At 44.9% G+C, this 57,671-nt stretch carries 54 protein-coding genes and 1 pseudogene (2 of these 55 cut by a window edge); 13 read left to right on the top strand and 42 right to left on the bottom strand.

The features are described 5' to 3' along the window. From DMO16_RS20700 to rpsN, 7 genes are all read right to left on the bottom strand, one after another. On the bottom strand, positions 1 to 385 hold the 5' end (the start) of the coding sequence (locus DMO16_RS20700) for a cation diffusion facilitator family transporter (RefSeq protein ID WP_164989024.1). Its footprint begins 515 nt before the window's first position; 385 of the gene's 900 nt are visible here — the first part of the coding sequence; it begins with the start codon at positions 383 to 385; its stop codon lies beyond the left edge, outside the window. Between the two features lie 176 nt (positions 386 to 561). Continuing rightward, positions 562 to 1,011, bottom strand: a complete 450-nt coding sequence (locus tag DMO16_RS20695; RefSeq protein ID WP_240482323.1) for a GtrA family protein — start codon at positions 1,009 to 1,011, stop codon at positions 562 to 564. Then, complete coding sequence (locus tag DMO16_RS20690) at positions 1,008 to 2,711, bottom strand: DUF6044 family protein (protein ID WP_129479893.1); 1,704 nt, start codon at positions 2,709 to 2,711, stop codon at positions 1,008 to 1,010. The genes DMO16_RS20695 and DMO16_RS20690 overlap by 4 nt, the downstream gene beginning before the upstream one ends. A gap of 37 nt (positions 2,712 to 2,748) precedes the next feature. Then, entirely contained in the window at positions 2,749 to 3,630 is an 882-nt protein-coding gene (gene galU / locus DMO16_RS20685; protein ID WP_129479892.1) for a UTP--glucose-1-phosphate uridylyltransferase GalU, read from the bottom strand. A 174-nt stretch (positions 3,631 to 3,804) separates the two neighbouring features. Then, positions 3,805 to 4,791, bottom strand: coding sequence for a Gfo/Idh/MocA family protein (locus tag DMO16_RS20680; RefSeq protein ID WP_129479891.1), 987 nt, complete (start codon positions 4,789 to 4,791; stop codon positions 3,805 to 3,807). Between the two features lie 75 nt (positions 4,792 to 4,866). Next, a complete protein-coding gene (locus tag DMO16_RS20675) occupies positions 4,867 to 5,847 on the bottom strand; it encodes a CobW family GTP-binding protein (protein WP_129479890.1) in 981 nt (326 codons plus the stop codon). A gap of 205 nt (positions 5,848 to 6,052) precedes the next feature. After that, the gene (gene rpsN / locus DMO16_RS20670; RefSeq protein ID WP_061971951.1) at positions 6,053 to 6,322 is read right to left on the bottom strand and encodes a 30S ribosomal protein S14; all 270 of its coding nucleotides are present in this window, start codon (positions 6,320 to 6,322) and stop codon (positions 6,053 to 6,055) included. Between the two features lie 236 nt (positions 6,323 to 6,558). Here rpsN and DMO16_RS20665 point away from each other — a divergent pair, with 236 nt between their 5' ends. Next, on the top strand, positions 6,559 to 7,488 hold the full coding sequence (locus DMO16_RS20665; RefSeq protein WP_129479889.1) for a metal ABC transporter solute-binding protein, Zn/Mn family: 930 nt from the start codon (positions 6,559 to 6,561) through the stop codon (positions 7,486 to 7,488). A gap of 35 nt (positions 7,489 to 7,523) precedes the next feature. Here DMO16_RS20665 and DMO16_RS20660 read toward each other — a convergent pair whose 3' ends face one another. The 4 genes from DMO16_RS20660 to DMO16_RS20645 all read right to left on the bottom strand — a co-directional run bounded on the left by DMO16_RS20660 (position 7,524) and on the right by DMO16_RS20645 (position 11,758). Next, on the bottom strand, positions 7,524 to 8,414 hold the full coding sequence (locus tag DMO16_RS20660) for a manganese catalase family protein (protein ID WP_129479888.1): 891 nt from the start codon (positions 8,412 to 8,414) through the stop codon (positions 7,524 to 7,526). Positions 8,415 to 8,471: 57 nt separating this feature from the next. Next, on the bottom strand, positions 8,472 to 8,696 hold the full coding sequence (locus DMO16_RS20655; protein WP_061971948.1) for a YuzF family protein: 225 nt from the start codon (positions 8,694 to 8,696) through the stop codon (positions 8,472 to 8,474). 114 nt (positions 8,697 to 8,810) lie between these two features. Beyond that, a complete protein-coding gene (locus DMO16_RS25255) occupies positions 8,811 to 10,553 on the bottom strand; it encodes a glycine betaine ABC transporter substrate-binding protein (RefSeq protein WP_129479886.1) in 1,743 nt (580 codons plus the stop codon). Then, complete coding sequence (locus tag DMO16_RS20645; protein WP_061971946.1) at positions 10,550 to 11,758, bottom strand: quaternary amine ABC transporter ATP-binding protein; 1,209 nt, start codon at positions 11,756 to 11,758, stop codon at positions 10,550 to 10,552. The genes DMO16_RS25255 and DMO16_RS20645 overlap by 4 nt, the downstream gene beginning before the upstream one ends. Before the next feature lie 391 nt (positions 11,759 to 12,149). Between DMO16_RS20645 and cls the strand changes: the two genes are divergently transcribed. Then, positions 12,150 to 13,598, top strand: a complete 1,449-nt coding sequence (gene cls / locus DMO16_RS20640) for a cardiolipin synthase (protein WP_061972898.1) — start codon at positions 12,150 to 12,152, stop codon at positions 13,596 to 13,598. Positions 13,599 to 13,871: 273 nt separating this feature from the next. On the opposite strand, the gene cccB is transcribed toward cls, so the two are convergent. Further along, positions 13,872 to 14,195: a cytochrome c551 gene (gene cccB / locus DMO16_RS20635; RefSeq protein WP_129479884.1), complete on the bottom strand. Its 324-nt coding sequence runs from the start codon at positions 14,193 to 14,195 to the stop codon at positions 13,872 to 13,874. Positions 14,196 to 14,214: 19 nt separating this feature from the next. Further along, complete coding sequence (locus tag DMO16_RS20630) at positions 14,215 to 15,093, bottom strand: LysR family transcriptional regulator (RefSeq protein WP_129479882.1); 879 nt, start codon at positions 15,091 to 15,093, stop codon at positions 14,215 to 14,217. Between the two features lie 111 nt (positions 15,094 to 15,204). Between DMO16_RS20630 and DMO16_RS20625 the strand changes: the two genes are divergently transcribed. Further along, complete coding sequence (locus DMO16_RS20625; RefSeq protein WP_129479880.1) at positions 15,205 to 16,314, top strand: citrate synthase/methylcitrate synthase; 1,110 nt, start codon at positions 15,205 to 15,207, stop codon at positions 16,312 to 16,314. 46 nt (positions 16,315 to 16,360) lie between these two features. On the opposite strand, the gene DMO16_RS20620 is transcribed toward DMO16_RS20625, so the two are convergent. The 8 genes from DMO16_RS20620 to DMO16_RS20585 all read right to left on the bottom strand — a co-directional run bounded on the left by DMO16_RS20620 (position 16,361) and on the right by DMO16_RS20585 (position 25,267). Then, positions 16,361 to 16,918 carry a bifunctional transcriptional activator/DNA repair enzyme AdaA gene (locus DMO16_RS20620; RefSeq protein ID WP_129479878.1) on the bottom strand — a complete coding sequence of 186 codons (558 nt, stop codon included), beginning with the start codon at positions 16,916 to 16,918 and terminating at the stop codon, positions 16,361 to 16,363. A 22-nt stretch (positions 16,919 to 16,940) separates the two neighbouring features. Then, positions 16,941 to 17,927, bottom strand: a complete 987-nt coding sequence (locus tag DMO16_RS20615) for a methylated-DNA--[protein]-cysteine S-methyltransferase (protein WP_129479876.1) — start codon at positions 17,925 to 17,927, stop codon at positions 16,941 to 16,943. Positions 17,928 to 18,228: 301 nt separating this feature from the next. Beyond that, a complete protein-coding gene (locus DMO16_RS20610) occupies positions 18,229 to 19,272 on the bottom strand; it encodes a hypothetical protein (RefSeq protein ID WP_129479874.1) in 1,044 nt (347 codons plus the stop codon). A gap of 72 nt (positions 19,273 to 19,344) precedes the next feature. Next, complete coding sequence (locus DMO16_RS20605) at positions 19,345 to 20,649, bottom strand: murein hydrolase activator EnvC family protein (RefSeq protein ID WP_129479872.1); 1,305 nt, start codon at positions 20,647 to 20,649, stop codon at positions 19,345 to 19,347. A gap of 815 nt (positions 20,650 to 21,464) precedes the next feature. Next, positions 21,465 to 21,770 carry a cytochrome o ubiquinol oxidase subunit IV gene (gene cyoD / locus DMO16_RS20600; protein WP_129479870.1) on the bottom strand — a complete coding sequence of 102 codons (306 nt, stop codon included), beginning with the start codon at positions 21,768 to 21,770 and terminating at the stop codon, positions 21,465 to 21,467. Then, the gene (cyoC, locus tag DMO16_RS20595; protein WP_129479868.1) at positions 21,771 to 22,370 is read right to left on the bottom strand and encodes a cytochrome o ubiquinol oxidase subunit III; all 600 of its coding nucleotides are present in this window, start codon (positions 22,368 to 22,370) and stop codon (positions 21,771 to 21,773) included. After that, positions 22,370 to 24,328 carry a cbb3-type cytochrome c oxidase subunit I gene (locus DMO16_RS20590; protein ID WP_129479866.1) on the bottom strand — a complete coding sequence of 653 codons (1,959 nt, stop codon included), beginning with the start codon at positions 24,326 to 24,328 and terminating at the stop codon, positions 22,370 to 22,372. Before DMO16_RS20590 ends, cyoC begins: the two co-directional genes overlap by 1 nt. A gap of 21 nt (positions 24,329 to 24,349) precedes the next feature. Further along, entirely contained in the window at positions 24,350 to 25,267 is a 918-nt protein-coding gene (locus DMO16_RS20585) for a ubiquinol oxidase subunit II (RefSeq protein WP_129479864.1), read from the bottom strand. A 264-nt stretch (positions 25,268 to 25,531) separates the two neighbouring features. Here DMO16_RS20585 and DMO16_RS20580 point away from each other — a divergent pair, with 264 nt between their 5' ends. Continuing rightward, positions 25,532 to 26,131 carry a cupin domain-containing protein gene (locus DMO16_RS20580; RefSeq protein ID WP_129479862.1) on the top strand — a complete coding sequence of 200 codons (600 nt, stop codon included), beginning with the start codon at positions 25,532 to 25,534 and terminating at the stop codon, positions 26,129 to 26,131. A gap of 54 nt (positions 26,132 to 26,185) precedes the next feature. Here DMO16_RS20580 and DMO16_RS20575 read toward each other — a convergent pair whose 3' ends face one another. The 6 genes from DMO16_RS20575 to DMO16_RS20550 form a co-directional block, all read right to left on the bottom strand. Continuing rightward, positions 26,186 to 27,382 (bottom strand): PDZ domain-containing protein, encoded by a 1,197-nt coding sequence (locus tag DMO16_RS20575; RefSeq protein ID WP_129479860.1) that lies wholly within the window; start codon positions 27,380 to 27,382, stop codon positions 26,186 to 26,188. Between the two features lie 204 nt (positions 27,383 to 27,586). Next, positions 27,587 to 29,047 (bottom strand): S41 family peptidase, encoded by a 1,461-nt coding sequence (locus DMO16_RS20570; RefSeq protein WP_061971931.1) that lies wholly within the window; start codon positions 29,045 to 29,047, stop codon positions 27,587 to 27,589. 153 nt (positions 29,048 to 29,200) lie between these two features. Further along, complete coding sequence (locus tag DMO16_RS20565) at positions 29,201 to 30,406, bottom strand: murein hydrolase activator EnvC family protein (protein WP_074440545.1); 1,206 nt, start codon at positions 30,404 to 30,406, stop codon at positions 29,201 to 29,203. 35 nt (positions 30,407 to 30,441) lie between these two features. Next, complete coding sequence (gene ftsX / locus DMO16_RS20560) at positions 30,442 to 31,335, bottom strand: permease-like cell division protein FtsX (protein ID WP_129479858.1); 894 nt, start codon at positions 31,333 to 31,335, stop codon at positions 30,442 to 30,444. After that, entirely contained in the window at positions 31,325 to 32,011 is a 687-nt protein-coding gene (gene ftsE, locus DMO16_RS20555) for a cell division ATP-binding protein FtsE (protein WP_176716388.1), read from the bottom strand. The genes ftsX and ftsE overlap by 11 nt, the downstream gene beginning before the upstream one ends. Positions 32,012 to 32,480: 469 nt before the next feature. After that, on the bottom strand, positions 32,481 to 33,353 hold the full coding sequence (locus DMO16_RS20550; RefSeq protein ID WP_241840617.1) for a YitT family protein: 873 nt from the start codon (positions 33,351 to 33,353) through the stop codon (positions 32,481 to 32,483). A 230-nt stretch (positions 33,354 to 33,583) separates the two neighbouring features. On the opposite strand from DMO16_RS20550, the gene DMO16_RS20545 reads away from it, so the two are divergent. Continuing rightward, a complete protein-coding gene (locus DMO16_RS20545) occupies positions 33,584 to 33,838 on the top strand; it encodes a hypothetical protein (RefSeq protein ID WP_061971929.1) in 255 nt (84 codons plus the stop codon). A gap of 108 nt (positions 33,839 to 33,946) precedes the next feature. Here the strand turns inward: DMO16_RS20545 and prfB are convergent. From prfB to hpf, 5 genes are all read right to left on the bottom strand, one after another. Beyond that, positions 33,947 to 35,048 (bottom strand): peptide chain release factor 2 gene (prfB, locus tag DMO16_RS20540; protein WP_129479856.1). Its coding sequence is split into 2 segments (ribosomal slippage): positions 33,947 to 34,975 and positions 34,977 to 35,048, totalling 1,101 coding nucleotides; the frame shifts between segments, so codons are not numbered across the junction. A 126-nt stretch (positions 35,049 to 35,174) separates the two neighbouring features. After that, positions 35,175 to 37,688: a preprotein translocase subunit SecA gene (gene secA, locus DMO16_RS20535; protein ID WP_061971927.1), complete on the bottom strand. Its 2,514-nt coding sequence runs from the start codon at positions 37,686 to 37,688 to the stop codon at positions 35,175 to 35,177. Between the two features lie 326 nt (positions 37,689 to 38,014). Next, positions 38,015 to 39,268: a dicarboxylate/amino acid:cation symporter gene (locus tag DMO16_RS20530; protein ID WP_061971926.1), complete on the bottom strand. Its 1,254-nt coding sequence runs from the start codon at positions 39,266 to 39,268 to the stop codon at positions 38,015 to 38,017. 75 nt (positions 39,269 to 39,343) lie between these two features. Continuing rightward, the gene (locus tag DMO16_RS20525) at positions 39,344 to 40,165 is read right to left on the bottom strand and encodes a GNAT family N-acetyltransferase (protein WP_129479854.1); all 822 of its coding nucleotides are present in this window, start codon (positions 40,163 to 40,165) and stop codon (positions 39,344 to 39,346) included. Positions 40,166 to 40,315: 150 nt separating this feature from the next. Next, a complete protein-coding gene (hpf, locus tag DMO16_RS20520; RefSeq protein ID WP_061971924.1) occupies positions 40,316 to 40,870 on the bottom strand; it encodes a ribosome hibernation-promoting factor, HPF/YfiA family in 555 nt (184 codons plus the stop codon). A 173-nt stretch (positions 40,871 to 41,043) separates the two neighbouring features. Between hpf and DMO16_RS20515 the strand changes: the two genes are divergently transcribed. After that, the gene (locus DMO16_RS20515) at positions 41,044 to 42,468 is read left to right on the top strand and encodes an amino acid permease (RefSeq protein WP_129479852.1); all 1,425 of its coding nucleotides are present in this window, start codon (positions 41,044 to 41,046) and stop codon (positions 42,466 to 42,468) included. Positions 42,469 to 42,533: 65 nt separating this feature from the next. Here DMO16_RS20515 and DMO16_RS20510 read toward each other — a convergent pair whose 3' ends face one another. Next, positions 42,534 to 42,731 carry a cold shock domain-containing protein gene (locus tag DMO16_RS20510; RefSeq protein WP_061971922.1) on the bottom strand — a complete coding sequence of 66 codons (198 nt, stop codon included), beginning with the start codon at positions 42,729 to 42,731 and terminating at the stop codon, positions 42,534 to 42,536. Between the two features lie 321 nt (positions 42,732 to 43,052). Here DMO16_RS20510 and DMO16_RS20505 point away from each other — a divergent pair, with 321 nt between their 5' ends. Then, on the top strand, positions 43,053 to 43,325 hold the full coding sequence (locus DMO16_RS20505) for a YqhV family protein (RefSeq protein ID WP_061971921.1): 273 nt from the start codon (positions 43,053 to 43,055) through the stop codon (positions 43,323 to 43,325). Positions 43,326 to 44,069: 744 nt separating this feature from the next. Here the strand turns inward: DMO16_RS20505 and DMO16_RS25470 are convergent. The 5 genes and pseudogenes from DMO16_RS25470 to DMO16_RS20480 form a co-directional block, all read right to left on the bottom strand. Next, a pseudogene (locus DMO16_RS25470) lies at positions 44,070 to 44,613 on the bottom strand (site-2 protease family protein); the annotation flags it as partial. Positions 44,614 to 44,744: 131 nt separating this feature from the next. After that, on the bottom strand, positions 44,745 to 45,713 hold the full coding sequence (locus DMO16_RS20495; RefSeq protein ID WP_129479848.1) for a bile acid:sodium symporter family protein: 969 nt from the start codon (positions 45,711 to 45,713) through the stop codon (positions 44,745 to 44,747). A 263-nt stretch (positions 45,714 to 45,976) separates the two neighbouring features. After that, positions 45,977 to 46,117: a Fur-regulated basic protein FbpA gene (fbpA, locus tag DMO16_RS20490; RefSeq protein ID WP_082635796.1), complete on the bottom strand. Its 141-nt coding sequence runs from the start codon at positions 46,115 to 46,117 to the stop codon at positions 45,977 to 45,979. Between the two features lie 19 nt (positions 46,118 to 46,136). Next, positions 46,137 to 46,838 (bottom strand): LrgB family protein, encoded by a 702-nt coding sequence (locus tag DMO16_RS20485; protein ID WP_129479846.1) that lies wholly within the window; start codon positions 46,836 to 46,838, stop codon positions 46,137 to 46,139. Next, positions 46,835 to 47,197 (bottom strand): CidA/LrgA family protein, encoded by a 363-nt coding sequence (locus DMO16_RS20480; protein ID WP_129479844.1) that lies wholly within the window; start codon positions 47,195 to 47,197, stop codon positions 46,835 to 46,837. The genes DMO16_RS20485 and DMO16_RS20480 overlap by 4 nt, the downstream gene beginning before the upstream one ends. 209 nt (positions 47,198 to 47,406) lie before the next feature. Here DMO16_RS20480 and DMO16_RS20475 point away from each other — a divergent pair, with 209 nt between their 5' ends. The 5 genes from DMO16_RS20475 (at position 47,407) to dhaM (ending at position 51,527) form a co-directional block, all read left to right on the top strand. Continuing rightward, positions 47,407 to 47,736, top strand: coding sequence for a MerR family transcriptional regulator (locus DMO16_RS20475; RefSeq protein WP_061971917.1), 330 nt, complete (start codon positions 47,407 to 47,409; stop codon positions 47,734 to 47,736). A 131-nt stretch (positions 47,737 to 47,867) separates the two neighbouring features. Next, positions 47,868 to 49,463 carry an APC family permease gene (locus tag DMO16_RS20470; RefSeq protein WP_129479842.1) on the top strand — a complete coding sequence of 532 codons (1,596 nt, stop codon included), beginning with the start codon at positions 47,868 to 47,870 and terminating at the stop codon, positions 49,461 to 49,463. 112 nt (positions 49,464 to 49,575) lie between these two features. Continuing rightward, positions 49,576 to 50,562 (top strand): dihydroxyacetone kinase subunit DhaK, encoded by a 987-nt coding sequence (gene dhaK / locus DMO16_RS20465; protein WP_061971915.1) that lies wholly within the window; start codon positions 49,576 to 49,578, stop codon positions 50,560 to 50,562. A 1-nt stretch (position 50,563) separates the two neighbouring features. Continuing rightward, positions 50,564 to 51,166, top strand: coding sequence for a dihydroxyacetone kinase subunit DhaL (gene dhaL, locus DMO16_RS20460; protein ID WP_061971914.1), 603 nt, complete (start codon positions 50,564 to 50,566; stop codon positions 51,164 to 51,166). Further along, positions 51,159 to 51,527, top strand: a complete 369-nt coding sequence (gene dhaM / locus DMO16_RS20455) for a dihydroxyacetone kinase phosphoryl donor subunit DhaM (RefSeq protein ID WP_129479840.1) — start codon at positions 51,159 to 51,161, stop codon at positions 51,525 to 51,527. Before dhaL ends, dhaM begins: the two co-directional genes overlap by 8 nt. Positions 51,528 to 51,569: 42 nt before the next feature. Here dhaM and DMO16_RS24675 read toward each other — a convergent pair whose 3' ends face one another. The 3 genes from DMO16_RS24675 to DMO16_RS20445 all read right to left on the bottom strand — a co-directional run bounded on the left by DMO16_RS24675 (position 51,570) and on the right by DMO16_RS20445 (position 53,537). After that, positions 51,570 to 51,743: a hypothetical protein gene (locus DMO16_RS24675; protein ID WP_206738145.1), complete on the bottom strand. Its 174-nt coding sequence runs from the start codon at positions 51,741 to 51,743 to the stop codon at positions 51,570 to 51,572. 121 nt (positions 51,744 to 51,864) lie between these two features. Next, positions 51,865 to 52,191 carry a hypothetical protein gene (locus tag DMO16_RS20450; protein WP_061971912.1) on the bottom strand — a complete coding sequence of 109 codons (327 nt, stop codon included), beginning with the start codon at positions 52,189 to 52,191 and terminating at the stop codon, positions 51,865 to 51,867. A gap of 170 nt (positions 52,192 to 52,361) precedes the next feature. Continuing rightward, positions 52,362 to 53,537, bottom strand: coding sequence for a styrene monooxygenase/indole monooxygenase family protein (locus DMO16_RS20445; RefSeq protein WP_129479838.1), 1,176 nt, complete (start codon positions 53,535 to 53,537; stop codon positions 52,362 to 52,364). Between the two features lie 265 nt (positions 53,538 to 53,802). On the opposite strand from DMO16_RS20445, the gene DMO16_RS20440 reads away from it, so the two are divergent. Further along, positions 53,803 to 55,041, top strand: a complete 1,239-nt coding sequence (locus DMO16_RS20440; RefSeq protein WP_129479836.1) for a tetratricopeptide repeat protein — start codon at positions 53,803 to 53,805, stop codon at positions 55,039 to 55,041. A 100-nt stretch (positions 55,042 to 55,141) separates the two neighbouring features. Here DMO16_RS20440 and DMO16_RS20435 read toward each other — a convergent pair whose 3' ends face one another. After that, positions 55,142 to 57,671 carry the 3' portion of a hypothetical protein gene (locus tag DMO16_RS20435; RefSeq protein WP_129479833.1) on the bottom strand. 857 nt of this gene lie beyond the right edge of the window, so the window shows 2,530 of its 3,387 coding nt (coding positions 858-3,387); its start codon lies off the right edge, out of view; it ends in the stop codon at positions 55,142 to 55,144.

Here is a 57,671-nt window from a genome sequence, read left to right as displayed (position 1 = left end):
GATGTTTCGCAACATAGGAAAACAGAGCCGCCACCAATGCAATGTATTCAGGAGCTTCAGGCTCCCCCAGGAAACCAAGAATCCCTTCAACAACAATGTAAATGCTGACAAGAAATAGAATGATTCCAACAAAGCCTTCACTCAGGACTTCTGCTTTCCCATGTCCAAACGGATGGTCCTCATCAGGCGGCTTATTGGAAATGCCGACCACAGCGAGAACAGCTATAGAAGCCACAATGTCCGCAGCCGAGTGAATTCCGTCCGCAAACACAGATTCACTTCCGGCCAGCAGCCCCACTGCAACTTTCCCTATGGTTAATATACAGTTGCTGACCAATGCAAGCCAGGCAACCCTTTTTCCAATCTTCTCTCTTTCATGTACGATTTCCATGTTCCCCTCCTAAAATAATGTTTCCCTTAGGAAAAAAAAATCCCGAACCGCTTTGCGGTTCAGGATTGGCCGGTCAATTTAAAGTTTGAAGTCAACATATCCATCATTCCTTTAATAATAAAAAACCCAGTTTTATAATGATACTCTTTTAAACCCTCAAAATCAAGCAGCTAAAGATGGCTTCCGACCCCTTTTTCCGGGGGAAACACCAGCCATCTTTGTCCCGCATAATTCAACAACGTATAAAGCCCTGTTCCAATCAATACCGCTGCATCATCCGCCGCCTGGCCATATTCGGGCAGCAGGGCATGAAAGCCCCAAACAGCCATCCGGATCGCCGCATAATAGGCAATAACATAGCAAGCCAGGATGACTGCGATAAAGCGCATAATGCTGCCGCTGACGGGAGATTGGCTTTTAAATGTAAATACCCGGTTTAATACATAGCTGACACAAGCACCAATGGCATTTCCCAGAAATGTAGCCACCCAATACGAAGCCCCCGTACCATGCAGCAGAAGATAGATGGATCCTAACCCGACAAGTGTATTGACCACACCTACCATTAAGAAACGCACAAACGAATGATTCATCGACTTTCCACCTGTTCCTGTTTTCATAATTGACCCTCTTTGACGGCACGGTAAAGATAGATAGTCCATGCCGAGTCACGCTGAGTAAATTTCCTTATGTATTGCAGATTATTTTCCTTTGTATTAACAATCGGAACCGCAGATAAAATGTATTCTCCACCCATCCGTGTAAAAACAGTCGTGTTAAGCTGCAGATGCTTAATTCTCTTTTTGGAGTTTTTCGTGTAGTTATAACGCTTTCCCAGCTCTGCCGAAAACAAATAGCAGCGGTTTCCCCAATCGTCGTAATAAGCCGCAAGCCGCGGACTCCTTTCCAATTCTTTCTGAATGATTTTACGGAATTCGTGTTTATAGGACAACGGATAATAATTATTGTACGTATCCAGCGTATAAAATCCATTATATTGAGCGATCGCAGGATGAATGCCCAAACTGGCTACACGATAGGAGGATTGTGGCTCTCCAATATAGCTTTCAATCTGCTGGAATTGCTTCTCCGCATAAAATTGTTTAAACGAAGGGGTTTGCCAGAAACGATAATAAATTTCCTCATTAAAACAGCACAGGATAAAAACCTGAAGCATCAATCCGGCCCGGATCCACGTCCGCCATTTCTCTTTATCCCATAACAGCCAAATGCCCAATGCAAAGAGTACATAAATGACAAGCGGGCGAAGGAAATGATACCTTGCAAAGTTAAACGTAGCAATAAAGTGAAAGTGATCTTTGATGGGAATCCAGCCTTTATAAAACCAGAAGGCATACCAAACAGACAGGAAAACATTAAGTAAAAATAAAAACTGAAAGAGCTTTACCTGCTTTTCATCCTTTTTTCTGCCCCAGGATTTATACAGCGCTACAAACAACACAGGTAAAATGACGACTGTATGTACCGTCATGTCATGGGTATGTCCCAAAAGAAAGTTTTTGAACACGAGCTGGACGGATCGCAAGAACGCAAGGGTCGAAATCTGGAATTCATCCCTGCTGGTTGGGGCTTGCGGGACTATCAGTGAATAAACAAGCCTGTATTCAATCAGAAGATAAATGGCTGTCATCAATGCAATGCTTCCCAAAAAACGTAAATTCCACCGCTTTTTTGTGACCAGTTCCCAAAGCCAAAACACACCCAAAGCACTGAGAAAAAAGAAAAATCCAAGAACAAAACTCGAGTATAAAGGAAGAAGAATAAGTGTTAGCCACTCCTTCCATGTGTCCTCATGCTTCCGGATTGTCAAAAAGGCCCATAAGGCAAGAGGCTGGCCAAGGGTGCTAAGCATACCCGATGGCCAGAACGGAGTGAGTGCAAAGGCAACCGATACCCAAACCGATACAGGATAGGCTTTCTTGTCTGGCAGGATGTGTTTTTTCAATAGAAGGTACATGCCAAGAAAAGCAAAAATCCGTGTGACCGCCTGGCTCAGCGCGTAGGCTGTCATGGATGAAAACCAATTGTGAAACCATTGAATCAGGCTGAATTCTGTGCCGAACGCGTTGCGCGGCAGGCCATTAATAATCTGGGGAATAACGCTGTCCATCGGCCCAAACAACTGCCCGCTTTCTTTCAGCACGTTGTACCATGCAATGTTGGAGTCCATATTATCATGCACCCTGATGTGTGCATCCTCACCAAGAATAAAAGGAGGAGACATAAAAATTAAAAGAAGTGCCCAGGCCAGTATCAGATGTTTTTTTTCAGGCTTTAGATCTGACCAGTACTTAGCCATCTTGCCACTCCTCACATTTTATCCTTAGGTGCTTTTTTTAAGGATGTTTCAGTATTCTTTCTTTTAAATAATGAAGGAGAGGTTCGCGAAGCTCTTCATTCTGCAGAGCGAATTCAACGGAAGTTGTAATAAAGCCCAGCTTATCTCCCACATCATATCTATTCCCTTCAAACTCATAGGCATATACGTGTTGAATCTGATTCAGTTTTTGGATCGCATCGGTCAGCTGAATTTCACCTCCGGCTCCTGCTTCCTGGTTCTCCAGAAATGAAAAAATTTCAGGTGTCAAAATATAGCGCCCCATGATGGCAAGGTTGGAGGGCGCTTCACCGCGAGGCGGTTTTTCCACAAAGTTTGCTACCTCGTATAGGCGCCCGGACTTTGAACTCGTTTCCACAATACCGTACCGGCTGGTCTCTTCGTCCGGGACTGGTTTTACCCCAATCACGGAGGACTCCGTGCGTTCAAATTGCTCTATCATCTGGCGGATGCAGGGAGTTTCTGCCTGAACAATGTCATCTCCAAGCAAAACGGCAAAAGGCTCATTGCCGATAAACTTCCGTGCGCTCCAAACCGCATGGCCCAGCCCTTTCGGATGTTTCTGCCGGATATAATGAATATCAGCCATTTCCGAAGAGCGCTGCACCTCTTCCAATAGTTTGACCTTGCCTGTCGAGAATAAACTATGTTCCAGATCAAATGAGTAATCAAAATGGTCCTCAATCGCCCGCTTCCCTTTTCCGGTAACGATCAGTATATCCTCGATTCCGGAATTGATTGCCTCTTCCACGATATATTGAATGGTTGGTTTATCCACGATCGGAAGCATTTCTTTCGGCATGGCTTTTGTCGCCGGCAAAAATCGTGTACCCAGCCCCGCTGCCGGAATGATCGCTTTTTTCACTCTCTTTGTGGTCATCTATATCTCTCCTCAGCTATGAAATGTCCTTAATTCCATCTTTTCCTCCATTATAAATGAATACACAGATTCACCTTTATCATTCATAAAAAAATCGTAAACAATTTGGAGTGAGGAAAACCTTGCCTAAAAAATAAGCTGCCCAAACACCATTTGAGCAGCTTACTCTTCCTATTATTTACGGTCATTCGGATAAACAACGCCAAGCTGGCTGCGAACGTCGTCCATAATTTCCATTACAGCAAGCGAGTTATCGTGCGAATTGATATCCGATTCCAGTTTTCCCTGCTGAATCAAGGAGATGAATTCTTTCGTTTCATAGTACATCGGTTCATGTTCGAGAGAAACCGAGATATCCCGTGAATCTCCGCCCCTGTACCGTAATTCGACCTTCTCCGGTGTATGGATCCGGTCGATGACAATGCTTCCCTTCTCCCCTTGAATCTCGGAAGGAAGGGAGGAATCGGAAATTTTCGAATACGTAATGACCGCTTCCATCGTGTCATAGGTCAGTAAAATGCTGCCTTCTCCGTCCACCCCGGTCTCAAGCTTAATTCCGCTCGCTTTAACCGACTTTGGCCGGCCAAACAACACCACCAGCGGGTATATGCAATATGTGCCAAGGTCCATGAGTGCTCCATTTGAGAACTCTGGTTTGAACGCATTAAGAATCGTTCCTTCCTTGTACGCATCATATCGTGAAGAATACTGACAGTAGTTGCCCACATACCTTCTGATGGTTTCAATCTCGGACAAGTGATCCCTGACGGCTTTGAAGCCGGGAAGAAATGTTGATTTCATTGCTTCCATCATAACCACGTTGTTCGCCTTGGCCGATTCAATCATTTCCTTGATTTCATCGGCATTTGAAGCAAGTGGTTTTTCGCAAAGCACGTGCTTGCCATGGTTCATCAGCTCAATGACCTGCCGGGCATGAAATGAGTTTGGGCTTGCCACATAAACCGCGTCGATTAAATCGGATGAAGCAAATTCGTTAAAATCCGTGTAAACAGTCGAAACTCCATGTTTCCCTGCAAATTCCCTGCCTTTTTCCTCTGTACGCGAATAAACTGCATTCAGCTTAAACTCTTCGAGATCACCTGCTGCTTTCAAAAAGGCATCTGTAATCCAGTTTGTACCTATCACACCAAAACGTATCACTCGATGGATCCTCCTTCAATTCACTGTTCAACAGCCAGTTTACCATATTTCCGCCTTTTGTCCGTTAAAATCCGTTTATGCTTGCAGCGTTTGCAGAAATTCCTTCTGGAATGATGTTTGAAGGTCATCAACCGGCATATTGTAGCCAATTAAAATTAGACACGTAGAGCATTCCTGGTCTTCCATCCGTTCCATCTCCACTTCTTTTGAGGCAAATTGAAATTGATAGAGACCACTTGGAGAAGCAAGTTGCACCATCCCCTTCGCCCGAAGCACACTTTCCGGTAATTTTTTCAGCCACTTTTCAAAGCGAATCCGCTCCACTGCCGGAATATTTTCAATTTTAACCGCTTTAAACGGATGCTCGTGGTGATGGTCATGATGATGGTGGGTATTTGTCTCACTTTCACCCAGGGTAACGGAGACCGTGCTCATCCGCTTTTTTAACAGTTCATCAAGAGAGACGTTGCCATACACCGTCTCAATGATTTCCACTTCACCTTTAACTAGCTTTCTCAATTTTTTATAGATTTTATCTTTATTTTTTTCCTGAATAAGGTCCATCTTGTTCAAAAGAATCAGCGTGGCGCTGCTCATCTGTTCATTCAGCATCTCCCGGATCTCCCTCGAACTGGAGAAAATGCTTTGGTATTCAAGAAATTTGCTGGCGTCTGCCAGACTGATGACCGATTGAGTTTCAAACCCGTTATGAAGCCGCGGATCAGTGAGTGCCTCCAAAATTTCCTTCGGATTGGCCACGCCCGTTCCCTCAATCAACAGAACATCCACCTGATTTTCTTCCTGCAAAAAGAATTTCAGCTCCTCCCTCAGGTCATCTTGAATCGTACAACAGATGCAGCCGTCCAGCATTTCCAGCATTTTTTCACCTTTAAACAGATGCCCTTCCACATTGACTTGCCCCAGCTCATTCAATACAATTCCCGGTTTAAGGCCTCTGGTTTTAAAGTCGGCAAGCATTTTCAGCAATACCGTCGTTTTACCTGAGCCAAGAAAGCCGCTTAATATGTATGTTGGAATTTTTTTATGGATTGTCATCTTCTGGTTCCTCCCTTAATAACTTTATATAAATCGTAATCATTATGGTTTATCTTAACATGAAAATGGAGCAACCAACCAGAAAAAGCAATAACCATGACTTCTGAAATCTTTCTTGATATTATGGGTGTATTTGATATGGATCTTTCCGCAAAATGACAAAAAGCATTCTTTCCTGCTTTGGAAAAAATGCTTTTATCCTTTATTACCAGCTGGATTTTTTAACACCAGGGATTTGGCCTTTATGGGCAAGTTCCCTGAAAGCGATTCTGGACATTTCAAACTTGCGGAGTACGCCTCTTGGCCGTCCTGTTACTTTACATCGATTATGCAGCCGTGTGGGACTCGCATTTTTAGGAAGCTTGCTTAAGCCCTCATAATCTCCGGCGGCCTTCAGTTCAGCCCTTTTCTCTGCGTACCGGTCAACGATGGCCTGACGCTTCAATTCCTTTTCAATCATTGCTTTCTTTGCCAATTCAGTCAATCCTCCTTATCATAAATCGTACTCATTTCGTTTTGTAGTTTACTCTTGATAAACAAAGTTGTCAAAGAAGCTGCTTTTAAACGTTTTTTGTTATCATTTCTACCGAATACCACTATACAAATGGTGGGCATCTTTTCCAAAACCATTTTAATAAACAAACGCCTTTACAAATCGTAACGATTACGATATATTTTGAAAAGAGATTGTACGGAGAGGCTGATTATTCAATGAAATATCTTAAACTTATTGCGATGCTTTCTATTTTTTCCTTCCTTCTTGCTGCCTGTTCCGGCCAAAAGGAAACAAGTTCGAGTAAAGATCCTAATAAATTAACAGTAAATACGACCATTTTTCCTCTCAAGGATTTTGCAAGTAAAATCGGGGGAAAATATGTCTCGGTTAAAAATGTGGTTCCTGCAGGCGTGGAACCCCACGATTACGAGCCAACTATACAAACGATGTCAGAACTGTCAGATGGGGATTTGTTTATTTATAATGGTGCTGGTCTCGAGGGATTTGCCGATAAAGCGATTGACACACTTGATCAAAATAAAACGACTGTCATTAAAGCTACACAAGGAATAAGGCTTGAGGCAGAACACGCAGAAGGTGAAGATAGTGATCATGAACACAATCACGGCGATACCGATCCGCATGTTTTCATCGATCCGGTGCACTCTGTCAAAATGGCTGAAAATATTAAGGATGCTTTAATAAAAAAAGATCCCAAACATAAAAATGAATATGAAAAGAATTTTGCAGCATTAAAATCAGAGCTGATGAAGCTTGACAAAAGTTACAAAACAACCATACAGAACAGCTCTAAAAAAGAGATTCTCGTTTCCCATGCCGCATACGGCTATTGGGAAAAACGATACGGTTTAAAGCAGATTCCGATTTCCGGTCTTTCTCCTTCCAACGAGCCGACACAAAAACAGCTGCAGTCCATCATCGAGCTCTCTAAAAAACATAACATTAACTATGTACTGTTCGAGGACAACGTGAAACCCCGTGTAGCAGATACAGTAAAATCTGAAGTCGGTGCTGAAGCCCTGTCCTTTCACAACCTTGAATCGCCAGCTAAAAAAGACAGCGATAAAGACTATATCAGCTTAATGAAAGGCAACTTGGACATTTTAAAAAAAGCTCTTCAATAAACAGAACCCTGGCAGCTTTGCCAGGGTTTTTGCGTTTACAAACTCGACATCAGCCGCTTTAAAATGCGCTGATAATCGTCCCGGTCAATACCTGGGGCAAACTCTTCTGGCAGTTCCTCAAAGTCTGGCACCCTTCCCCCTTCCGGCATGCCGTCAATAACCGTTAACTGCTGACCGGTTTCAGGGTTCTTGCCTTTCCAGATCTTGCTGATGTCCCGGTACTCCGGTTCACCCCATGTATAAAGCACATTATAGAGTCCCTGGTCCATGAATGGCTTCGCATAATCAAATTTGTTGTTATCAAGGCTCGGTACCGGGAGCATCTTTCCTACCTCCACACCCGTTGCCACTTCAATGGCTTTTGCATAAGCAATAATATGCGTCCCTCCGCGGACGAGCAGGTAGCCAATCATCGTTCGTGCTGTCGGATGGTCGGTCATTTCGTACACCCTCATTTTATGGGTACGGGCTCCAATTTCAAGCAGGTAGTTATGAAGCAGATCCGCCACGAGATTACCCGAGTTGGTTACGTATTCCCCATTCCATGGACGGCCCATTCCATCCCCAGGATAGGCGGCCTGCGCGGTCGTGGTAAAGTGCAATGAATAACGTGCGTCCTTGCCGTTTTGTAAAGGCGTCATATCCGGATCGCCCGGAAAGGTATTGCCGAATGACAATAAATTGATTGCATTTGCCACGAGCTCCACGTGGCCAAACTCTTCGGCTGTTATGCTTGCCACCAGATCATAAAACGGTTTGAACTTTTTCTTCCCGCGAAAATTGAACGATTGATACATGTAATTATTAAGTGTGGACATTTCCCCAAACTTCCCGCCGAGCAGTTCCTGAACGGCCGCAGCTCCGTTCATATCTCCATGCTCCGGCCTTGGAAGCTCAATTGCCAGTTTATTGACCCGTTTCATCATGTTGCTCCACCTCCGCTGATTTCCGCTTGATTCGCCGCCATCTCTTTCATGGCTGAGTTACTCTGGAACAAGCTGCGGATTCGGGACTACCCAGATGATTTGCTGGGTTCGGATATAAAACGAATTACCTCCGGATTCCACGACAATATGATCCGGTACCACCTGTTTAAGTGTTCCCCGGACAGAACCCCTTTCCGTTTGAACAACAACAGCCTTACCTATTACAGTCTGAAGGGTTTGAAATACATATGGATCACTGACAACCCAATTGATGTTATTCATGCTGGCCTCCCCATTCACTGCTTTTGCGTATTCCATTATATATTTATTAGCGAAGTGAATGCATTAGTCCAAGTAAAAAAAGGACAGCCTAAGCGGCCGTCCTTCCTCCATCAATTATTTGCTTTTTTTCAGATCTTCAATTGAATTAATGTCCATGTACTTCGGAACCGTCAAACCAAGCTTTGTACCTTTCAGGTTTGGTCCAAGATCCTCAAACTTGCCTTTGTACTTGTCGTAGTAATCCTTGTGAGTGGTTGGCAGCCAGGCGGCAACCATGGCATCAGCGCTCCCGCCTGCCACACCGGCAAACATCGGGCCTGCTTCCACTTGCTGAAGTTTTACTTTATAGCCCTCTTGTTCGAGTACTTTGGCAATGACGTTCGTACTTGCAATTTCAGATTCCCAGGCTACATAAACAAGGCTGACTTCTTTGCCGTTGCCTTTTGGTGCGCCTTTGGTCCATTTCGCCACTTGCCTTTTATGTGATTTAACCCAATCCGCTGCAGCATCTGCAGGTTTTGCGCCATCCTGGACTTTCACCATCACATTTTCCATATCGGCTGGTTTCCAGTAGAACTGATCCAGAATTTTGTAGGCGCCCGGATTGTCCTGTTTAAATCCTTTACGGGTTAGCGTGTGAATGGATTCACCCTTACCATACGAACCTTTAGGATCCTTCAAATACTTCAGATCATATTTACTGAACATCCAGTGCGGTGTCCAGCCGGTGACGATAATCGGTTCTTTCTTTTCATACGCCTTTTTCAATTCTGCAGTCATCGCTGCGGATGAACCTTCTTTCAGCGTCCATTCGTTTTTCAAGCCATAATCCTTCATCGCTTTTTCAGTGGCTTTCATTAGGCCTGCCCCAGGATCAATACCTGTAATTTCATAGTTGACCTGGTCACCGACATTTTTAGAACCTGTTTGGTTTGTGACGGCAGCTTGGCTCAATGCTGTTACTGCATAAGCAATCACAAGAACTGCTGCGAGAACAGAATACACCCATTTCTTGTTGATGACGTTGCCCAAAAGCGGTTTACGAAGGTTTTGTGAAACACGGTCAAGAATAATCGCAATGATAACGATAGACAGACCCGCTTCGAAACCTTGTCCCACTTTAATCTGAGTAACAGCCCGGTACACTTCAGCTCCCAGTCCGGGTGCACCAACTAGTGAAGCGATAACCACCATGGATAACGCCAGCATAATACTTTGGTTAACCCCTGCCAAAATGGTTGGAGCGGCAAGCGGGAGCTGTACTTTAAACAGCTTTTGACCTGTGGTTGAACCAAATGCCTCTGACGCTTCAATCAGGTCGCCAGGTACTTCCCGAATTCCGAGGTTCGTCAGACGGATGGTTGGCGGTACCGCAAAAATAACGGATGCCAGAATACCAGGCACGACTCCGATTCCAAAAAACAGGATCGAAGGAATTAAGTAAACAAATGCAGGCATCGTCTGCATAAAGTCCAAAATAGGAGTAATGATTTTTTTCGCGGTATCGTTCTGGGATGCCCAGATTCCAAGCGGAATACCAATAATAATCGTAAGAACGACTGATGATAGCACGAGTGCGATCGTTTGAACTGTCGCATCCCAATACCCAAGGTTATCGATCAATAACAATCCGATCAAAGAAAAAATGGCTACACCCCATCGGCATGTATAGAGCGCAAAAAGTGTAATGATCAAGATCAGCAGGATAGGAGGACCGATATCAAGAACCTTAACAAGATTGTCCAGCAGTCCTTCAATAAAACTTGTAACGGCACTAAAAAGCGGGTCAAACGTGCTGGTAATCCAGTCTACTAAGTGGTCAACCCATTGTGCTAAAGGGATTTTCGGAAAATTCATTCGTCATCCTCCTTTCCATTCAGCCCATCACGGTTTCCAGCGAGTGCCCCGATGACCGCACCTCGAATAATAATTCCTTTAAGCCGTTTTTCTTCATCTATGACGGCAAGCGGAATCTGGGTGTTGGTCATTGGTTCAAACAAATCGGAAAGCAATGTGTCTTCCTTTACTGTCAACACGTCTTTATGCATTACATCTTCTATCGTTTTGCCCTCTTTTACTGCCATGGACGCTGCATCAGCAGTAACTGCTCCAAGCAGGCGCTGCTTGCGGTCTACGATAAAGATGCTGGAATATCCCTGATCTTTCATGATTTGGAGCGCCACACGCGGTCCTCTGTCCGGCGAGATCTTCTCTGCACGTTTCATAACATGCGAAGCGGTAAGTACACGTGATAAGTCCACATCTTCAACAAACCGTTCTACATATTCATTGGCAGGATTCATCATGATTTCTTCAGGAGTTCCAATCTGAATAATGCTTCCATCCTTCATAAGGGCGATCCGGTCGCCAATTCGAAGAGCCTCATCCAAATCGTGTGTTATAAAAATGATAGTTTTATGCATGGAGTCTTGAATTTCAAGAAGCTCGTCCTGCATATCTTTACGGATAAGCGGATCCAGTGCACTGAACGCTTCATCCATCAAAAGGATATCTGTATCGCTCGCCAATGCTCTTGCCAGACCGACCCGCTGCTGCATACCTCCGCTCAGCTGGGATGGAAACTGGTTTTCAAACCCTTTTAAACCAACAATCTCAAGGGATTTCATTGCTTTTTCATTTCGCTCTGAAGCGGAAACGTTTTGAATTTCCAATCCGTATTCTGTGTTCTCAAGCACGGTTTTGTGAGGGAAAAGTGCGAAGTTTTGAAATACCATGGAGATGGTTTTTCGGCGTACCTCTCTTAATTTCGCTGGAGGCATTTTAACGATGTCCTCATTATCAATCAAAATTTCACCGCTTGAAGGATCGATCAGCCGGTTAAGCATTCGGATCAGGGTTGATTTACCACTTCCGGATAGCCCCATGACCACAAAGATCTCGCCGGGATAGATATCAAACGATGCATTGTTTACTCCTACCGTACTGCCTGTTTCTTTAAGGATCTCTCTTTTGGATTTTCCTTTTTTTAATAATTGTACGGCTGTTTTCGGAGATTTTCCGAAGATTTTCGTTACATTTTTTACACTGACTTTTGCATCCATTTAATCACCTCTGTTCTTTCGACATTATACGACAACAAATAACAGTAACTTTTTTATTGTATAGAAGTTTCCTTGTTACACCAAATTATGTATTCTAGGATATATAAGTATGTGACAGGTGCTATTAGGAATGCCTAGGATTAGCCATAATATACTTACATATCTTAAGTTATCCTCCAAAATACTCTTATATGCTTCCTTCTGAGGGGACTTTATATCCTAATAAATGGAAAAAATACTGGTTCATATATAATAGAAGGTGGCAAAAGAAGGAGTTTCCTCTTATTTATATGTAAAGAATTACGACTAAGTCTGAAGAATATGATATGGTAAATATCTAGGTTTTTACACCGATCCTGTTAGGTAAGGAGAAACTATGCAAATATTTTCGATGCACATATTTTCTTACGTTTTAATGTTTTTTTCTATCTTAAATATACTGCTTGCCGCCATCATCGTTTTTAAGGAACGAAGAGATGCCAGCTCCACTTGGGCATGGCTCCTTGTCCTTGTTTTCATTCCTTTAGGCGGCTTCTTTCTATATCTAATGCTCGGCCAAAATTTGAACAGGCACCGGCTTTTCCATTGGGATGACCGCAAAAAGCTTGGACTGGAGCAGATGTTAAAAAAACAGATCACCCACATCCGGGATGGCTCGTTTGAATTTAGCAGTGAGCCGGAACGGGCGAGCCAGGATTTAATCTACATGCAGCTTCTAAACAATGAAGCTCCATTTACAAGCGACAATTCTGTAGATATTTATACGACAGGCGGAGAAAAGTTTAAAAACCTTCTTCATGATATTGATCAGGCACAAAACCATATCCACCTGCAGTATTACATTATAAAAAAAGACAATCTCGGCCGAAGAGTTCGCGATGCTCTTATTGAAAAAGCCAAACAGGGAGTAAAAGTCAGAGTTCTTTATGATGAGCTCGGATCAAGAACCCTTCCTAAAAACTTCTTTGCCGACCTTCGAAAAGCAGGAGGAGAAGTGGAGGTCTTTTTCCCAAGCAAATTTGCCTTTATTAATTTTCGTATGAACTACCGCAATCATCGTAAAATTGTCATTATCGATGGAAAAATCGGGTATGTTGGCGGGTTTAATATTGGGGATGAGTACCTTGGCCTCAGTCCGAGATTTGGAAATTGGCGTGACACCCACCTGAGAATTCAGGGGAAAGCGGTCCTTTCCATGCAAACCCGCTTCATACTTGATTGGAACCAGGCGTCGTACGGACATGATATTGATTATGATCCGGTATTATACCCCAATGAAGACGCCAAAGGAACGGTCGGCATGCAGATTGTTACAAGCGGGCCTGAATCGGAGTGGCCGCAGATCAAGGACGGCTATATCAAAATGATTTCGATGGCAAAAAAGTCCATCACCATACAAACACCTTATTTTATTCCTGATGCGAGCTTGCTGGACACGTTGCGTATTGCCTGCCATTCCGGCGTCAATGTGAATATCATGATTCCCAACAAGCCTGATCATCTTTTTGTGTATTGGGCCTCACTGTCCAATATCGGCGGTTTGCTGAAAGCAGGAGCCAACGTGTATATTTACGACAACGGCTTTATCCATGCCAAATCTATCGTAGTAGATGATGAGATCTCCTCTGTCGGTACAGCCAATTTCGATATCCGCAGTCTGAAGCTGAATTTTGAGATTAATGCTTTTATCTATAATAAAGATGTAGCGAAACAGCTGACCGATGCCTTCCAGGAGGATGTCAAACTGTCCCGTAAACTGACCTGGGAAGAATATCAGCACCGCTCCCGCTGGATCCGGTTCCGGGAGTCCATCTCCCGGCTCCTGTCTCCAATCTTATAAAAAACAAAAAAACCGCCTTGGCGGTTTTTTTGCTTGTAGTGTCTCTCTGTGGTAAACCGCCTTGGCGGTTTTTTGCTTGTTGTATCTCTCTGTGGAAAACCGCCTTGGCGGTTTTTTGCTTGTTGTATCTCTCTGTGGAAAACCGCCTTGGCGGTTTTTTGCTTGTTGTGTCTCTCTGTGGTAAACCGCCTTGGCGGTTTTTTTGCTTGTTGTGTCTCTCTGTGGTAAACCGCCTTGGCGGTTTTTTGCTTGTTGTATCTCTCTGTGGAAAACCTATTTATGCTCCTTTTTCAGCCATTCGGCAACAAGCCTCGCGTCCCCACCGGTTAAAATCCCTGCGGGCATGCCGTTTCTTCCTCTCAGAATGACGCTCATGATCTCTTTTTCGGAATATTTACTTCCGATTTTCTCCAGGGACGGACCTGTTCCGCCTTCCAAATTGTTGCCATGGCATGAGGCACAATTTTGCTTATAGACGCTCTCAGCCGCCTCCATATTTTGTCCTTCATGATACTTTTTCTTTTCGCCGGTATTGTTGGACGAGCATGCGGCAAGTAGAAGCATCGCCAAACTGAACATCGCGAGTTTCTTTTTCATATCTGGTTTTCTCTCCTTTTTATATTCTGTGGCCGGCTACAAAGGAAAGGAACTCCCTTTGTTTTCGATGGTCGTATTTTCTGAGCGCATAGGTGTTAGCTTCGGGAAGCGGGATTGAGGGGCAGTCCACCTCCAGCATCCTTCCCTCCAGCAATTCCCTCCTGACTGTTGAAGCAGGCAAAAAGGAAACACCAAGTCCTTCCACAATAAATCTTTTTGTAATATGCACCTGTGATACTCTCATCATTCGCACTCCCGGATACCGGGTTTTAATACTCTTGGTTAAGGCTCCCCAATAGCCCGGATGATTGTGTGTCAGCAGATACTGAGATTCCAAAATCTCTTTTTCATCCAGTGGCGGTGCTGATTCCAAGTCCCTTCCATCATGTGCACAAACAAACATCACCCTGTCTGTATAGAGAAGATCACAGATCAGATCGGGATTGGCAGTGGGCAGGCATGACAAGCCGATATCCACCTCTTCATTCAGAACGGCTTGTTCAATTTGCTCAGACTCTATAATTTTAACCTCTATTTCCGTTTCCGGATGTTGATTTAAGTAACGTTTTAGCACAAATGGCAAAATTGTATCCGCAATAAGCGGTGAAATGGCCAAAATCAGCTTGCTGCTGAAGCCCTGGCTGAAGGAAGCCATATCCTCCAGTCCGTTTTCATAAAGAGCAATCAGTTCTTTCGCATGATCCAAGTATCGTTTTCCCTCTTCCGTCAGTTTAACTTTCTTTCCCTCCCGATGAAAGAGTAACACCCCGATATCATTTTCCAGCTGCTTAATATGAACAGTGACCGAAGGCTGCGATATATAAAGCAGCTCTGCCGTTTTTCTAAAATTCCCTGTCTCAGCTGCGGTTATGAATGTATAAAGCCAGTTAAACTCCATCATTTTCTCCTTATTATATTTCTTAATTAATTCATTTAGAAAGATTTAATTTTCCTAATTATATATCCATCATACAATAGGATCAAAGAATAAAAGGAGGAGAGGTTTACAATGAATGCAGCAAAAGGACTAAAAGGGGTTGTCGCTGTGGAGACTTCCATCAGTTCGGTAGACGGAAAGAATGGCATTCTCTTATACAGAGGACTCGAGATCAGTGAAGTGATGAAAATAGCATCCTTTGAAAAAGCGGCCTATTTTTTATGGTACGGAAAATGGCCTGATGACCATGAATTTTGCACCTTAAAAAATGAACTGAGCGAACATCGCATGCTTTCTTCAGAAATGAAAAAACTCATTGACGGGCTTCCGAAAAACATGGACATGATGAGCGTGATCCGAACAGCGGTCTCTTCTGAAGGCACAGTCGATTACAGCTGGAAGCCTACCATTAGACAAGCGATTCGATTGACAGCACAAGTGCCTACCATCATTGCTTACCGCAAACGCACATTGGAAGGGAACACTCCGGTATCTCCTGATCCCGACTTGAGTCATGTTGAAAACTATCTTTACATGCTTTATGGTTCTCTTCCTTTAAAAGCCCATGCGGACGCGCTTGAAGCCTATATGATCCTGACGCTGGAACACGGAATGAACGCTTCTACTTTTGCTGCGCGGGTGACAGCTTCCACTGAATCTGATCTGGTATCAGCAGCCACATCCGCCATCGGAACCATGAAGGGACCACTTCACGGCGGAGCTCCATCGGGCGTGATTGATCTTCTTAATGAAATCTCCGAGGCAAACGATATTGAAAAGGTGCTAAGACACAAATTAACAAGCGGAGAAAAATTGATGGGATTCGGCCATCGCGTTTACAAAACCCACGATCCTCGGGCCCTCGCCTTAAAAGAACGCTTGCTGCAAACGGCGGGTGAAGATCCATGGCTCGACCTGGCTTTGGAAACCGAGCGGATGGCAGTTGAACTGCTAAAAGAATACAAACCCGGCCGTTCATTGTATACCAATGTGGAATTTTATGCTGCCGCCATCATGAAAGCCATCCAGATGGAACCTGATTTGTTCACCCCAACCTTTACCGCCAGCCGGATGGTTGGATGGAGCGCACATGTGCTGGAGCAGGCCGAAGACAACACGATCTTCCGTCCGGAGTCTGTATATGTAGGACCTGACCGCAGTGTAGCAGGAAAAACGAACTGATTAAAAAAATAAAAAGAACACTTTCGCTCCCATTGAAAGTGTTTTTTTATGTTTCCTCTTTTATGCTCCTGAACTCACTTGGAGAACAGTTGTGGGCTGTTCGAAAGACTTTATAGAAATTTGAAGTACTCTGAAAGCCTGCCTCATAGCAGATTTCGAGATTGGTTAGACAGGTGTGCGTAAGCAGGTACACCGCTTTATCCAGCCTGATCTTTTCCAAATAGGTCCGGGGAGTCTCTCCTGTCAATCCCTTAAACTGCCGCTCCAGATAAAACGGGCTGACACCCGCATGCTGGGCAACGTCCTGCAAGGTGAGAGGTTCTTTGAAGTGATCGACAAGATAGCCTTTCACCCTGGTGATAAGCTCAGCCTGCGGAGAGAGCCCGGTATCCGGCTGGCACCTTTTGCACGCCCGAAATCCTGCTTTCATCGCTTCAGCCCTTGTATCATAGAATTCGACGTTTATCTTTTTCGGTTTCCTAGAGCGGCAGGAAGGGCGGCAGTAAATTTTTGTCGTTTTAACAGCCGTATAAAATAACCCATCATAGGAACTGTCACACGCCATAATTTTTTCCCACATTTCATTAAATGACAGACTGTCCATCCCTTTTGCCCCCTTTTTCCTCTTATTGTAAGCCTTTGCTTTTTTCAAGTTCAAGAAGAAACTGTTTCCTGTCCAATCCCCCGGCATATCCTCTAAGATCTCCGTTGTCCCCAATCACCCGATGACACGGAATCAGGATACAAATACGATTCTTTCCGTTCGCATTGGCAACCGCCCGGACGGCTGTGGGACGTCCGAGATGCTCTGCCTGCCCTTTATAGCTGCGTGTGGTCCCGTAGGGAATTTCTTTCAACGCATCCCAGGCTTGGAGCTGAAAAGCGGTTCCGATGCTCGCAACGGGAACCGTAAACGTTTGACGTTCGCCTGTGAAATACTCCTTCAGCTCTTTCCCCAGCTGCCGGCTTACTCCGCCAGCTCTTTTTTTAAAATGGGCATTGAGCTTTCTCTTCAGAAAAAGAAGTTCGGTTTCAAGCGCACGCCGGTCCATAAATTCCAGCAGACAGCACTCTCCTTCATAAAAACAGGCGATAAGGACTCCGATCGGCGTCCAGTACCTTTGATAAGTAATGATATTAGTATATTCAGAGTCCTGGTTGTTCTCACTTTTTAAAAGATGGTTCACACGTTTAACATACATGTACTTCTGCAAGTCACCGTCATGTTTCTGTTCAAACCACCTTTTCGCCGCACGATATGATGTATCCCCGGGAGACACCTGCTTTAAATATTTTTCCGGATGGTCAGCCTTTAGGATCAGCTCAGCGAACGTTTCAACCTCATCTCGTTCCGTCCCATAGGTCAAAGGCCGGCACACCTTGCATTCACGAAAGCCAAAAGCAATGAGATCAAACAGCCTTTTTGAGAAGACCGTGTTATCCTTTTGAGGCGGAGCGGCACTGCACCCGAAACGGCAGGCAATTCCTGTCGTTGTTACTCCGGTATAATACTCTGACATCTCCTCCTTTTTCAGCATCCTTTCATACAATGCTTCATGCTTTGGATCACCGGGTTCAATATAATCATACCGGTCCTGAAGCTTCATGTTCATTTTGCCATTCACCTCTTCCTTATTCTGCTCTTATTCTAACAGTCCCCAACCCGGTAAATCGTCCTCATTCTTGCTCTTATGGTCGGAGTGATATAAAAAAAAGATCCGCCTGGTATGCGGATCTTTTCAATCATTTTCGTTTTCTGGCAGATAGAATAAGTGAGATCAGGCTAAGAAATACAGCTGCAGCTCGCAAAGGCGCCACTCCGAATCTCGTAATAATAAAGCCATTCTCAGTATAGACAAATTTCAATGATTTAAATATCGCTCTAACGAGTGATTTACATGATAAAAGGCATGCCTACTTATCTATGATTTCAGGATTTTCGTGAATGATCCTCTCGGCTGTATCCCAAACACCTGGCAAAAAATCGAGGACTTGCCGGGACTTCATTATGATATCGGGATGAGATGATATTCCAAGCTCGTTCAGTAACTCGTGAAAGGCAGGGAGATGCGAGGATTGTGTATCTGCATCGGCATCCGCTGCCAAAATGGTATGGCAGCGTGTAAATGTTACCGCAATCCAGAAGACAGCTTCCCTGTGTAAGCCTTTTTTGATGAGTTCCCTGCTCCCTTCCATTACGATCAGCCGGCTGTCCTTTAAAATATCTGTACTGAAAAAGAAGGGTGTCCTTGATACATTAACGGTGACATCGAATGTTTTTTCGAGATTGTTCAAATGATATTCCACTCGTTTTGGAGTGAAATGGCTGTATCCCAAAAGTTCGAGTAACTCCTCATAAAATCCCTCTAGACGGTAATTTTCAAGTACTTCTTTCGCTTTGACCAAACGAAGCCGGATGGTCGGATTGCGGAGTGCAGCAACCAAAAGAATGTGAGTCGTTACCCCTGAACCAAAGAGAAAGCTCATCACCTGTTCGTGCAGCGGCACTTTAGAACTGATAGAATTGAAACCCGTTTCCACTCGTTTTCTCGCATCCTCGCATCGTGTGAGAACCCACTTTTTTTGAGCTAACTTTGTCGAAACCACACGCTGCAAGTTTTGCAAAACGTTGTGGGGGTCATAAATGATCGTATCAACCCGGAAACTCCCCACAAGATGATACGAAGAGAGGACCTTTTCCGGCGAAGAAAGCTGTTCCTGCGAAAGATAGGTCACTTCCAGCAGTGTTCCTTTATAGAGAAATTTTCCGAGTTTCATTGGCGGATCTTGGAGGGTGGTAACCACAACAATATCTACATCCGAACCCACGGGGAGATTTTCATCATTGTCCATTTCAATCGTGGAGCCGCTAAAATAAGCACCGAGCACCCAATCGCTCGACTCCGCAAAATTATTAGTCCATTCGGCACTATTTTTCCTTGCCTCACCAACCTTCACCCTTCTCACCTCTTTTTTACCAGATTAAAAAAGGGAAGCTGGAGTTGTCTCCTGCTTCCCTCGTGTTGTGGATTAATGCAAATATGGAACTGGATTAACCGCGTTGGATTTCGCGTAATTCCATTGTCCTTTATGAAGTTCAAAATGAAGATGCTGACCAGTAGAGTGTCCAGTATTGCCCATGGTTCCAAGCCGCTGGCCTTGTTTTACAGTTTGTCCGGTGCTAACCATGCGCTCGCTCATATGTGCATAAACGGTAGTGTAAAGCTGTCCGTCAATGTAGGATGAAACAAACACACAATTTCCGTAAGAAGAAGACAGGTAAGAACGTGCCACTGTACCATCAGCTGCTGCTACGATTGGATTCCCGGCTCCGGCTTCTGCAATATCGATGCCAGGGTGGAAGTCACTTCCTCCAAAACGTGTTCCAAACGGAGATGAAACATAGCCATTAGCAGGCCAGATGAAGTTTGCTGAAACATGTGGCGTGCTTTGTTTCGGAGCAGGCGCCGGTGCTGGTGCCTGCCGGTTTTCTTTTTCAGCCACACGTTTTTCTGCTGCCTGTTTTTGAGCGGCCTTTTCTGCTGCTGCTTTGCGTGCAGCTTCTTCACGCTTACGCTGTTCTGCTTCGCGCTTGGCTCTTGCGATTTCTTCTTTAATCGCTTTTTCCTGAGCCGCTAGAATGTCATTCTTCTCTTCGATGCTTGTCACATCTTCATGAAGATGAGTCTCTTTTTTCTTCAAGGAAGCAGACAATCTGTCTTTCGCCTCTTTTTGAGCTTTTAGCTTGTCATTTAGTCCATTAAGATCCTGGAGCTTCGCATTGAGTGATTCCAGTTTTTGTTCCACATCTTTTTTATTTTCTTCTACTTTGGCTTTATCTCGCTTCTGTTCTTCAAGAAGAGCTTTATCCGATTCAGCAATCATATTCAATGAGATCAATCGATCAAGAAAATCACCAAAGTTTTGTGAACCCAGAACCACTTCCAGGTACTTTACAGCGCCTCCGCTCTCATACATGGAACGTACACGCTCTTTCAAAAGCGCGTCCCGCTCTTCAATTCGCTTTTGAATCTTGGCAATCTCATCTTTCAGTCTATCAATCTCTTTTTTCGTATCATCAATTTCTGTTTTTTTCGTCTCGATATCTTTCTTTGTTTGCTCGAGATTTGATTCGATCTTTTCAAGTTCCTGGACCACCTGATCCTGTTGTCCCTGAACTTCCTTGATTTCTGCATTCTTTTTCTGCTTTTTCGTGTCATTTTCGGCTTGTTTCTTATGTATATCACTTAAGGATTGCGCATGCGCTGAAGTGTATGTAAAAACGCTAAAGCCGATGCTAAGTGATAAAAAAGCCTTTAAAACTCTTTGCTTCAATTACATTTCCTCCTTAACCTTACTCCTACAACCCACGTTAATTCCCATCCGTAATTATATCATTAACAAACTGAACTTTTTGGACAGTTATATTACATCTATATTTCAATATGTTACAAAGTTCGCGGTTATGGGACAAAAACTGTAAGTTATCGGAGGTGATTTACAGTTTTTTTGGTTGTTGGGGGTGTGAGTGAGGTGAGGTAGTTGTGTGAAAATTCAGTTATGCTTGATTAACGGAATTTATGCCTAATTCTTTGGTTTTTCACTCAATAAATTTAAATTCCGCTCAATTACGATCATTTTCGATCAATTCCATAATTACTGACAGGATTTCACAGCCAAAAAGGGAACTATAGACCTCCCACGATCAATAGAATGATTACCAGAAGCGCTCTCCTCCCTGAAAAGATAGACTGCTTGAATCAAATCCACACTCAACAAATATTTTATAAACGTCATCTAAAAAGGCTGTCCCATCTCTTAATCGAGCAACATCAGCCTGAATCCTTTAATCCTCTTGAACGGTTTAAAATCATGCCAACCGAGCTACTTACTGGTGTTCATTGTTCTTCCTGTTTCTTTCTTCCCCTAAAAAGAAAAAGAGGGAAATGGTATTGTGCCGCTTGCCTACACTACTCAAGCGATGTACACATTCCCTCTTTAGAAGATTATTATCTACTATTTCAGCCTACGATCACAAATCAGCAGTGCCGACAATTCTTTCAACTCCAATTCGAGAGATGTTGTTAGGCATCTCCTCACCGCCCTAAACCTCCCAACCTCCGGCTCCACCAAGGGGACGGTCTATCATCTTAGTGAACTTGAGAGTTGAAGGTCATGATCCAGATGGATCCGGCGACAATGGTGAACACCATGACCGCTCCGAGAACGAGTGCCATGACATGAAACCTTGGCTTCTCACCCTCCCTGATGTGCATGAAAAAGAAGAATTGGATGATCAATTGAAGCACGGCGATCAACAATATTGAAACGGTCAGCGCCGTTTTGCTCATCACGTGCTGGATCACGAGCCACAGCGGAATGGCCGTTAGAAGCAGCGAAAACAAGAATCCGAGAATATACGTTTTGGCTGAACCGTGGTTTTCATGACTGCCCATTTACATCACCCCCAGCAAATAGACGACGGTAAAGATGAAGATCCAGACCACATCGAGAAAGTGCCAGTACAGTCCGACGATGGTGACCTTTTCTTTAGTCAGCGAGTCAATGCCATGCCGGCCAATCTGCACCATCACACCGATCATCCAGATCAAACCAAAGGATACATGAAGGCCGTGCGTACCGACCAGTGTGAAAAAGGAAGAGAGAAACCCGTTCTTTGAGATTTTTGCCCCTTCGGACGCCATCTTGGCAAACTCTGTGATCTCAAGTCCTACAAATGACAACCCGAGCAAAACGGTAACCGCAAGCCAGCCAAGGAGCTGCTTTTTGCTACCTTTATGCATGGCGAGTGAGGCAAGACCACTCGTAAAGCTGCTCGCGAGCAGAATAAAGGTCTCTGCGGTGAATCCCTTCACCTCGAACAGCTCCCGTCCGGTTAAATCGCCGTCCGTATGTGTCCGCAAAACGGCGTATACGGCGAACAAACAAGCGAAAATAATACAGTCAGTCACGAGAAAAATCCAAAATCCAAGCAGTTTAAACGTATCGTGCTGGTGCTCGTGATGAGCATCCACTGAGATAGCTGATTGTGCCATCACACAACCCTCCCTAAAGAAGCCTCTGTCCGTTTGATTTCATCTACAGGAATGTAGTAATCCGTGTTTCTCTGGAAGGAATGGGCCAGCAAACAAATACCAACTCCTGCAAGCCCGGCAACTCCCATCCAAATCCACTCGAACGTAAGTCCGAATCCGGCCACAAACCAGCATGCCGACATCAGAAACGGAATCCCTGAGTTTTTCGGCATATGAATCGGTGTATATTCTTTGATGTGGTCCTGAACGGCAGCTCCATATCTGTGATTTTTCATGTCCCACCAGGCATCGTCACTTTTCACTGCAGGAAGATGGGCAAAGTTATAGTGTGGCGCAGGCGACGGGATCGACCATTCCAGTGTCCGGCCGTTCCATGGATCGCCTGTCAGATCCCGCTCACCATGCTTGATGCTGTATAGAATCTGCCACACCTGAAAGACGAATCCGATTCCCATCAGAAAGGCACCAACAGTTGACACCATGTTATACGGCGCCCAGCCCATATCCCAGCCGTACGTGTATACGCGGCGGGTCATACCCATGAATCCAAGTGCATATTGCGGCATAAAACATACATAAAAGCCGATGTTCCATGTCCAGAAAGCCCATTTTCCAATGCGGTCGTTCAGTTTGAACCCGAACATTTTCGGCCACCAATAATAAAGTCCGGCCAAATATCCGAAAACGACACCGCCAATCAGCGTCTGGTGGAAGTGGGCAATCAGGAAGTAGCTGTTATGGTACTGGTAATCTGCAGGCGCTGCCGCAAGCATCACACCGGTTGCTCCGCCGACGAGAAAACACGGAATAAATGCGAGCGTCCAGAGCATGGGCTGCGTCATCGTGATTCGTCCCCGGAACATGGTGAACAGCCAGTTGAATATCTTAACCCCTGTCGGAATACCGATTGCCATCGTTGTGATCGCAAAGAACGTATTTACATCGGCTCCAGCCCCCATGGTGAAAAAGTGGTGGACCCAGGTGAAATAACCGAGTACAGATATGATCATCATGGAAAAAACCATCGATTTGTAGCCAAAGATTTTCTTTTTGGAGAACGTGCTGACGATCTCGGAATAAATGCCAAACGCCGGGAGGACAACGATATACACTTCCGGATGTCCCCAAATCCAGATCAGGTTGACATACATCATCGGATTTCCGCCGCCTGTAGCTGTAAAGATATGAGCACCGAAAAAGCGGTCAACAAACAACAAAGCGAGTGTTACTGTCAATACCGGGAATGCAAAGATGATGGTGATGCAGCTGGAAAGAACCGACCATGTGAACAGCGGCATCTGCATCAATTTCATTCCGGGTGCGCGCATTTTTAAAATGGTCACGAGGAAGTTGATGCCGGTCGCCAGGCTGCCGATTCCGGAAATTTGAATTCCCCAGATATAAAAGTTCTGTCCCGGGCCGGGGCTTCCGGCCAATTCGGAAAGCGGAGGATAGCTGAGCCAGCCTGCGTCCGGAGATCCGCCAATCACAAAGGACAAGTTAAAGAGCAATGCGCCGAAAAAGAACAGCCAGAAGCTCATCGCATTCAGGAACGGATACGCCACGTCCCTGGCTCCGATTTGCAGCGGAATAACAATGTTAAAAAGTGCAAACATGAACGGCATCGCCATGAAAAGAATCATGATCGTTCCGTGTGTGGTGAAAATTTCATTGTAGTGCTGCGATTGCAGAAAATGAGTGTTCGGCATCGCAAGCTGCATCCTCATCAGGAGGGCATCCACCCCTCCCCTGAACAGCATGAGCAAGGACGACACCAGGTACATAATTCCGATTTTTTTATGATCGACAGTTGTGAGCCATTCGCGCCACAGCCAGCCCCATTTTTTGAAATACGTCAGAAAAATAAGAATGCCAAGCAGCGTGATGATTATGGATACATCTGCGCCATAGATAAGCGGGTCACCCGTTACAAAAAATCCTTTCGCTTTTTCTCCCACTTGTTCTTCCCCCTGTCGTTTCTATTCGTTATCGTTGTCCATCATCGACATGTCGTGTCCGCCGTGTTTCATTCCTGGCTTCATGTATTTGCCTCCATTGCGGTCGATCGTGTCGAGAAATAACTTCTCGGGATATGAAGAGTAGGTTTGCTTTTCCGCCAGGCCTTTTTGGACAAGCTGCTGATATTTTGCTTCAGTCAGTACAGGAGCGGTCTTTTTCACCTGTTTGGCCCAATGATTAAATCTAGCCTGTGGTTTGGCTACCACCTTAAACTTCATGTGTGCAAAGCCTTTTCCGGTAAAGTTGGCACCGGAGCCGTAATAGGTTCCCGGTTGATCCGCCTGAAGCCAAAGCCTCATCGCCATACCCGGCATGGTGTATTCCTGACCGCCAAGCTCAGGTACCCAGAACGAGTTCATCATCTGATCCGACGTTAAATGAAACTGGACCGGAACACCGGCTGGGATTTCGACATAGTTAACGGTAGCAATTTTTTGGTCCGGGTATTGAAACAGCCACTTCCAATCAAGAGAAGTTACCTGAATGGTGATCGGCTTCACATCCTCCACCGGCGGCCTTACAAGGGAGTAGGTAGTTTTTGCCGTGTACACACCCAAAATACCAATAATAATAATCGGAACTCCCCACCAGACAATTTCTAATATTTTGCTGTCATTCCACTCCGGCGTATAAGGAGCTTTATTGCCCGGTTTATCGCGGTACCGATAAATGATAAAGATAAGCAGCCCCAACACTGGAATGACCACAACAGCACAAAGCACTGCGGATAAAATAATCAAATGTAGTTCCTTTTCCGCCACCGGGCCGGATGGATTGAAGATCAGATAGCGCCGGTCACAACCGGACAAAAACACCAGCAGACCTGCCGCCAGAACGGCTACCCTCCAAAGGCGGCCGGATGAAAATCGCTTGCTCATATGAACCTCTCCTTTCTTCTATTTACGTTTTCTCTTATGTGAAATAAGTACTATCTCATGCTATAACGATAGGCCTTATCTCATATGTGATAAATGTCACTGTTCCAGGCTGTTTTTATTTGTTGTGTGCGGATTGTCACAAAGTGGACAAACGAAATGAAAAAAGCCTGCCCGTGATGCAGGCAGGTCGATTAAGTATTCACGTTATATGGGCATTCGCATAGCCTAATGTAATCATGTCATGAGGGAAAGAAGGAATGGAATATGGCTCAAAATTTGAATTATACATCCCCTTCCGTGCAATTCAGCGCGACCATCAATACCAACGTCGTGACGAAAGACCGGCTAAATTACATTAATGTGCTGGGAATCAACGAGCTGAACACGCTGGACAATGTATCCCTGCTGGATATTTTTTTGAGCAGCAATAATGTGGTGGAACCTCATTATCACCAAAATGCGGCTGAATTGGTGTACTGCATTTCGGGTGCTGCTGTCGTTTCCATTTTCAACCCTTTCACCAAACAATTTATGCATTTTTCCATCGCTCCCGGGCAAGTGGCCAACGTTCCTCAAGGCTGGTGGCATTATGAAGTAGCCACCACGGATCAAACCCATCTGCTGGCCATTTTTAACTCGCCAACACCTGATGTCATTTTGGGGTCAGATCTGCTCAAGTTTACCCCTGCCAATATCATGGCCCACACTTATTGCTTGAACGAAAATCAGTGGCAGCAAACGGTAAACCCTGTGCAGCCCACCATGTTCATCGGCCCTCCAACGGACTGCGGCAATCGACCGGAGCCACAATACCCCATCCGATATTATCAACAGCCGCTTTACCAGCCACCATACGGTTCATAGCAAAAAAGGCATACCCGCGCATGGGCATGCCTTTTTCTTTGTTGCTTTTCTTGTTTACGAAACATCCACACTCTTTCTCTCGGTTACTTCGTGAACGAACAGCAAACCCAATTCATGGTGTTCGTTTTCATAAAGTGAACGCTGGGCAAACCTGATTTCCCCCTGGTGGTCAAGAATCTCGAGTTTACAGAACGCGGCATTGATCTGCAGCGCCTGGTAAAATTCGCTCTCATTGTTCAGGGAAACACCGTTTACCTTCATAACCACTTCGCCCACCTGAATCCCCATCTTTGCAGCAGGGGTACCCGGCACAACACCGAGAACCACAAGGCCATTGTTGCGGCGTGTAAAGAAGGGTTTCCCGTGATCGTCCTTCTGGCTGTTAATAACAGTAATCAGTTCCCGGCCAAGCATTCCACCAATAAGGGCGATGACAGCAAGGAGCGGAAGATCGGTAAACACACCGACAAGGGTGATAACCACGATCAATGCGCCCATCGCCAAAACCTGCTTACCTGTAGCTTTAATCGCTTCCTGTGGCAGCGAATGGGCATTCAGCTGACGAAAGCCCACAGCAAACGGAACAAGCAGGATGGAGTAGCCAACCGCCTGCATTCCGAACATCGGCCAGTCTCCCTGCGCCGGAATAGCGCCCATGGGGATCAGCAAAAATTGCGGTACAAGCCAAAACCGTGTCGCTTCATGGGCGCCGATATACTGCCCCCTCTTTCCTTTCAGCAGCCGGGGTGACGTCCTGCTGGAGCCTTTCCAGATAATCAATATTCCTTCCTGTATGACCAGCATGGCCATCAGGATGCCGAGTGAATCAAGCGGTGTGCTCTGTATATCCCTGACCCACTTGTCGATAAAATCAGTACCTGTCTCAAACCCCGGAAGAAACAGGGCAACAATGGACGCCAGTCCGATCGCATAAGCAGGGTTAAGAAACCTGGTTTTCATGGTCAAACCGAGCAGCAAATACATTAACCCGATTAAAGCAACCATTCCCATCGGAATCGCGATACCTGTCACAAGCAGGACAGCCGAGAACAGAACACCGATCAACAGACCGGGAAAAAAGGATTGAATCAAGTTATCAATCACCGGATGGACTTTTACTTTAAATTCTCTCCTTTCCCGTTTAACCCGCTTAAAGCCGATCACAAAAGCAACAATCACAAATACGTATGAAAGTGGATGCAAAAAAAGACCCGCTATTCCATCAAGCAGTTCTTTAAAGTAAATATCCATGGAACAAATCTCTCCTTAAAGCATCTTTTCTTAATTATTTTTAGTCGATTCCGGCCTCCGCCTGAAATGTTATTTTCAAAAAGTTTATCTCATTAATCTTTATAAGTATAACCTGAAAAGATGTCGGAGTGTTAGAAAATGTGTGGATTTTGTAAATTCATTCATAAGAAAACCCGCAAGCCTCGAGCCTGCGGGTTTTTCTCTTTAGTTCTTTTTGTTTGCGGCAATTTTCAATGCCGTTTGAAGCTGGAGATCGTTTTTCTTGTTACGGACTTGAGTAATGATTTTGCTTTCGATCTCACCCGCTGTTTTTTGATCAATTTTTCCGGATGGAGTTAGTTTGTTGGCTTTCTGGAAAGCTGTAACGGCGGTTTCAGTTTTTTCATCAAAATATCCATCCGCACGGCCGGGATCAAAGCCCAGCCCTTTCAGCATTTTTTGTGCAGTTTTGACTTGTTCGCTGTTCATATCATATGCAAGTGGTTTTTCGATGCTGAGCGGGCTGGAATAGAAGTAAGCCGGCTGCTTCACCGCATAGTTCGGTTTAATCCCTTTCTTGTGGATCCAGTTCCCATCAGGAGTCAGCCATTTGGCGAGGGTCAGCTTGACATTGCTGCCGTCCCCAAGATCAATGGTCTGCTGAACGGTTCCTTTACCGAACGTTTTTTCACCAACAAGCGGATATCCGCCCGCTTCTTTCAACGCTCCTGCCATGATTTCAGAAGCGGATGCACTTCCCCCGTCAACGAGTCCGACGATCGGGTAGTCTTTCTTTTCTTTCAGTTCGGAAACAAAGCGCTGCTTGTTTCCTTTGCGGTCCTGGATCTGAACAAACGGCTTGCCTTCAGGAATTATTTCCTTCAGCATGCTGTCCACCGCGTCCAGGTACCCTCCCGGATTCCCCCGGACATCGATGACCAAGCCTTGAATATCCTGGCCTTCCAGATCACTCAATTTTTTCTTAAAGTCCGACCCGGTGTCTTCCGAGAAGGAAGTAATGTTCAGCACCCCGATTTTCTTCCCGTCGACTTTCTGAACGTTCGAATAAACCGTTTCAATCGGAATGGTATCTCGTTTTACATCAATTTTCAAGGTGTCATTCACACCTTTTCGTTTGATGCCAAGTGTGACGGTTGACCCTTTTTTTCCACGTATTTTGAGGACAGCCTTGTACAGGTCGAGACCTTCCAGACTTTTTCCATCCACTGAAACAATTTGGTCATTTGGCTTTACTCCTGAACGTTCGGCAGGAGAATCCTTAAATGGAGCGATGACGGTCACTTTGCCATCGACCATGCTGACTTCCGTTCCAATTCCTTCAAAAGACGAATCCAGTGATTGGGTAAACTGGCTCGCCGTGTCTTCATCCATATAGACAGAGTAAGGATCTTTCAAGGTTTTTACCATTCCATCAATGGCACCTTCCAGCAATTTATCCGAACTCACCTTTTGGTAATACCTTGAGGAAATCAGCTGATAGGTTTTTTGAAGCTTTGCAAATTCCTCATCTTGGTTGACTGGTGCTTTTGTGCTCTTCAGTTCATTGACCGTTCCTGCATTGCCGATGGACTGGTCATTCTGTGACCACTTCATCCAGCCATACATGCCTCCCGCTCCAATTACAAGCGATAATACCATAAGAAGTGCAACAACTTTTCTTTTCAATTTCGCTCACCTCATTTGTTTGCAGAAAAAGGCATCACACCTTGCGGATGCGATGCCACTTTCAAAGTAAGAGATGGACCTGATGTATGTCCGCGTAACTCCTACTTTATATTATGAACAGCTTGTATTTTTATGTCCATATTTTTCTTCTGTTTACATATATGGACGAGGGTCAACGGCATTGGATTTGGATGCATTCCATGGCCCTTTGTGAAGTTCAAAGTGCAGATGCTGACCAAATGAATGTCCCGTGTTCCCCATATAGCCAATGAGCTGTCCGCGTTTTACCGAACCGCCCTGTACAACACGCTCTCTCATGTGGGCGTAAACCGTTGTCCAGGTCTGGCCGTTAATGTTATGCGTAACAAAGATTACATTTCCATAAGAGGAAGAGTAATCAGAACGGATCACTGTTCCGTCAGCCGCTGCATAAATCGGAACTTTTCCAGCCTGGGCGATATCCACGCCGGCATGGAACTTGTTCCAGCGTGAACCAATGCCAGAGGTGAAAACACCGGCTGCCGGCTTCATGATCATTCCAGAGCCTGTATTGGAAGCATTTTTCCCTGCGCTGCCGCTGGTGCTCTGTTGTTCACTTGCCTGTTTGGCGCGTGCCTTCTCTTCTTTGATGGCCTGCTCCTGGCTGTTTAACAACTCAGCCGCATTTTCGTATTTTTCAACGTCGTCTTCAATCTTGGAATGCTTTTTCTTTAAGGATGCCATCAATCTTGTTTTCTCTTTCTTTTGAGCATCCAGCTGCTTTTTCAAATCTTTCAGTTCTTTCATTTTATCTTCCAAAGCAGCAAGCTTGTCTTCAACCGTCTTTTTCTTATCTTCAAGCAGTTCTTTGTCCTTCTTTTGCTCTTCAAGAAGCTGGCGGTCCTGATCGGCAATCAGATTCAACGCTACTACCCGGTCAAGGAAATCACCGAAATTCTTGGATCCAAGCACTACCTCAAGATACTGGACTGCTCCGCCGCTTTGATACATGGAGTTGATCCGGTCCTTTAAGAGCTTGTCCCGTTTATCAATTCGTTTTTGAACAACCTCAATTTCCTTTTTCAGCTGCTCCACTTGATCTTTTGTATTATGAATCTCTGTTTCTTTTTTGCTGATCTTGCTTTCCGTATCAGCGGTTGATTGATCGATGCGTGCAATTTCATTTCGTGTTGCTTCCTGGTTCTTTTCATTTAGTTTAAGCTTTTCGTTTGCTGCGTCTTGTTTCTTCTTATTCGCCTCTTTTTTCTCTTTAATACTCTTTAGCGTTTCTGCGCTGGCTGTCGTAGATGATTGGTATGCTGTAATACCGCTAAGAGCGAGGCTCAATGATAGTGTTAATCCTGCGATCTTTCTATTCAACTCAAGTCCTCCCCTTTTCTACCCCTGTAATTGAATTATACTTTTAGGAATTTGCGTACGGAAGTCATGCTTCCCCATACTCCAATCAATCCGCCGATTACGGCCAGCATTATAGAAAGCTGAAGCACCATCGGATAGACCGGCAATAATTTAACGAACACGGTATCAAGCTGGTTGTTCACTTGTCCATGCAGGAACTCGTATCCAAATACCACCACGAGAATCGGGATAATCGATCCCATCAGACCAAGGGTAAAGCCTTCAATAAAGTACGGCCAGCGGATAAATCCGTTTGTGGCTCCTACCAGTTTCATAATTTCAATTTCTTTGCGGCGGGAAAGAATTGTAAGTTTAATCGTGTTGGAAATGAGGAACATTGCTGTAAAGATCAATCCAACGATCAGTACAAGTCCGACATTTCTGGCTACGCCTGTCACTTTGAACAATCGCTCAACGGTTCCCTGTCCGTAATCTACTTTCTTGATATGATCATACTTTTCAATTTCAGAAGCGACAGTTGATGTATCCTGAGGCTTCTTGGCTTTAATGATGAAGGCATCTGGTAATGGATTCTCATTTTTTAAGGATGAAAAAGCCTTCCCTTCATCTCCAAGACTCTTGATCAATTCCTGTAGTCCATCTTCCTTGGACTGGAATTTGACTTCATTCACATTTGGGATTTGCTCCATTTTCTGTTGCAAATCGTTATATTCGCTTTGTTTGGTCGTGCGGTCAATATACGCCCGAATTTCCACATCGCCTTCAATCTGGCTGGCAAGATGGTTCAAGTTTAATAGCACCACTAGAAAAACGCCGACAAGCAATAAAGTAACCGTTACCGCACTAACGGAGGCAAATGACATCCAGCCATTTCTTCCGAGACTTTTAAATGCTTCTGCAAAGTGACGTTTTAGGGTTCTAGATTTCATACCCGTATTCCCCCTTCTGTTCGTCACGCACGATTCTGCCGCCTTCGATGGCAATTACGCGCTTTTTGAAACTGTTCACAATATCTTTATTATGGGTGGCCATCACTACCGTTGTGCCACGTTCATTGATTTCTTTAAAAATGTCCATGATTTCCCAAGCCGTTTCCGGATCTAGGTTTCCTGTCGGTTCATCCGCAATGATAACCGGAGGATGGTTGACGATGGACCGTGCAATAGATACACGCTGCTGTTCTCCGCCTGATAGTTCATCAGGGAAAGAACGTGCCTTATTCTTCAAACCTACGAGATCAAGCACTTCCATGACCCGCTGGCGAATGACTTTTGGCGATTCTTCAATGACTTCAAGCGCAAAAGCAACATTCTCATATACGGTCAGCTTCGGCAGCAATTTGAAATCCTGAAAAATGACGCCAATTTTTCTGCGCATTTTCGGAATATGTCGTTCTCTTAACTTCGCTAGATCAGTCCCCTGAATAAGAATGGAACCTTTTGTCGGTTTTTCTTCCCGGTACATGCACTTAACGAAAGTGGATTTGCCGGCACCGCTTGGCCCGACTACATAAACAAATTCACCTTTATCTATGTAGATATCAATCCCATTTAAGGCCATCACGCCATTGGGATATGTTTTCCATACATCCTTCATTTCTATCAACGTAATTCACTTCCTTATTTCATGAACTCTAATTTCCCAAACCACTTTTTTCATTCGACAATCTTTTTTAACCAATTCATATAAAACTGGTGTTTTTTCCCGTAATCCCTATTATAACATCGGATTTTGCGATTTTTATTACAGTTTGATTTCAAGTTGGTAACTTCCTGAATCAAAACAAGGGACTATTTACCTATCTTTCAGATCTGCCGCCAAAGAAAATCCGACAGCTTTCGCATTCTTTAGAAAACAGGCGGGGACGGCCTGTTTCCTTGCCATGCCGGTATTTAACTTGAACAGACTTTTTTTATAGTTAACAAACATACCCTTTCGCCTTTACTAGCCCTGTCTTGTCGGTAGAAGTGAAAGAATTAAGCTATATCCATAATTTCTCAATATTCCGCAACCTTTTTCACCGAAAAAAAAGAAGCGTTTGAAATTGAGATCCAACCGCTTCTTATTGTTAAATTTATGCTCGTTTGAATCCTTCCCCCAGCACTTCGTTTGCATTAAGCAGGATGACGAATGCGGAAGGATCCACTCCTTTTACATACTGTTTTAATTTTGTCACTTCGTATTGTGCAACAACGCACATCAGCATCGGGCGCTCGTCCTGTGTATAACCGCCAAGCGCATTGATCTTGGTCACACCACGATAAAGGTCAGTCAGGATTCCCTGCCTCATTTCTTCTTCCTGGTCTGAAATAATCAAAGCGACTTTGGACACTCCAAGCCCCATCTGGACCACATCAATCGTTTTTGCGGTTAAGAACATGGCAATTAGTGCGTAAAGGGCTTTTTCCAGACCAAAAACAAGGGCTGACGACAGCACGATGGTTCCATCGATAAAGAGGATACATGTTCCAAGCGATATTCCGAAATATTTATGAATAATCTGGGCGAGCAAGTCTACACCGCCTGTTGAAGCCTTGCCTCTGAAGACAATGCCAAGGCCGGCCCCGACACCCAATCCGCCAAATAAAGCACCGAGCAAGGGGTCATTCGTTGCAGCTCCCCAGCCAGTGAAAAGAAAAACAAAGAAGGGCAGCACCAGGGTACCAATCAGTGTTTTTGCGCCAAATTGTTTTCCGAGAAAAATAATACCGGCAAAAAACAACGGAATGTTCAATGCCCATTGCACGTAGGAAGGATCCCAGCCGGCCACCCATTTCAGGATGGTGCTGATCCCGCTGACACCGCCGGAAGCAATTTTATTGGGCAATAAAAAAACAGAAAAAGCCAGGGAAACAAAAGCAGACCCGATAACTACAAAAATATATTCCAAAGCGAGTTCTGCTTTTGGCGGCAAAACTCCTCTGCGTCTTCGCAAAGCTGTCATCATTCGTTCATTTACCTACTTTCCGAACGTTCTCTAGTTGTAAAACCATAAAACCCGACTCATTATATCACTACTAGTCTGCCCTGTGAATGAGATTCCGATGACGCGGTAAAGGAATAAATGGAAGGGGTATTCCTACTATTTTACTTTTGTCGAAAGATTCTTAACATTTCCGGACAAGATTCGGTTAAAATTGAACTAAACTCCGAGACAGAAAGGGCGATGTTTAAAAAATGGATGAGAAAAAGATGTATCTTCTCATTTTGCAGCGTATGGAGGAAGCACTGAGCAGACTGGATGTGTATCAAAAAAAGCTGGACACAATGGAACACAATTTTGACCGGTTTGAACAGGATTTGGATCATTATCATTCGGCGGTGCTTCAGCGCTTTGAACAAATGGAACATTATATTTCCTACCTTGAACATGAAATTGAGGTTCTGCAGCGCAGTGTACCTATGCCTGAACAATCCCTGCCCCTTCAATAAACTACATATCCATGCAAAAAAAGCAGCCCGGTGAAAACTCCGGGCTGCTTTTTCATCATTTCATAAAACCAAAAAGCCGGACCTGATCAGGACCGGCTTTTACAAAAATTATTTAATCTGCGAACGAAGGTATGCATCAATAAAGGATTCAATATCTCCGTCCATTACCGCTTGAACGTTCCCCATCTCGGTGTTGGTGCGATGGTCTTTGACCATGCTGTACGGGTGGAACACATAAGAGCGGATCTGGCTTCCCCAGCCGATTTCTTTTTGTTCCCCGCGGATTTCCGCCAATTCGGCTTGCTGTTCTTCAATCTTGCGCTGCAGCAGTTTGGCCTTCAGCATTTTCATGGCATGATCACGGTTCTTGATCTGTGAACGTTCGGTCTGGCAGGATACGACGGTGTTTGTCGGGATATGCGTAATACGAACGGCCGAGTCCGTCGTATTTACATGCTGTCCGCCTGCGCCGCTGGCACGGTACGTATCCACTTTCAAATCTTCCGTACGAACATCAATTTCTGCATCATCATTAAGTTCAGGAACCACATCGCAAGAAACGAACGATGTATGACGGCGGCCTGATGAGTCAAACGGGGAGATTCGCACCAAACGGTGAACCCCTTTTTCCGCTTTCAAATAGCCATAGGCATTGTGGCCTTTGATGCCAAGGGTAACGCTTTTAACACCCGCTTCATCTCCCGGAAGATAATCCAGCGTTTCCACCTTAAATCCTTTTCGTTCCGCATAGCGGGTGTACATGCGAAGAAGCATGGAAGCCCAGTCCTGTGACTCCGTTCCGCCGGCACCCGGGTGAAGCTCAAGAATCGCATTGTTTTTGTCGTGCGGCTGGTTTAAAAGCAGCGAGAGCTCAAACGTATTCAGCGCATCAACCATATCTTTCAGATCTCGTTCCAGTTCTTTCTGCATGTCAGCATCAAACTCTTCCTTCAGCATATCATGCGCGACTTCCAAGTCTTCATAACGGCCGTTCAGATCTTCAAACTGGTTGACTTGCTCCTTTAATCCGTTGGCTTCACCGATCACGGTCTGTGCCGCGTTTTGGTCATCCCAAAATTCCGGTACGCTCATCTTTTCGTCCAGCTCGGCTATTTTTGCCTTCTTTTGGTCGAGGTCAAAGAGACCCCCTGAAGTCCGCTAATCGCTTAGCCATAATATTGAGTTCTTGCTTAATTTCTACTAATTCCATCTCTGCCACCTCGTATTTTTGGTTCATCGTGAGTATATGCTTAGCTGTTGTAAATAGACACAGCAAAGAGAGTCTGGATCCTCCGACTCTCCCTGCACCTTTTCTTATTATATCATTCCGGGAGAATTAATTCTCCGCTCCATGACATTGTTTGTATTTTTTACCGCTTCCGCACGGGCAAAGAGCGTTGCGTCCGATGTTTTGTTTCTTTTTCACCGGCTTGCGCTTTGTTTCCTGCTTATCGCTCGGTACCACGGCTTTTCCTTCTGCCACTTGCTCACGCTGCATGTTTTGTTCAACTTGAGCCTTCATGATATACATGGAAATCTCTTCTTCAATGGCCGCAACCATCGCTTCGAACATTTCAAAGCCTTCGAACTGGTACTCGCGAAGCGGATCATTCTGCCCATAGGCACGAAGGTGAATCCCCTGGCGCAGCTGTTCCATCTGGTCGATATGATCCATCCATTTGGAGTCAACGGCACGGAGGATTACTGCTTTTTCAAACTCGCGCATATGCTCAGGTTCAATAAGTGCTTCCTTTTCAGCAAAAGCAGCGTGTGCTTTTTCTTTCAGAAGCTCGATGATCTCTTCTTGATCAAGACCTTTAAGATCATCAGCTGTCACATCCTCCTCATTCAGGAAGGTTGCCACAGAATAGTTAACAATTTCGTCAAGATCCCATTCTTCCTGCACGATTTCTTCCTGCGTATGAGCTTTTACAATGCGGTCGATAGTGGAATCCACCATCTGGAGAACAATGTCCCCAAGGTTTTCGGCATCAAGAACTTCCTGGCGCTGTTTGTAGATGATTTCACGCTGCTGTCTCATAACATCATCATATTGAAGCAACTGCTTACGGGCATCAAAGTTGGAGCCTTCCACCCGTTTTTGAGCGGATTCAACCGCTTTGGTAACCAGCTTACTTTCAATCGGCGTATCTTCATCCATTCCAAGGCGTTCCATCATGTTCATCATGTTGTCAGAGCCAAATCGGCGCATCAATTCATCTTCCATGGAAATGTAGAACTGAGAAGATCCCGGATCTCCCTGACGTCCTGAACGACCGCGAAGCTGATTGTCAATACGGCGAGATTCATGGCGCTCCGTACCAAGGATATGAAGGCCGCCGACTTCGCGAACTCCTTCTCCAAGCTTGATATCTGTACCACGGCCGGCCATGTTGGTCGCAATGGTCACCATGCCTTTATGGCCGGCGTTCTCAATGATTTCTGCTTCACGTTCATGGTTTTTCGCATTCAAAACATTATGCGGGATTCCTTTTTTGCGAAGCATCTGGGAAAGAAGTTCTGACGTTTCAACAGCAACCGTACCTACAAGAATCGGCTGGCCTGTTTCATGGCGTTCCTGAATTTCTTTAACAATGGCGCGGAATTTCCCTGCCATGGATTTATAGACAAAATCAGAATTATCAACACGGGCAATCGGACGGTTCGTAGGAATTGCCACGACTTCCATGTTGTAAATATTGCGGAATTCTTCTTCTTCCGTCTTCGCTGTACCCGTCATACCCGAAAGTTTGTTGTACATACGGAAATAGTTCTGGAACGTAATAGTCGCAAGCGTCATACTCTCACGCTGGATTTCCAGACCTTCCTTTGCCTCGATGGCCTGGTGAAGCCCTTCACTGTAACGGCGCCCTGCCATCAAGCGGCCTGTGAACGGGTCAACGATAACAACCTCGCCATCCTGAACTACATAATCAACATCCAAAACCATGATGACATTGGCCTTCAATGCCTGGTTAATATGGTGATTCAGCGTAACATGGTTATAATCATACAAGTTATCAATATTGAAATATTGCTCAGCTTTCGTAATTCCCTCTTCTGTAAGCTGAACATTTTTCGTTTTAATATCGACTGTGTAATCTTCTTCTTTTTTCAGTGTACGGACAAACATGTTAGCCATCATATACAACTCAGTTGACTTTTGAGCCGAACCGGAAATGATCAGCGGTGTACGCGCCTCGTCGACCAGGATGGAGTCAACCTCATCGACAATCGCAAAGTTGAGAGGACGCTGAACCATTTGTTCCTTATAGACCACCATGTTATCCCGAAGGTAATCAAATCCGTATTCGTTGTTTGTTCCATAAGTAATGTCCGCAGCATACGCTTCCTGTTTTTCTTCTCTGGACATATCGGAAATGTTCAACCCCACAGTAAGGCCAAGGAAGTTATACAACGGGCTCATCAATTCGGAGTCACGGCGTGCAAGATATTCGTTAACCGTAACAACATGGACACCCTTGCCTTCAAGTGCATTCAAGTACACCGGCATGGTCGCCACAAGCGTTTTACCTTCACCTGTTTTCATTTCGGCAATGTTGCCTTCATGAAGAGCAGTTGCCCCCATGATCTGAACAGGATAAGGACGTAATCCGAGAATACGGTCAGCCGCTTCACGTACTACCGCGAATGCCTCAGGAAGAAGAGCATCAAGAGATTCTCCGTTGGAGACGCGCTCTCTAAATTCCTCGGTCTTTTGGCTCAGTTCCTCATCCGAAAGACCTTTCAGGGCATCTCCCAGTCCGTCCACCTGGTCGGCAATTTTTTGGTATCTATTTAAATTTCGTTCGTTCGTGCCCGGAAAAATCTTTTTAAGCAATCCTATCATCTGCTAACGCTCCTCTGTTCAGGAAATAAGTGCTATTACTTATTCTATCAGTTTGTGAATTTTACGACAAGAAAGGCGAAACTTCTATGGCTGTCAATTCAATTATTTTACACGCTCTTCCACAAACTCTCTGATTCCCAGTATAAAGAAAAAACGATACAGGTGGGGAAATGTAAAAGAATTTACAAAAAACCTTAACGTGACTTATGCCCTGTTCCTCCTTTTTTTGAAAGGGAATTTCCATCTAGGATGGACGTTCACAGGACCTTTTAAACCCTCAAATTATGTAAAAAAGGCACAGCCGTAATTGGCCGTGCCCGAAGGGATTATGCTCCCTTTTGTTCGCCAAGTCTCATGACGGTTTCTTTCATCCTTTTTTTACCTTCCACCAGACGTGCAGTAAGCATGCTGGCTACGTTGTCACCTGTTGCATTAAGAAGGGTGGCCGGCGGATCGATAATGGTGGAGATGGCAGCTGCGATCGGCAGTGCCTCCACAGGAAATCCGAACAAAGAAAGAATGAGCATTTCGCCAATCATTCCGCCTTGTGGAATCGCACCCATCACCATGCCAACAAGCAGGGAAACGACCAGCACAAGCAGGTAGTTTCCTATACCCGAAAAATCATGGCCGAAAATCCCGAAAAGGAACGTGATTTTAAGGACACCGCCCATAACTGAACCGTCCTTATGAAGCGTTGCACCAAGCGGCACAGCCGTTTCGCTAATGTCATCCGGAACACCCATCTTTTTCGAGGCTTCCAGGTTAACAGGGATGGAAGCGGCCGAACTGCAGGTGGCCAGAGCGGTTAACGATGGAGAAAGCATGTTTTTCCAGAAAAGGCGAACACCGTCTTTTCCGTTGGCCATAAGTGCATAAAGCGTAAAAATTCCAAAGAAATAAATAATCGCAAGTGGATAATAGTAAAGGACCGCACGGAAATAGGAACCAAGCAGCGTTGGCCCAAATTCACCGATCAGGGCAGCAAAGTACGCGCCAAGCCCGATTGGTGCATAATACATGACAAGACTGACCATCTTCAGCATCACTTCACTGCCTGATTTCAGGAAGGATGCGAACGGTTTTCCTTTTTCGCCAATCATGGTAACAGCGATACCCATTAGTACTGAAAATAAGATAAGAGCAAGCATGTTGTTGCGTGAAAACAGCTCGGAGAAATCCGAAACCGTCAGTGTTTGTACAATTTGATCCCCAATGGAAACCTTATCACCGGCATCTTCCGGTTTAACAAGATCGATGTTTACTCCTTTGGACGGTGAATAAATTTTCACACCGGCCATCGCGATGACAGAAGCCACAACCCCTGTAAAAAGGAACACGACCATCATTGAACCCATTACTTTTCCGAATCGCTTGACACCGCCCATTGATGCAATGGCTGATGAGATGGAAAAGAAGACAAGCGGAACAACGATCATAAACATCGCATTCAAAAATAAATCACCAAACGGCTTCAAAACAGCGGCTTCCTTGCCCTGTGTAAAACCGATGATGCTTCCGATCACAATGGATAACAACAGTATGAGCGGAAAACGGTAGGTCTTTAGAATTTTTTTCATCTCAATATCCCCTTTTTCATGTTCATGTAGATTATAAACATCATTGTCAAAAAACAATGCGCAGCCGTTCATGTTCTAAAGCGAAAGGCGATAATAGTCCTGTGTGTTATAGGACGTAAAACCACAGGATTCATAAAGTTTCAGGGCGTGTGCATTTTGTGTTTCCACTTCCAGGAACAGCGAATGACCTTTCGACTGTTCCAAGGAAATAAGAGAATTCAGTACACTCCGGCCAATCCCTTTTCCTTGCTCCGCCGGAGTAACTGCAAATCCGTAAATCCAGGCTTCCCCCGCTGCTGCGGCCACTCTTACCTTTCCTGCTGCTTTTCCGTTTTTCTCAATCACATACCGGTCCTGTCCTTTTTCATTTTTTATCCGCTGATTATACTCTTGGGCTTTTGAAAGCGAAAAGCCAAAGCATTCAACATCCAACTGCATCTCAAACTCAAGATCAGTGGGCCTCGTTGGTCTTAAAGAAACGTCATGTGATGCTTCAACGACTTTTTCGTGCCACTTCATCTGGTGTTCGGAAAAAGCGTATCCGCATGGCACTTGTTTTAAAAAGGCAAGGCCGGACGTTGAATTTGCCGGTGTATTGAGCAGGATTTCATCATATTCTTGTTTGGCAACTTCTATGGCTTCCGTTAAAAGCTTTGTAAAAATTCCTTTTCTGCGGCAGGCGGGAAGCACCATTCCACATAGTTCAGCTTTGCTTCCAAATCCATAGATCCCAAGGAAGGCGCAAAGCTCCCCTTCTTCATAATGAAAAAAGTCCTCCTTTCTATTGCCATCACGCTGTTCAAGCATGTCCCAGTTCAGTTTTAGTTGCAAATTTTCTTCCGCTTGGCATTGCTGCTGAAGTTTTTTTATTTCTGACAGCTGCTGTTGCAATTCCATGAAAAACCTCCATTTCTGTATCCTTTTGTTTTCTCGCCTCACACAGAAAAGTCCTTTCTGATAAAAAAGAAATAGAGCAGAAAAGCCGGCAAAGGAACACATTTGTGTGCTCTTTTGCCGGCTGTTTTTTTCGTTATTCAGAGTTAATGATTATTCCGGGCTGATCAGGCCGTATCTTCCATCTTTTCGTTTATACACCACGTTGGTCGTGCCGGTTTCTGCATGATTGTAAACAAAAAAGTTATGTCCAAGCAGATCCATTTGAAGAATGGCTTCCTCGGTATCCATTGGCTTAAGGTCAAAACGTTTTTCACGGACAATCTCAAATTCGTCTTCCTCTTCGTCCAAAACAACGGTTGTAGTGGCATCTGCACTGTTGGCAATCATTTCATGAATGCCTCCATTTTGTTTGGAACGACGGTTCACCTTTGTTTTATGTTTACGAATCTGACGCTCTAATTTTTCAATTACGAGGTCAATTGCCGCATACATATCGGTGTGGCTTTCCTCTGCTCTTAGCAGCAGCCCTGTCATCGGAATGGTTACCTCGACTGATTGAGTATTGTTGTAAACTTTTAGATTGACATATGCGTCAGTGTTCGGAGTTTCGTTAAAATAGCGCTTAAGTTTTGCAACTTTCTTTTCAACATATTCCCTTAAAGCTGGAGTCACCTCAATGTTTTCTCCACGAATGTTAAATTGCATATCTTAACTCCTCCTTCCGTGATGTATATATATTTCGATATACCCGTTAACAATTCCTTCATAAACTTTAAAATATCTTGACAATAAAATTTCTTTCTCGACAATTTTCGACTCAGCCAATAGAAAGCTAAGTTTCGGGCACAATGGGGATGTAAGGTATAGGAGGGATCGATATGCATAACCAAAATGTTGTTAAACAAAGTGTGAAAAACGTCCAACAAAGCAAGGTTAAGAAAGGGAAATCCCATAAACTCGCCTGGTGGCAGCTTTCATTGATTGGCATTGGCTCAGTGATCGGTGCGGGATTTTTTCTGGGGTCTGGACTTTCCATCCATTCAGCAGGGCCTTCCGTGCTGATTGGCTACCTCCTTGCCGGTTTAACGGCCTATTTTGTCTTTAGTGCACTTGCTGAAATGACGGTACAGGATCCACAGCCCGGTTCTTTCCGGACATATGCCGGTCAGGCATTCGGCCATCCTGTCGGATTTATGAGCGGCTGGATCTACTGGACTGCCGGTGTTTTGATCATGTCCAGTGAAGTAACAGCCCTGGCCATCTTTACACAGCTTTGGCTGCCCCATGTGCCCCTCTGGCTCTTATCCGTTGTTTATTCTATACTTGCGCTTGGTATTAACCTGCTCGGCGTAAAAAACTTCGGCAGCATTGAATCGTTCTTTGCGGTGATCAAAATATCCACTCTTGTGGCGTTTATTGGATTTGGGATTCTCGCTGTGACGGGCGTCATTTCCCCCAACAGTGCGAAGGCAGGTCTTTCTTCTGCTTCCTTTGCACACGGCTGGTTTCCAAACGGCTTCTCAGGTTTCTGGTCCGCGATGATTTTTATTTTATTTTCCTACGGTGGAATTGAAGTGCTGGGGGTTCTCTCCACAGAGTTAAGAAATAAAAAAGATGTACCAAAAGCCGGTACATTTCTCGTCATCGCATTAACAGTGCTGTACGCCGTTAGTATTCTATTTATTTTGATGATGGTTTCCTTTCACATCATTAATGAGGACAAAAGCCCGTTTGTCAAAGCGCTGGCAAGTTTCCCTATTCCTTATCTGGACACGATATTCAACGTCATACTGATCAGTGCTGCATTTTCTACCATGGTAGGAGCTCTGTTCTCCATAACCAGCATTATGGTTTCCCTGGCCAAAGACGGTGATGCTCCCGGACGCCTTCAGAAAATGAACAGCCGCGGAGTTGCTGCCGGTGCTCTCGGCTTGAGCGGTATCGGCCTTGCGATCTCTGTCCTTTTCTCCTTTTTATTGCCGGACACAGTATATGAATATATGACAACCTCTGCTGGTATCATGCTGATTTTGAACTGGGTGATCATCCTGTCCTCCCATATCAAAAAAAGAAAACAAATTGGCTCCAGCGAAGAGCATTACCGATCTGCATCCTATCCGTTAACCTCTTATCTGGGTATTGCTCTCATTGCCTTTACGATCGCAGGGTCTCTCCTGCACACCAATCAGCGGGTAGGATTTTTTATCAGTCTTGGCTTTGTAGCGATCATTCTCGGCGCCTATTACCTCGGTTCACGGTTTGGCAAATTTAAAAAGGTTCACAAATCTGAAGAAGAATATTGATTCACATAAATAACCCAGCATTCTAAGAATGCTGGGTTATTATCCGAAGTATCGGCTAGTTATTATTATAGTTTGGTTACGTTAGCTGCTTGTGGTCCACGAGCTCCGTCAACGATTTCAAACTCAACTTCTTGGCCTTCATCAAGAGACTTATAACCTTCTGAATTGATGGCTGAGAAATGTACGAATACATCATCTCCATCTTCTCTTTCGATAAAGCCAAATCCTTTTTCTGCATTAAACCATTTTACTTTTCCTTGCATGTACTTTCACTATCCCTTCGTCATGACAATCTGTATAGGAGCCCTATACATTCATAGTATTACACATTTAAAAAAATGTTGTCAAATGTATCATTTAGCGAATAGTAAGAAGTTTTGTCGAATAATCTTTTTCTTTAACTATTTTGTAAAATACCAAATAAATTTACACATTTCACAGGTGATTTCAGCCCTTTGAAAAGGCACTTGCTTTCAACTTCTACTTTGGGGTGGACAACATATAGTATATGGACAGCCATTTATTGTACGGGTACATAACGGCCGGCGACTACGTGCAGCATGCACTTCATGGGGGTTGACTGTATGTTTCAAGTATTTGAGAAAATCGTCCTCGGCATGGCCATGATCAGGATTCTGTCCGGGGTATGCGAAGTTAGTGCCGCATTTTTAATGCTCCGTTTTAATTCAGTTGAAAAAGCCTTGCTGATCAATTCCACGCTGTCCATTATCGGACCTTTTATTTTCTTTTCGACCATGTCCTTAGGGTTAGTCGGCATCACAGCCAAGATCAGCACGGCAAAATTGCTTTGGATTGTGGCCGGTCTGGGGCTGATCATTTATGGAATACGAAAATAATAAAATACGCCCGGCTTCCAATGGTGTGCCGGGCATGTTTTAATTACCGCTGAAGCAGTTCGCGGTGGACTTCCATAATGGTATGTCCATACATTGCGAAATAAGACAAGACACCTGCCAGAGCAAGATACAAAAGAAGGACCACAATTTTTGTTTTTAAGCTGGCCACATAATAATTCTTGCGGCGATCCACTTCCTCTTGCTGGGTTTGGGCCTCCTCTTTTACTGCCATAAGATAGGCTTCAACAACTTTTTCAGGACGACCGCCTTCAGGCTCAGCACCCATATCTTCCCCGGTATGAAACTCCTGCTCAGCAAGCAGCCGCTCCATTTCCTTTTCTTTCATAACTTCATGCTTGTATAGAAAAAGAAAATATTTTTCCCGCTTTTGCAGCAGGTTAATTTCCGTCAGCATCGCGGCTTTTTTCAGCCGTTTTTTATCATGAACAAAAGGCCAGGTAAAACCTGAAGGAAGATTACGGATAAACCGTTCCTTTTCAACTCTCCCTTCATCGATAAAGGTATCCACGATATAAGGAAAATTGGGAAGATCACGATATTCCTCCATCTCCCGGACCAGTTCGTGAATTTTTTCTTCTTCCTTCTGATGAAGCTCCAGCGACTGCTTGCTTTCCTGCAAGACATAATCCTCTCTCACTCTTCTCCACCAGGTAGCAATCCCAAACAGGAAGATAAGAAAGATAATCGGGTCAGGAGAAATAAACATGTAAGGAATCATACAGATGAGGCCGATCAGCCATAGTTTGGTAGAAAGGACTCCAACAATTCGTCCTCCGTCAAGCGGAGAGACCGGGAACAAGTTGAACAGATTAATAAATGCACCCAAAAAGACAACCAATCCCCAGAAAGGCGACCCCTGCGTTTCATACAGGTAAACCGCAGGAAGGAACGAAAGCAGGCCGAACAACGGGCCGGCATAGGCCACAAACGCCTCATCCTTCGCGTCTTTCGGCATTTCTTTCATGCCGATGACCGCCCCCATAAACGGTACAAAAATCGCAGGTGAGGTCGGTATCCCCTTCCGTTTCATGGCCACCAGGTGACCCATCTCATGAACAAACAGCAAATAGACCAGGGCTACGGCAAATTTCCAACCGAAAAACATGGCATACGCACCAACGGATACAAACATGGAAGCCAATGTTGCAAATTTCCCCAGCTTTAATAATCCAAAAACCCATTTTAATTTACCTAAAATAAACAATCCGATTCCAGCCAAAACCGTCCAAATCCTGGACTGGTTTTTCTTTTCAGCTCTTTCAGCCATTCATCATTCCTCCAATAAATTCACGGAAAGAAAGTAAGAAACTGTCATTCTTCTAAAACCATACCATATATACGGATGAAAGAGAAAAAAGTTACAGACCACAAAGAAAAACTGCCGAAGGTTCGGCAGTTTTACGCTGTTTTAGATGGAGAGCGGTCTCCCTTTGCCTCCAATTTTTCAGCTTGCTTTCTATAATAGGTCGCCACCAGGGCGCCTGAAATGTTATGCCAGACACTGAATATGGCACTTGGTACCGCAGCAAGCGGAGAGAAGTGGACACTGGCCAATCCTGCTCCTAACGCGGAATTCTGCATGCCCACTTCGATTGAGATCGCTTTTTGTTTCGGCGGGCTCATTTTCAACAGGCGCGCCGCCCAGTATCCGAACAACAATCCAAGCATGTTATGAAGAACAACCACTGCGAAAATAGCAAGCCCAGTGGATGCAATCTGCTCTTTGCTTCCACCGACAACCGCCCCAACGATGGCCACAATACAGATAACCGAAACAAGGGGAAGGACTTTCACACCTGCTTCCACTTTTTTGCCAAGCAGCATCTTTACGATAATGCCAAGAACAATCGGAATGATGATCATTTTGGCTATAGATATGAATAAATCTCCCGGTGAAACAGGAAGCCATTTACTTGCAAATAATAAAATCAATGATGGCGTCAAAATGGGGGCAAGCACTGTGGATACAGACGTTACGGCAACAGACAGCGCAGTGTCTCCTTTTGCCAAATAGGTCATAACATTGGAGGCCGTTCCACCAGGACAGCACCCAACAAGAATAACTCCTACCGCAACTTGCGGTGACAACGGCAATAAGGTTGCCAGCCCGAATGCCAGCAGCGGCATAATGAGAAATTGAGCGGCCACACCAATGGCTACGTCTTTCGGCCGTTTGGCGACTTCCTTAAAGTCAGAGCCGGACAGGGTCAATCCCATGCCGAACATAATAATCCCCAGCAGCCACACGATATAATTTCCGATCCAAGTAAACCCTTGAGGATAAACAAAAGCGGCCACTGCTATTAATAGCACCCAGACCGCAAACGTGTTGCCAAAAAACGCACTGACTTTCTCTAACGCTTTCACACTTCTCACTCCTAAATTTTTATATTCTTTGTATTATAACGTATTTTCTGAATATAACAACAATCATTTTTTTAAGTACATTTTGTACTTTAACCAGCGAGAGCTCCGGGTGGTAATTCGACAAACTTGCCTGGAAATCATAAAAAGGCATCTGTGAAACTTGCCCGAATGCTCACTGTTCTAAAATAGATAATAAGAAAAAGCAAAGAACCCTTTCCCAACCGGATGGATTCTTTGCTCTTTTATTGGGATCTCTTATTTCATTAACAAAATGGCTTCATTTTTAAGGTTTGATATTCTTTCAAAAGCTCTTCTAATGTCAGTTCATGAAGATGCCCATTTTCGGATTTATAAAAACCTGCTTCGATTAGTTTTGTAATCAGAATTTCCTTTTTCTGTTCCATTACAAAAAATCCCCTTTCTCTATAGATATGCTATGAACAGCATGCCCATTGGAATTGTCACTGAAACCAGAATGGCGGTCGTTGTCATTCCTACACTTCCCATTGCCCCTTCTTCCTCTCCCCATTGAAAGGAACGATTTGCGCCAAGCGCCTGGGCGGAAATTCCCATCGCAAGACCGCGTGCCGTTTTGCTCTTGATGTTGCAACCATCCAGCACATGAGGACCGACGATCAACGAAAAAAGAGCGGAAATCAACACAAAAAGAATGGTAAGCGGTGCTGTTCCGCCAAGGGAACTGGACACAGACAAAGCGACTGGCAATGTGGCCGTTTTCGGCAGCAGGGACGCCACTACTTCGCCCTTTAATCCAAGAAGAAACGCAAATGCTACAGAAGAGGCAATACCTGCCATCCCGCCGCTTACTATGCCCACGGTGATTTTTTTGATATTTTTCCTAATCAGAGGAAATTGCTTGTAAATAGGAATGGCCAGGGATACGATTCCCGTCTGGAGCAGAAGGGAAAAGATTTTGCTTCCCTTTTCATAAGATTTCACGTCTATATGCAAGAATGGAAGTAAAAGAAAAAGAAGTAACGTTACCGTATATAAAGGATTGAGCCAGGACTTCTGATTGGATTTGCGGTAAATTCGCAGACCGAACAGATAGGTCAATGCTGTAGCCACAATACTTAACAGAGTGTTGCCAAACGTGATGCTCATTCGTTTCTCCTCCTTTTTCTCTTTTCATATAATTCCACTGAGTATCCTGTTCCTAACAGAATGCACAAACTGCTTAATGAAAGAACAAGGAGCACTTTCCATAGCTGAATGTGAACCGCTCCCCAGTTTAAAAACAAACCCACTACTGGCGGAATAAAAAGCAAGGTCATATGACGGAGATGGGAGTTCGCGACACCCTGCACCCATCTTAATTTCACAACTCCTGTCAGCAGGCCGAGAAACAGCAAAAACATCCCCAGTATACTTCCGGGAACCGGCAAGTGAAAAAAGGATGACAGTGCATTTCCGGCAGCCAGGGTGGCGAGGATGATCACAAACTGTCCGATGAAACGTAACAAAGGCTTCTCTCCCCTCGTCCGGAATGATTGATTTCAGTATACGAAAGGAACAGGAAGAAATCTCTCAACCTGTAAGATAACCTTCCGCCCTTTTTTCAGACCCCCAAAACGTATGTTAGAAAATCTAACATACTACTTTTCATTCTATTCAGAAAGCTTTATAGTAATGGAAAGAACTTCGTGCCACCACTGATAAAGGAGTGATGTGGGTGTCTTATGAGAGTTCATCATATAAAGAGAAAAAAGTGATTTCCATCGGCACGGTTAAGGACTTAACAGGGTTATCAGTGAGACAAATCCGGTATTATGAAGAGCGGAATTTAATCTTTCCCGCCCGTACGGAAAAAGGCACACGCAAGTATTCCTTTTCAGATGTGGAGATGCTGATGAGCATAGCAGACAAGAGAGAAGACGGGGTTCAGACGCATGAGATCAGGAAGGAGCTGAAAAAAGCACAGGAGCAGATCCAAAAGGAAAAATTGCGGGATACGATGATTAGGGGGCAGTTGAACGCGCATTTCAATATGATAAAAAGATAAAAAAACCAGTTTCTCAGAACCCAGACCTGAGAAGCTGGTTTTTCTATTTTCTCCCGTGTTTATAGCTGGATGATTCAGGGAATTTTCAAACTAATCATTACACAACATTAACCGTTCAGGAGATGAAAGGTATGGCGTCCAATCAAAACAATGGAACATTCAAACGAAGGTTAAACACACTCGATCTCACGTTTCTCGGGCTTGGCTCCATCATTGGTTCGGGCTGGCTGTATGCTGCAGCCACAGGAGCTCAGTATGCGGGCCCCTATGCCTGGATTTCCTGGATCATCGGAGCAGTCATCATCATGATGATCGGGCTGGTATACGCTGAACTCGGGGCAGCCATGCCTGTGGCGGGAGGTTTTGTCCGCTACCCGGATTTTACCCATGGATCTGTCGTCGGCTTTTTGATCGGTTTCATATCCATGCTTGCCTACTCGGCAGTCATTAGTATTGAATCCCAGGCCGTACGGGGATATTTGGAGTATTGGTTTGACAGTCTTGGCCACAAGGATGGAACACCGACCATAGGAGGATTTTCTGTACAGATCGGATTAATTCTTCTCTTCTTTATCCTTAACTACTGGAGTGTCGCGTTGTTTGGAAAGATCAACACCTTTCTTACTGTTTTTAAATTCGTTGTCCCCTCTATCATCATCATCGTTTTATTCATGCATTTTGATGCTTCCAATTTTGCCGTCACCGGCGCATCGCCCGGTGGAACAAAAGGAATCTTTGCAGCGGTTACTGGTGCTGGAATTGTATTCGCATTCAACGGCTTCCGTCAGCCGATTGAATTTGCCGGTGAAGCCCGTCGCCCCGAGAAAAGTATCCCCTTTGCCATTATTTATTCGGTCCTGATCGGTTTGATGGTTTATATGCTCCTGCAGATTGCCTATATCGGGGCTGTACCTTCTGGCATGCTGAGCGATGGCTGGAGCGGTCTTCATTTCGATTCTCCTTGGGCAGATTTGGCTACTGCACTGGGTGTTGTCTGGCTCGCCAATCTTGTACTTGTTGATGCTGTCATCTCTCCTTCAGCCACCGGGAATATTTATTTTTCGGCAACTGCCCGCTCATTGTTTGCCTGGGCGAAAAACGGCTACTTTTTTAAAATTTTTCGTAAGATCGATAAGAAAAGCGGACTGCCAAGAGCTGCGCTTTGGCTTACCTTGGTACTGGCGATTATTTGGATGCTTCCTTACCGCTTTCAGGCATGGGCTGATCTGGTTGATGCGAGCACCTCGTTAAAAGCGCTGACGTTTGTGGTCGGTCCCGTGTCGCTCATGTCGCTCAGAAAGAAGCTTCCGGAACTTAAACGCCCCTTCTTGTTAAAAGGTGCCCAAGTGGTCACCCCGCTTGCATTCGTCGGAGCAACCCTGGTAATTTATTGGAGCAAGTGGAAGGTCGTTTCTTTTATCATTCCGATCATCATCCTCTCCCTCATCCTTTATTTTATCGCTGCATACCGCTCCTCTTCCTTTTCAAAAGAAGAGGTTAAACTGCACCTGAAATCCGGATTGTGGCTCATTATCTATTATTTGTTCCTGCTCGCCATGTCTTTTGTTGGCAGCTATGGCCCCGGAACAAAGGCCGATCATCTTATTCACGCCCCTTGGGATACCCTTGTTGCGGCTATTCTTTCACTCATTTTTTATTATTGGGGTGTCCACGCCGGACTTGACGATCCGAACATTGAAATGGACGATGTGGAATCCACTCAATAATACGGCCTGCATAGACAGGGTTTTTTCTTTGAAGCAAGAAGGTTGATAAGATAAACAGAAGGGAATACAATGTAAGCGTTTCGAATTTTCATGCTGATAAGGAGAGATGACGTTGGATAAACTATTGCAGGATCCTAATCAATTTGTAACAGACATCGTTGATGGACTCGTTCGCTCCCATCCTGATTACTATGAAAAGGTAGAAGGTGTAAATGTCATTAAACGCAAAGACGGCACCCCTTCTGGCCAGGTTGGGCTGGTTTCGGGAGGAGGCAGCGGCCATGAACCGGCACACGCAGGTTACGTTGGAGAAGGCATGCTGAGTGCTGCCGTATGCGGTGAAGTATTTACCTCACCGACGCCGGATATGGTACTTGAGGGAATCAAGGCAGCTGACGGCGGCGCAGGCGTCCTGCTGATCGTCAAAAATTATTCAGGTGATGTGATGAATTTTGACATGGCCAAGGAACTCGCTGAACTTGAAGGCATACAGGTTGAAACGGTTATTGTTAATGACGATATTGCCATTAAGAATGCAGAAGATCGGCGTGGTGTGGCCGGAACCGTTTTTGTTCATAAAATTGCTGGTGCAGCCGCCGCAGCAGGAAAATCGCTATCAGAAGTCAAAAAAGCGGCAGAAAAAGCCATTAATCAGGTTCGTTCCATTGGCATGGCTCTTTCCCCGTGTTTTATGCCAGAGAGCGGCAAGCCGGGCTTTGAGCTTCACGAAAACGAAATGGAAATCGGGATCGGCATCCATGGGGAAAAAGGCATTGAACGGAAAACTGTCGCACCTGTAAATGAGATCGTGTCGGAGCTGCTCGACCGGCTGACCGCAGAAGTAACCGACAAACGGATTGCCCTGATGGTAAACGGAATGGGCGGTACTCCCATCTCAGAACTGTACCTCGCCTACAAATATGTGAGTGAACAATTGGAACAGAGAGAATACTCGATTGCCCGCAGCTATACAGGAAACTACATGACTTCGTTAGAAATGCACGGTTTCTCCATTACCCTGCTGGCTGTCGATGATGAATTGCTCGGGTACCTGGATGCCCCTTCAGAAACCATTGGATTTCCAGTGAGGAGTGAATAATATGAAACTGACCACAGAAGGTCTGAAAACAGCATTGTTGAATACAGCGGATCAAATTGAAAAGCAAAAAGATGAACTGACGGACCTGGACCGAGAAATTGGTGACGGCGACCATGGCATCAACATGTCACGGGGGTTTACTGCTGTAAAAAAAGAACTGGAGGATAAAGATTCCTTTGCAGATCTTGGGGAGCTTTCCAAGCTTGTGGGCATGACATTGATTAAAACAGTCGGCGGCGCATCCGGCCCTCTTTTCGGTACTGTCTTTGTAAAATTTGCTACCAAGTGGAATGGCAAAAGCTCAGTAGAGGGTGATGTATTATACGACGGGTTTAAAGAGGCGGCGGACGGTGTGGCTGCACGCGGAAAATCCAAGGCCGGCCAGAAAACCATGCTGGACGTGTTTGAGCCCTTTACTGAGGCGCTTAAGAGCGATGAGCCGCTTGAGACGGTGATTGAAAACGCGCTGGCATATACAAAAGAATTGAAAGCGGAAAAAGGACGGGCCTCGTACTTCGGCGATGCCTCCAAAGGTCTTCAGGATCCTGGGGCATTGTCCAGCTCCATCCTGCTCCGCCAGATTGCGGAGGTGCTGAATGGTTAACTTGATCCTCGTTTCCCACAGTGAAAAATTAGCTGACGGTTTGAAGGAGCTTCTTGCCGAGATGGCAGCCAACGTGGAGATCCATAATGCCGGCGGGCTTGATGGCGGGAAAATCGGAACCGACGTCTCCCGGATCGAAAAAGCATTCTCTTCCCTCACAGACGATGCCATCATTTTAACCGACATCGGCTCTTCCACTATGAACGGCGAAATGGCCCTCGAGCTGTATACCGGGGACCGGAACATACAATTCAAGGATGTCCCGCTTGTGGAAGGAGCCTTTCTGGCTGCCGTACAAAGCGGACAGGGATTGTCCGTGGAGCAGATCATGCAGGCGCTGGAAACAGAGTTTTCTAAATAGAAATAAGAAAAGCCCCGGGTTGAGTAAGATCCTGGGGCTTTTCTACCCTTCATTATAGAAAACGCCAATAGATTTTCCCATCAGGGTAGATGGCTGGTACAAAATTCCTTTTCGATCACCGTGATCTTCTATTACATACCAATTAGAATCATCTAACCATGTGCTATCGGATTTCTCCTCATCAAATTCATTTTGTTCATCATTCAGTGCGTCCACATGCCTTCAACTTTTACATTATGGATTTGACGTTTTCAACACTAAATTATGAGTATGATCTTTGCCCTATCTTACCTTAATAAACTTTCTGCCTGGTAATCCGCGCGCCAAGTCTTCCAGTTCATCGGGATTGACGCTGATTCGACTCATGAAGCTTCTCCTGTCTCTCCATCTCGTCTGCCTGTTCCCTTAACCGGGCTGCTTCCCGGCGCAGCGCATCTTTTAATTGTTCACCCAAGCTTGCCGAAGCAAAGTGGGTGCTTGCCGCTTCCGACATCATTTGCTGATAGGACGCCTTGCTCTTACTTTCCCAGCTCGACGCCTTCGTCAGTACCCGGTTGCGATCCCATCTCAGCTGGTCCAACTTTTGCATGGACTCCTGAACTTTACCGTAATACCAGTCCAGCATCTCAGCCTGCATCCGATACTTTTGCTGATCAAAAATCATACATTCACCGCCTGCTCAATCTCTTGTGTTTCTATTGTAAAAAACAAAGAAGGATGGAGGTACTAGACTAAGTTCCTAATAATTGTAATCATTCGGGATGTTTGGACTAGAAACGACAAAAAAGCGCCGATTCTCCTATATATGGAAGATCGGCACTAATTTCAGTTGTTTTACACTTTTGCCAGAAAAACCTGATGGGCACTCGAGGGATTTTCGAACCAGCGGGCTACCTGATCGGCAGTTACCTGATCCTGTGCCCCTCCGAGCAGCATCTGAATAACATGTCCGGGTAGCGGCTGTGTCATCGCATTCGTCCATTCTGTTACTTCTTTAACGAAATGCTTAATTCTATTCCAATATAAAATCCCCAGCTCCTCACCCCAGTGGTCATCATGTTTATGTTCGACCAGCAGTTCAGACAGCTGCTCCGCACAGTAGGAAGACAAGTTGCATCCTTGTCCGGTAATCGGATCGTTCAGCACCACACTGTCTCCACATCCCAATATGAGTTGATGTTCCTGCATCACATATGGCCTTCTCACCTCAGGCGTAATGGCAACCTGGAGGAAGCCATTTTCATCACTTAGCGCAAACAGTTCATCAACAATACGGCTGTGAATCTCCGGAAAGAACATTTCTACCGCTTCTCTCATTTTAATCGTAAAGGCATCCGGAGATTTAATCCCTTTAAACATATCAAGCGGGCCAGCAGGGACAGCTGTGATAAACAGGATAGTGACCGGGCCGGACTCTGCTTCCGCCGGAATCTCAAACATTTCCCCCAGCTCTGGGATCACCGTTACACTGACTCCGCAGGGAGAGACCGGCTTAACTCCCTTAAAGTAGCCTACAATGCATTTTCGCTGTGGCCCCTGAAACGGAGTAAGTTCTTTTTCAATCGGAAACGGAAAGATCGGACCATTTTTTCCCGTACAATCCACTACAAGGTCATATTCTTCACCTAATGTCTCCCTGTCCTGTTCGGTGATCTTTCTTTGCTGAAACGTAACACCCTTTTTCTCCAAGTCCTCAGCATACGTTGAATAAGAAAGCCGCTGATCCACGGACAATGCTGGCTTTTCCAGCCGGCCTGCAAACAGCTTTTGGTCCCCTACCGTTATATGAATGCTCGTAATCATCTGCTCACTATTCCAATCTGGCATATGAAACCTCTTTTCCCGTTCACGTGCCGGGCCAAAATGGACCTGCGTGGACATGATTCTCCCGCTTCGCACCTGCTCCGGTGTGCGGTGAGAGATGATCGTGACATCGAAATCCTCCATTAAAGCATAAGCCAGCTGCAATCCAGTCGCTCCGCCACCAATGATACCAACCTTTTTTTTCAAGGACCCCACTCCTTCTCATTATTCGCCTTATGCCTAATTTCTTTTTAAAAGCAAAATTTCCTGTGCCAGCAGAAAAAACAGGAGAATAGGACAGCATTCGTCAATCTATTTCCTAGGAAATATGGCATATTCTTTCTTCTTTCCTGCTGCGTCCTCATTTATTGACAAATAACTGCCTAATGCCCCATAAATTATGTATATAATAGGAAAAATCAGTTATTTAATGTGATATCATGAGAATGATGAAGAGGGATTGAGGTGGATTATGATTAGAGGAGAGAAGATCAAATATTTCAGAGAAAAAAATAAACTAACCCAAAAACAACTCACTTCGGGAATTTGTTCCGTTCCCTACCTTAGTAAAGTGGAGAACAACAGCATTGTTCCTTCCAAAGAGATCCTTGAGTTGCTTTGCAAAAAACTAAACATAGAATACGACGAATTGCTGCAGTCCTCCTCCACCAATGAAATAAAAAAATTAATCTACTGCTGGTATGACGACATAAAAGCGAGGAAGCGGTCTGTGACAAAGGACCATTACATCAATATCGAAAAAAAAATGAAAGGCATTAAGGATATTGAGCTTTTATCCATGTTTCACTTGTGCGCCACCCGGCACTTTCTCTTGTTGCGAGAGTTCGACAGTGCGGAAGAACAATTAGCTCATGCGGAAAAATACATTGAATACACGCCGAAAGAAACAGCAGCTTACTACTATTATTTTTCCGGGCTTTACGAATATTTGAAAGGCCATTTTCAAAAAGCACTTGAACTCTACTTAAAAGCAAAGGATTATGTCAGTGAACCAGAATACCATTACCAGCTCGCCTTGATTTACAGCCGGCTGGGCAAAATCACCCTTTCCATTTTCCATTCCGAAAGGGCGATGGAGGAATTTCATAAAAACATTCAATTCAAGAAAGTCATTGATTGCTATATTCTTCTTGGGATTGATTATAACCGGATCAATGAACATTCTACCGCCATTACATACTTTGAAAAAGCGCTTAAAGGCATTGAATCACTGCCGGATATCGGCCATTTACGAATACATATCTATCACAATATGGGAATCGTTTATCACAAAATGAAGAAACCATGGGAAGCCATTGAATACTTTTTAAAATCTCTGAATGCACGCAATGATCTCCAAGGCGGAGAACTGACCATCTATCTTTTGGCCAACAACCTTTTTCAGCTCAATGAAACCGAAGATGCCACCCGCTGGATCACCAAAGGACTTGAGCTGTTAAAAGGCGAACTGAACGAAACCTATTGTCTGCTTAAGATTCTTCAATTTCAGGTTTCAAAGCGCCGAAACGACGAAGACTACAAAATATTTTTGGAAGAAATCGCCCTTCCCATCTTTCAGAAAAAAGATGAGTTTATGTATATCCGGATGTGCTATGAACAGCTTGGCGATTATTATTACCGAAAAAAACAATACAAACGGTCCAGTGAATACTACTGCTCCGCCAACCAGGTAGAAAGCTCGTTTATTTAGAGGAGGCTACTTATGATTGAAGAATCTCATTTTGGAAGCAAGCGGGTGGACCCGCTGATACAAAAAAGGACAGTTCCTCACACGGAACTGTCCTTTTTCCTTATTTCCAGGCACCAAACCATGTGCCCCATTTTCGCTGAAACTGCTCTTTCAATGATGGAGATTCAATCCCCTTTTGTTTTTTGAACTCATGGTAGCCCGCAAACCCGATGAGCAAAATTCCGGCCATGAGGAGATACACCCACCATGGCATATTGCCCCAGTAAGGACGGGTCTGCACGAACACATTTACGATGAGCACAATCAGACCACTGAAGAAATAGCTTTTCTGCTTGGAGATAAATCCATACAGAATACTAAGCACAGCAAGAGAACCCAAAATGACGGCATCAGCAATTTTATAGCTGTACATGGCATCGACCATCAAGATGATGGATATCAGGCCGATAAGGCTGTATTGAACAATCATGACCGACTTTTCGTTCAGGTTCCACGTTTTTTGTGTAATTAAATAGCTTAAAAGAATCCAGGGAAGCACATAGAGTTCCGTGATGATCACGCTTGGAACATGCAACATATCAAGAATTGTATAATAGGTTAGCAGTCCGACCGCCAAAGAGACGGTTTGAAGGCTCTTTTGAACCATCGGAAAAGCTGAAATCCGTAAAGAATGATGGTACAGAAGCACCGCAACCACGAACAGCCCGCCAATAAATACCCAATCCACTGCCTGCAGGCAGCCGGTGCATACATAGATGAGTCCTGCAATTCCGTACAAATCTACTTTTTCGCCGTTTTCAGGATGGTAGAGTTTTTCATAGATAAACATTCCTACAGCTGTGAACAGAAGCCCAATCGCATACCAGACAAGCGCACTTAATTGTGCGGATAAGCTGTACAGGTCAATCATGTTGGCCATCATCAGCCAAAAGTAGATTAGCGGAAACGCCACAGCAATTCTCCAATTTCCTTTAAGAGATTGAAAGAACGCCATGAATACAAGGACCACACCTACATAAAACCACAGAGGCAAAACCTCTCCTGCATAATACGAATCCGCAAGATACTCGGCCATGACCAGAATCGAAAATGGAACAATATACCACCTGAGCCGTTCCTTCCAGACCACTGAAACAACAAAGTAAGCAGCGAGCATCACCAAACTGTATAACAAACGAATCTCATTAGGGAACCATTCGTTTACGGTAAAACCGAAGGCCATGGATAACACGGTCAGTCCCGCATACAGGCTGTATTTTAATTCTACTTCATGGACAGAGCGCCAGACATACAGTCCGTAAAGAACCGTAAGAAGAAAATACGGCAAGGTTTCCCCTGAAGTAATAAACGTATAAAACACTGAATACAGCAGAGCCGCCTGGCTGACCACCAGCGTTGGAAGATGGCTTTGCCGGTCCGCACGTTTTAATGCCTCTCCCGAAACAAACAGCAGAGCGGACAAAATAATAAGCGTGAGCCGTTCATTTACGGGTTCTGCAATCAAGTGAAGGAAAGAGTAAAACACAAAGAACAAGCCCGCCTGCACGATGCCAAACCCAATATATTGCTTAAAATAGCGTGTACCGACAAACACCATAAACGCAAACAACACGCTGCACAAAAGCCGAACCCAATCGGCCTCCGTACTGAACGAAGCCAGGAAGCTGATGAAGGAAGCAAAGATGGCTCCCATCACCGCATATTGTCCAAGAATTCTGTCATTCTTTCTCCAATAATAAAGAGCCGCCAGAAGAATGGTTCCAATCCCGATCGATAGTGCCCTGTCCGGATCAGGGATCAAGGCCATCCCCGACGAAAATCCTGTGAAAAAGCCAAAGACGGAAACGCCTGCACTGGCCATCTTTTTGGCAAGATCCTCTTCAAGCCGGTAGTGCCGTGCTGCCATCCCTGTCAGAACAAGCGAGAGCAGTGCCATCTGCCAATATTCCGGAATTAAAAGGGTAAACCCAAAACCGACCAGAAGAAAGGCGCCTCCTACAAACAATCCCGAACGCCGGAGAGGTTTGATCCATTGACCTGCCGCATAGGTCACCAGTCCTGATAATCCAATTGCCAGCGCCCAATGCTTCATATCGTTTGAGCTGGTGAGGTGATAGACCTCAGAAGACGCAATAAAAATATAAAAGGACGCCAGGTACGAAAACAAACGAAACGCCGTGCTATAGCTTAGATAAATGAAATTTCCGGCAACCACAAGATACCCCAGCAGCATCCATACGCTTCCTTCTCCCCCAGAGAGCATAAGTCCTTTGCCTGTCACGAGTAAAAAAGCAATGACCGATACGACTGCGTTGGAGACGTGGTAGTACTTTTTCAAATCGCCTTTTGAAAAGCGCGCCACCGCAAGCAGAACAACCGGCACCACAGGAATCAGTACAAGCGCCAAGCCTGCTACTGCCGCCTGTTCAACGAGCTGGTACAAACCGTAAGAGATAAATGCCATAAAAAGCAGTTCATACTCCACCCGCTTGTTGACCATTCTCATCGCCAAATACAGTGCAGCGGTCAAAATTAAATTAAAGCTTTGGGACAGCGGCTGTTCAAAGGAAACAATAATGAGGACCGATGATAAAATAAGGTTCGTCTGAATAAAGACAGGAAGGACCTTT

It is taken from the genome of Fictibacillus sp. S7, assembly GCF_004127935.1.
Lineage (GTDB): Bacteria > Bacillota > Bacilli > Bacillales > Fictibacillaceae > Fictibacillus_C > Fictibacillus_C enclensis.
This window is presented reverse-complemented; position numbering and strand designations above follow the sequence as displayed.

Excerpts from the sequence above, each read along its gene's own strand:
- DMO16_RS20695 (WP_240482323.1), bottom strand. The coding sequence starts at position 1,011 with ATGAAAACAGGAACAGGTGGAAAGTCGATGAATCATTCGTTTGTGCGT.
- DMO16_RS20690 (WP_129479893.1), bottom strand. The coding sequence starts at position 2,711 with ATGGCTAAGTACTGGTCAGATCTAAAGCCTGAAAAAAAACATCTGATA.
- galU (WP_129479892.1), bottom strand. The coding sequence starts at position 3,630 with ATGACCACAAAGAGAGTGAAAAAAGCGATCATTCCGGCAGCGGGGCTG.
- DMO16_RS20675 (WP_129479890.1), bottom strand. The coding sequence starts at position 5,847 with ATGACAATCCATAAAAAAATTCCAACATACATATTAAGCGGCTTTCTT.
- DMO16_RS20665 (WP_129479889.1), top strand. The coding sequence starts at position 6,559 with ATGAAATATCTTAAACTTATTGCGATGCTTTCTATTTTTTCCTTCCTT.
- DMO16_RS20660 (WP_129479888.1), bottom strand. The coding sequence starts at position 8,414 with ATGATGAAACGGGTCAATAAACTGGCAATTGAGCTTCCAAGGCCGGAG.
- DMO16_RS20655 (WP_061971948.1), bottom strand. The coding sequence starts at position 8,696 with ATGAATAACATCAATTGGGTTGTCAGTGATCCATATGTATTTCAAACC.
- DMO16_RS25255 (WP_129479886.1), bottom strand. The coding sequence starts at position 10,553 with ATGAATTTTCCGAAAATCCCTTTAGCACAATGGGTTGACCACTTAGTA.
- DMO16_RS20645 (WP_061971946.1), bottom strand. The coding sequence starts at position 11,758 with ATGGATGCAAAAGTCAGTGTAAAAAATGTAACGAAAATCTTCGGAAAA.
- cls (WP_061972898.1), top strand. The coding sequence starts at position 12,150 with ATGCACATATTTTCTTACGTTTTAATGTTTTTTTCTATCTTAAATATA.
- cccB (WP_129479884.1), bottom strand. The coding sequence starts at position 14,195 with ATGAAAAAGAAACTCGCGATGTTCAGTTTGGCGATGCTTCTACTTGCC.
- DMO16_RS20630 (WP_129479882.1), bottom strand. The coding sequence starts at position 15,093 with ATGGAGTTTAACTGGCTTTATACATTCATAACCGCAGCTGAGACAGGG.
- DMO16_RS20625 (WP_129479880.1), top strand. The coding sequence starts at position 15,205 with ATGAATGCAGCAAAAGGACTAAAAGGGGTTGTCGCTGTGGAGACTTCC.
- DMO16_RS20620 (WP_129479878.1), bottom strand. The coding sequence starts at position 16,918 with ATGGACAGTCTGTCATTTAATGAAATGTGGGAAAAAATTATGGCGTGT.
- DMO16_RS20615 (WP_129479876.1), bottom strand. The coding sequence starts at position 17,927 with ATGAACATGAAGCTTCAGGACCGGTATGATTATATTGAACCCGGTGAT.
- cyoD (WP_129479870.1), bottom strand. The coding sequence starts at position 21,770 with ATGGGCAGTCATGAAAACCACGGTTCAGCCAAAACGTATATTCTCGGA.
- cyoC (WP_129479868.1), bottom strand. The coding sequence starts at position 22,370 with ATGGCACAATCAGCTATCTCAGTGGATGCTCATCACGAGCACCAGCAC.
- DMO16_RS20585 (WP_129479864.1), bottom strand. The coding sequence starts at position 25,267 with ATGAGCAAGCGATTTTCATCCGGCCGCCTTTGGAGGGTAGCCGTTCTG.
- DMO16_RS20580 (WP_129479862.1), top strand. The coding sequence starts at position 25,532 with ATGGCTCAAAATTTGAATTATACATCCCCTTCCGTGCAATTCAGCGCG.
- DMO16_RS20575 (WP_129479860.1), bottom strand. The coding sequence starts at position 27,382 with ATGGATATTTACTTTAAAGAACTGCTTGATGGAATAGCGGGTCTTTTT.
- ftsX (WP_129479858.1), bottom strand. The coding sequence starts at position 31,335 with ATGAAATCTAGAACCCTAAAACGTCACTTTGCAGAAGCATTTAAAAGT.
- DMO16_RS20550 (WP_241840617.1), bottom strand. The coding sequence starts at position 33,353 with ATGATGACAGCTTTGCGAAGACGCAGAGGAGTTTTGCCGCCAAAAGCA.
- DMO16_RS20545 (WP_061971929.1), top strand. The coding sequence starts at position 33,584 with ATGGATGAGAAAAAGATGTATCTTCTCATTTTGCAGCGTATGGAGGAA.
- secA (WP_061971927.1), bottom strand. The coding sequence starts at position 37,688 with ATGATAGGATTGCTTAAAAAGATTTTTCCGGGCACGAACGAACGAAAT.
- DMO16_RS20530 (WP_061971926.1), bottom strand. The coding sequence starts at position 39,268 with ATGAAAAAAATTCTAAAGACCTACCGTTTTCCGCTCATACTGTTGTTA.
- DMO16_RS20525 (WP_129479854.1), bottom strand. The coding sequence starts at position 40,165 with ATGGAATTGCAACAGCAGCTGTCAGAAATAAAAAAACTTCAGCAGCAA.
- hpf (WP_061971924.1), bottom strand. The coding sequence starts at position 40,870 with ATGCAATTTAACATTCGTGGAGAAAACATTGAGGTGACTCCAGCTTTA.
- DMO16_RS20515 (WP_129479852.1), top strand. The coding sequence starts at position 41,044 with ATGCATAACCAAAATGTTGTTAAACAAAGTGTGAAAAACGTCCAACAA.
- DMO16_RS20510 (WP_061971922.1), bottom strand. The coding sequence starts at position 42,731 with ATGCAAGGAAAAGTAAAATGGTTTAATGCAGAAAAAGGATTTGGCTTT.
- DMO16_RS20505 (WP_061971921.1), top strand. The coding sequence starts at position 43,053 with ATGTTTCAAGTATTTGAGAAAATCGTCCTCGGCATGGCCATGATCAGG.
- fbpA (WP_082635796.1), bottom strand. The coding sequence starts at position 46,117 with ATGGAACAGAAAAAGGAAATTCTGATTACAAAACTAATCGAAGCAGGT.
- DMO16_RS20485 (WP_129479846.1), bottom strand. The coding sequence starts at position 46,838 with ATGAGCATCACGTTTGGCAACACTCTGTTAAGTATTGTGGCTACAGCA.
- DMO16_RS20470 (WP_129479842.1), top strand. The coding sequence starts at position 47,868 with ATGGCGTCCAATCAAAACAATGGAACATTCAAACGAAGGTTAAACACA.
- dhaL (WP_061971914.1), top strand. The coding sequence starts at position 50,564 with ATGAAACTGACCACAGAAGGTCTGAAAACAGCATTGTTGAATACAGCG.
- dhaM (WP_129479840.1), top strand. The coding sequence starts at position 51,159 with ATGGTTAACTTGATCCTCGTTTCCCACAGTGAAAAATTAGCTGACGGT.
- DMO16_RS20450 (WP_061971912.1), bottom strand. The coding sequence starts at position 52,191 with ATGATTTTTGATCAGCAAAAGTATCGGATGCAGGCTGAGATGCTGGAC.
- DMO16_RS20440 (WP_129479836.1), top strand. The coding sequence starts at position 53,803 with ATGATTAGAGGAGAGAAGATCAAATATTTCAGAGAAAAAAATAAACTA.